We start from the raw sequence: 55,142 nt of genomic DNA on the forward strand, positions 1-55,142 counted from the left end.
ACCGGCAGGGCGAGCGGATGCCCCGGGGCAGACCTACGTACCCAGCTCGTCGAACCCGAGGCTGAGCTTGCGCAGCAGGTTCGCGAGTCGGTTGCGCTCGGCGGCGGGCAGTGAGCCGAGCAGCTCGGCCTCGGCGTCGACGAGGCGCGTGATGGCGGCGTCGACGCGGTTGAGTCCGGCGGTCGACATGACGACGAGGATGCCGCGGCCGTCGTTCGGGTCGGTCTGGCGCGACACGAGCCCGCGCTCGACGAGCCGGTCGATGCGGTTCGTCATGGTGCCGCTCGAGACGAGCGTCTGCTGCAGGAGCGCCTTGGGTGAGAGGCGGTAGGGCTCGCCGGCGCGGCGCAGCGCGGAGAGCACGTCGAACTCCCACGACTCGAGCTCCGAACGGGCGAACGCGGTGCGGCGGGCGCGGTCGAGGTGCTTCGCGAGGCGCGCGACGCGGCTCAGCACCTGCAGCGGCGCGAAGTCGAGGTCGGGGCGCTCGCGCTCCCAGTCGTCGACGATGCGGTCGACCTCGTCTGCCTCGGCCATTGCTCCAGTATCGCGGGTCGGACGGGTCCATTCGGTGATCGCAGCGCTGACGGGCACGCCGACACGCGTCAGTGGCGAACTCCGCGGGCCGAAGGTCCCCGCCGCCCGCGCCGGCCGGGGCAGTCTGGAGGCATGGCACACGTCCTCGTCGCCTACGCGACGAAGCACCACTCCACCGCCGAGATCGCCGAGGCGATCGCCGACGAACTCCGCGCACGGGGCCACGTCGCCGAGGCGACGGAAGCGGGCCACGCGACCGCCGCGGGCTTCGACGCGGTCGTGCTCGGCAGCGCCATGTACCTGGGCCGATGGCGCCGCGAGGCCCGGCACTTCCTCTCGCACGAGCGCGCGCGTCTCGAGGCGATGCCGTTCTGGGTCTTCAGCTCCGGTCCGATCGGTGAGCCGAAGGCCGATGCGCCGCCCGAGGAGGACAAGTGGCTCGAGCCGCGGAAGGTCATCGAGCAGGCCGAGGAGCTGGGCGTGCGCGAGCACGTCGTCTTCGGCGGCCGTGTGCCCGAGGATCCGGGCAACTTCATGGAGCGTTCGATGCTCGAGAACACCCCGGAGGAGTTCCGCGACCGCCGCGACTGGGACGAGATCCGCGCCTGGGCCGACCGCATCGCCGACGCGCTGCCGGCCTGAGCCACCCCGCCCGCCGACACCGCCGCGCGCACCCCCGCATGGCAGACTTGGACGCGCGCGTGCCCGCCTGCGGGAGCGCGCGGTCCGCCATGGTGTAACGGCAGCACGACAGCCTTTGGAGCTGTGAAGTCCAGGTTCGAATCCTGGTGGCGGAGCATGACCGATGAGAAGCTCGCCGTCGTCGTCCTCGCCGCCGGGCAGGGCACGCGCATGAAGTCCGCCACGCCGAAGCTGCTGCACCCGCTCGCGGGCGCGCCGATGATCGCGCACGTGCTCGCCACGGCGCGCGAGCTCGACGCCGCGTACGTCGTCGCGGTGGTGCGGCACGAGCGCGACCAGGTCGCCGAGGCGATCCTCGCCGAGTACCCCGACGCGATCATCGTCGACCAGGACGAGGTGCCCGGCACCGGCCGCGCCGTCGAGCAGGCGGTCGCCGCGCTGCCCGACGACTTCGACGGCGACGTGCTCGTGCTGAACGGCGACGTGCCGCTGTTGAACGCGGGCACGCTGCACGGGTTCCTCGAGCGCCACCGTGACGCAACCAGCGTCGCATCCGTGCTCTCGGCCGTCTACGACGACGCCACGGGCTACGGCCGCATCGTGCGCACCGCCGAGGGGGCGCTCGACCGCATCGTCGAGCAGAAGGATGCGACGAGCGAGGAGCTCGCCCTGCAGGAGGCGAACGCCGGGGTGTACGCCTTCGGCGTGCAGGAGCTGCGCGACCAGCTCGCGAACCTCACCACCGACAACGCGCAGGGCGAGAAGTACCTCACCGACATGATCGCGCTGCTGCGCCGCGCGGGCTCCGAGGTGTCGGCCGTGCCGGTGTCGGAGCCGTGGCTCGTCGCCGGCGTGAACGACCGCGCACAGCTCTCCGAGGCCGCACTCCGGCTGAACGCCCTCATCATCCGCGGCTGGCAGCTGAACGGCGTCACCGTGCAGGACCCGGCCTCCACCTGGATCGACCTCAAGGCGCGCATCGCGCCCGACGTGACGATCCTGCCCGGCTCGCACATCCAGGGCGCGACCGTCATCGAGTCCGGCGCAGTGATCGGACCCGACACGACGCTGCTCGACTGCGAGGTCGGCGCGGGGGCGACGGTCAAGCGAACGGATGCCACCCTGTCGGTCATCGGCGCCGGGGCATCCGTCGGGCCCTTCTCGTACCTGCGCCCGGGCACTGCGCTCGGCGCGGACGGAAAGATCGGCACGTTCGTCGAGACGAAGAACGCCACGATCGGCGAGGGCAGCAAGGTGCCGCACCTGTCGTACGTGGGCGACGCGACGATCGGCGAGGGCGCGAACATCGGCGCCGGCTCGATCTTCGCCAACTACGACGGGGTGAACAAGCACCACTCCGAGGTCGGCGCGCACGTGCGGACCGGCTCCCACGGCGTGTTCGTCGCTCCCGTTAGGATTGGCGACGGAGCGTACACGGGAGCGGGGACGGTCGTGCGCAAGGACGTACCGGCCGGCGCGCTCGCGGTGAACGTCGCCCCCCAGCGCAACCTGCCGGGGTGGGTGCAGCAGCATCGACCCGGGTCGGCCGCGGCGGAGGCGGCGGAGGCCGCGGCACCCGCTGCGACGGACGACGAGACGGACGCCGGCTGAGCCGGGGGAGGGACCACCAGCGGATGTCGAGCATCAGGAGCAAGACGACCAAGCAACTCGTCCTCGTGACGGGGCGCGCGCACCCGGCTCTGGCCGAGGCGATCGCGAGCGAGCTCGACACCGAGCTCGTCGAGTCGGACTCGCGTACCTTCGCCAACGGCGAGATCTACGCGCGCTTCAGCCAGAGCGTGCGCGGCTGCGACGTGTTCGTCATCCAGTCGCATCCGTCGCCCATCAACGAGTGGCTCATGGAGCAGCTCATCATGCTCGACGCGCTGAAGCGCGCGTCGGCCAAGCGCGTCACCGTGGTCTCGCCGTTCTACCCGTACGCCCGGCAGGACAAGAAGGGCCGCGGCCGCGAGCCCATCTCGGCGCGCCTCGTCGCCGACCTGTACAAGACCGCCGGCGCCGACCGCATCATGTCGGTCGACCTGCACGCGGCGCAGATCCAGGGCTTCTTCGACGGCCCCGTCGACCATCTCTTCGCCATGCCGGTGCTGCTCGAGCACTTCAAGAAGAAGCTCGACCCCGAGACCCTCACGGTCGTCTCGCCCGACATGGGCCGCGTGCGCGTCGCCGACATCTGGAGCGACAAGCTCGGTGCACCGCTCGCCATCATCCACAAGCGCCGCGACCCGCTGGTGCCGAACCAGGTCTCGGTGCACGAGATCGTCGGCGAGGTCGAGGGCCGCACCTGCCTGCTCGTCGACGACCTCATCGACACGGGCCGCACCATCGTGAAGGCCGCCGAGGCGCTGAAGAAGAACGGCGCGACCAACATCGTCGTCGCCGCGACCCACGCCGTGTTCTCGCCGCCCGCGACCGAGCTGCTGCAGAGCGAGTTCATCGACGAGGTCGTCGTGACCGACACCCTGCCGCTGCCGCCCGAGAAGCACTGGGACCGCCTGACCGTGCTGTCGATCGCGCCGCTGCTCGCGCGCGCGATCCACGAGGTCTTCGACGACGGGTCGGTCACCAGCATGTTCGACGGGGCCGCATAGATGTCGGATGCCTCCAGCGCACCCTGGCTCGCAAGCTACGCGCCGGGCGTGCCGCACCACCTCGACGCGCCCACGGGGTCGCTCATCGACCTCATCCACGAGTCGGTCGCGCAGTACCCCGACCGGCCGGCGCTGGAGTTCTTCGGCCGCGTCACGACCTACGCCGAGCTCGGCGAGCAGATCGACCGCGCCGCCGAGGGGCTCCGCAAGCTCGGCGTGCAGCAGGGTGACCCGGTCGCGATCGTGCTGCCGAACTGCCCGCAGCACATCGTGGCGTTCTACGCGATCCTCCGGCTCGGCGCGATCGTCGTCGAGCACAACCCGCTCTACACGCCGCGCGAACTGCGCCACCAGTTCGAGGACCACGGCGCCCGAGTGGTCGTCGCCTGGAACAAGGTCGTCGAGACCATCCAGGACTTCCCCGACGACATCGCCCAGCGGCACATCGTGTCGGTCGACGTCACCCGTGCGATGCCGTTCGGCACGCGCGCGGCGCTGCGCCTGCCGATCGCGAAGGCCCGCGAGGCACGCGAGGCGCTCACCACGGACGTGCACGACACCGTGACCTGGCGCGAGCTCGTGGCATCCGACCGCATCGAGCCCCACATCCACGCGCCGCGCGTCGGCGACGTGGCGCTCATCCAGTACACGAGCGGTACGACCGGCCGGCCGAAGGGTGCGACGCTCACGCACGCGAACCTGCTCGCGAACGCCGCGCAGGCGCGCGCGTGGGTGCCCGAGATCCCGCGCGGCACATCGGTCGTCTACGCCGTGCTGCCCATGTTCCACGCCTACGGGCTGACGCTCTGCCTCACGTTCGCGATGAGCATGGGCGCGCGCCTCGTGCTGTTCCCGCGCTTCGACCCCGACCTGGTGCTGAAGGTGGTGCGGAAGCACCCGCCGACGTTCCTGCCGGCCGTGCCGCCGATCTACGAGCGCCTCACTGCGGCCGCAGCCGAGCAGGGCGTGTCGCTCGAGGGCATCTCGATCGCGATCTCGGGGGCGATGCCGCTGTCGGCGTCGGTCGTCGAGCCGTGGGAGGCGAAGACCGGCGGGTACCTCGTCGAGGGGTACGGCCTGTCGGAGACGTCGCCGGTGCTCATGGCGAACCCGGTCGCGACGACCCGTCGTGCGGGCACGGTCGGCCTGCCGCTGCCCGACACCGAGGTGCGCGTGGTCGACCCGGATGCGCCGACCGAGGACGTGCCCGCGGGCGAGCGCGGCGAGCTCGTCGTGCGCGGACCGCAGGTGTTCAGCGGCTACTGGAACCGCCCCGAGGAGACGGCCGAGGTCTTCGTCGACGACCCCGACGGCGGCGCGCCATGGTTCCGCACCGGCGACATCGTCACGATCGACGACGGCGGCTTCGTGCGCATCGTCGACCGCATCAAGGAGCTCATCATCACGGGCGGCTTCAACGTCGCGCCGAGCGAGGTTGAAGACGTCATCCGCCAGCACCCCGACGTCGCCGACTGCGCAGTCGTCGGCATGCCCGACGAGCACTCGGGGGAGCACGTCGTGGCCGCGGTCGTGCTCCAGCCGGGCGCGACGCTCGACCCCGAGGCGATCCGCACCGCCGTGCGCGACCGGCTGACGCCCTACAAGGTGCCGCGCCGCGTCGTCGAGGTCGACGACCTCCCGCGCTCGCTGATCGGCAAGGTCATCCGCCGGCAGGTGCGCGAGCAGCTGGAGGCGTAGCGTTCGAAGGGCCGAGCGGATGCCCCTGAGGCGCCGTTCGCTCGCTTGGTGATCGATCGCGATCCAATCCTAAAGAAGTCTTGCACAAGAAGTCTTTAGAGTTGTAGCCTCGTCACATGGCAGGCTCAGACGAGCGGATGCAGGCGGGCGACCCCGCGCGCATCCGCGCCCTCGCGCACCCCATCCGCCTCGCGCTCCTCGAGGTGCTCGGCGACGTGGTCGACGCGACCGCGACCGAGTGCGCCGAGCGCGTGGGGGAGTCGGTCGCGAGCGCGTCGTTCCACCTGCGCCAGCTCGAGAAGTACGGCTACATCGAACGCGCAGAGCCGCGCGGGCGCGAGAAGCCCTGGCGATTGGTGGCCCGTACGGTGCGGCATCCGGCGCCCACCCCCGACGTCGCCGACTCGATGGCGTCGGTGCTCGGCCTCGCCGGCATCGTCGTCGACCGCCAGTACGCCCGCCTGCGCGAGTACATCGCCGTCGCCGAGCGCGGCGGCCTCGAGGACGACTGGCTGGGCTCGTCGATGGTTGGCACGTCGAGCTTCTGGGCCACCCGCGACGAGCTCGCCGAACTCGGCGAGAGCATCCTCGCCCTCCTCGAGCCGTTCGAGGGGCGCATCGCCGACCCGACGCTGCGGCCCGAAGGTGCTCGGCTCGCGCGCATGTTCGCGACCCTCAACGCCGACCCCGACTCGGTGCCCACCGGGGCGCCGACCAGCACCACCGACGAGACAGGAGCAGGATCATGACCGCCCCCGAGACCCAGGCGACGGATGCCCGTCGCCGCATGCCCGCAGCCTGGCAGCGCCGACCGTTCCGCCGCCTCGCCGGCGCGTGGGTCTTCAGCAACATCGGCGACAGCGCGCTGTTCCTGATGATGGCGGTCTGGGTGAACGACCTCACCGGTTCGGGCTCCGCCGCCGCGATCGTCTTCGTGATGTTCGGGCTCGCCGCGCTCAGCGCCCCGTTCCTGGGCGAGGTCGCCGACCGGTTCTCGCGCCGCAAGCTGCTCGCGCTCGCGAACGCCGCCATGGTGCCGCTGCTGCTCGTGCTGCTGTTCGTGCAGGAGGCATCCGATGTCTGGATCATCTACGTCGTCATGCTGCTGTACGGCTGCGTCGGGTACCTCACGGCGGCCGCGCAGTCGGGGCTGATCCGCGACCTGCTGCCCGACGAGGAGCTCGCCTCGGGCAACGGCCTGCTCTCGACGATCGACCAGGCCGCGCGCCTGCTCTCGCCGCTCATCGGCACGGCGCTGTACGTCTTCGCCGGCCCCGTCTGGGTCATCGGCACGACCATGGCGACGTTCGCCATCGCGTCGGTGCTCATCGCCCGCATCGACCTGCAGGAGACCCCGCCGACGCCCGCCGCCGAGCGCGCGCACTACTGGACCGAGCTCGGCGCGGGCGTGCGCCATATCGCCGCCTCGCCCATGCTCGCCCTCTTCACGATCGTGATCACCGTCGCGTTCGCGTCGACCGGCCTGTCGAACGCGACCATCTTCCCGGCGCTCGGCGGCCTCGGGCTCGACAGCGCGTGGCTCGGCATCATCGTCACCGCGCAGGGCGTGGGTTCGCTCATCGGCGGCATCACCGCCGCGCGGGTCGTCGGCCGGCTGGGGGAGTCGCGCACCATCGCGCTCGGCGTCGCCATCGTCGGCCTCGGCCTGCTGCCGACCGCGGGCTGGTGGGCGTGGCTCGCGGTCGCCGCGATCCCGTTCGTCGGTCTCGGCGTCGTCTGGGTCATCGTCGCCTACGCGACGCACCGCCAGCGCACCACGCCCGCCCGCCTGCAGGGCCGTGTCGGTGCCGCCGCGAACCTCGCGATCAACGTGCCGCAGACCCTCGCGACGCTGCTCGGCGCCGCCCTGCTCGGCATCGTCGACTACCGGCTGCTCATCGTGGCGAACGTGCTCGTCGTGCTCGGCGCGGCGGTTGCGGCGGTGTGGCCGCGGCGGGTGCGGGCGGACGCTCCGGCAGCGAACCGACCGAGGCTGCCTGACGCGGAAACGGTCGAAGCGTCCCCAGGCCCGGATCCCAGCGCCTGAAGCTCGGCAGAATGGCACGGTGCCTTCCACCTTCGTCCTGCTGACCGAGGCGCCATTCAGCGTCGAGGAGATGTTCGACATCTCGCTCGACATCGACGCGCACGTGTCATCGATGGCGCAGTCCGGGGAACGTGCGGTCGCCGGGGTGACCACCGGGCGGATCGGCCTCGGCGAGACCGTGACTTGGCGGGCGCGCCACTTCGGCATCTGGTTCACCATGACGTCGGAGATCGCCGAGCTGGAGCGTCCGTATCGGTTCGTCGACCGACAGGTGCGCGGGCCGTTCCGAGCGTTTACGCACGCCCACGAGTTCGAGGCGTCCGGCACCGGAACGCGGATGACCGACCGCATCACGGTCGCGTCCCCGATCTTCGGCCGCCTCGCGGAGCGGCTGGTGCTCGTGCCCTACCTGCGCCGGCTCATCTCGAGGCGGAACGCGCATCTGCTTGCAGCGCTGGGGCGGGCGTGATGCCACCATCGGAATCAGAGAGACTTCGAGAGTGCGGCGTGATGAGCCCTTCGAAGTGCGACACCGTTTGAGGCTCGGGTGATGGAACCCTACGAAACCCAGATCGCGACTGCGAAGCGCTTTCGCGCCGACCCACTCGTCCCGCAACCCGACCTCAGGGTGGGCATCGCGAGGAATGTGCGTTCCGGACTCCAGCCATTGAACGCGCTTCGGCACCAGCCTGACGGAGATACCTCCGGTTGGTTCGTCTGGGCCGGAGACGAGCTGTCTGACGCCCCAGACTTCTTCGTGTCCCTGCACGTCTCCCATGTCGGCGAGTGGTGTCCGACGCTCCAGCCCTATCTCGCGCTTCCGCCGGGTTGGCGGATCCTCTTGGCGCCCGGCTACGAGGACGTCTGGTTCGACGAGCACCTTCTGAGACCAAGACGAACGACCACTGCGGGTCGGAAAGGGTGACATGGACCTGAGGATCGAAGCACTTCTCTCCGTGCAGCGGGCACTGTGGGACGTGGTGACGCCTGGTCTGCGCGGGGTCGCGATGTCTGTTAGGGAGACCAGGATCCAAGCGCGATTCGTATTTGATCACGACCCGGATGAATCGGAGTGCGAGGATGTGACCCTGGCGGAGACCTCGATGGTGGCGGACTTCTTCCCGCGAGCAGAGATCACATTCGAAGCGGTTGAGCTGTTGACGACTGAGCCTCGCGTGCTTGAACCAGGCGAAGAGTGGGTCTACCTGCGCAAGGAACACGCGGATGAGTGGTCCGCCGGCGCCTGAAGGCGAGCACGCAGCGACCTTCTACCTGCTGCTCATCGTAGCGAACGTGCTCGTGGTGCTCGGCGCGGCGGTCGCGGCGTTGTGGCCGCGGCCGGTGCGTGAGGAGTCGACGCCGTACGACGCGGCAGTGCCTGTGGAGTCCTGACCGGCCGGCCTCCTCGGCGCTGTCAGACTGCCGGGAGGATCACGATCGGCGAGGGAGGTCGAGCACGATGAGTGTGCAAACCGTCGCCGCTGTCCGCGCTCTCGTAGCGGAGCATCCGATTCTCGCCGACGTTCTCTCTGAGTCTGTGGAGGACAACTGCGGGGAAGTGCTCCCTCACTTGATACTCGCTGACGTCATGCGTTGGCTCGCATCGCATGTCGAGTCGGAGCAGGAGGTCTGTATCGCCATCGTCCGCTGGCTCGAACTCGAGTACGAACGCGGTACGTCGGATGTGCGTGATCTGATCGCCGTGAGCGGGGTCGAGATGATTCCAGACCCCGGGCAGCCCGGATCCCAGCTCCGTACGATGCTCGGCCCGACGCTGCGTAGCGTTGATCCGTGGCTCCCGTGGGGGAGCGAACGTGACCGATGATCCTTCCGCAGCGCTGTACCTGCGCGACCTCGGCGAGCTGCTGAAGGAGTCCGCGCTCAGTGCTCGAGACGATCGCGATGAGACTCCAGTGGGCGCGGACCGGGCGTTTGCAGACGGCAGACTCATGGCCTACCACGAGGTCGTCTCGCTGATGCAGCAGCAGGCGGTCGCATTCGGGATCGACATCGGAGGGCTCTCGTTGGAGGACATCGACCCGGGGCGCGATCTTGTGTGATGAGCGGTGCAGGCTGAGCATGCCGACTGAGCAGCGCGGCCAGCGTGCGACGGGCAGATTGATAGCTGTGCTCGTCATGGTGCTAGGTGCGACCGCTCTCGCGTTCGTCGTGGTCAGCGTGTGGATATCGGTAAGCCTCGCCTCGCCTCCGTCTAGCTACCAGGTGCGGCTCGCAACCGTTCTGGCAATCTTCCAGATTGTGGGACCGGCTGCATTGGTCTCGGGTGCGGTAACGAGCGCAGCTTGGCTCAGGCTTGGTCGCTCCCCCTACACGGGGCGCGGTCGGGTGCCGTTGTACGTTGTCTGGCTGGGGCCCACCATCGGTGTGGTGCCGGTTCTATTCCTACTCGGCGTGGGCTTGGGCTGGTTCGGAGTTGCTCCACTGCTTGCGCTTATCGCTGTGCTATTCGCGTGGAACTACACGTTCCTGAGGTCTCCGCTCGCTACGGTCCGAGCTCGACGCGAGCTCGCGATGTTCCGCGGGAGATAACGGGCGCGACTTCTGCTTGTTGCAAGCGTCGTAGTCACGCCTACTGCCGAGTCGGCTCGGTGTTCGGGACAGAATGGGACCGTGCCATCCACCTTCGCTATAACGACCGAGGCGCCGTTCGGCGTCGAGGCGATGTTCGACATCTCGCTCGACATCGACGCGCACGTGTCGTCGATGGCGCAGTCCGGGGAGCGTGCGGTCGCCGGGGTGACCACCGGGTGGATCGGACTCGGCGAGACGGTGACCTGGCGGGCGCGGCACTTCGGCATCTGGTTCACCATGACGTCGGAGATCGCCGATCTGGAGCGTCCGTCCCGGTTCGTCGACCGGCAGGTGCGGGGGCCGTTCCGGGCGTTCACGCACGTCCACGAGTTCGAGGCGTCCGGCACGGGAACGCGGATGACCGACCGCATCACGGTCGCGTCCCCGATCTTCGGCCGCCTCGCCGAGCGGCTGGTACTCGTGCCCTACCTGCGCCGACTCATCGCGAAGCGGAACGCGCACCTGCTCGAGGCGCTGGGGCGGGCGTGATGGCGCACAAAGGAATCAGAGTCGCACTTCGGGAGGGCGGTCGTTGTGGGCCCCTCCACGATGGTTGGATCGAGGGAACGTGAACCGAATCCTCGCGTTCATTGTCGAGCACATGTCCTTCCTCTGGCAGGGGGCGCGGTTCCGTATCGTCTCCTCGATGGTGAGTACCTCGAATGGTGGCGACGCCGTTCTGCTCGCTGAGTCCGACGGCGTGCGGCTCCGGTTCGTGTGCGATCGCGGCCAGCTCTTCCTCGACCTTCAGCCAGCGAGCGCTCGCACCGACGAGTGGTATTCCATCGACCTGCTCCGGCGCATGTACACCGGTCAGCGCGAGGCATCCGCAGTCTTGGATGCCTCGTATGCGGCGTTCCTGGAGGAGCACCTCGACGAACTCGAGCAGCGCTTCGCGCCTGCCGCTTGGGATGAGACGCTCGCCGAACTCGCGATCCTCAAGCAGCGTCGCGCGCAGGAGATGTTCGACTGATGCCAGACAACGCTTCGTCTCGGGAATCTCTCAGCTGCGGCCGGACCGCAGGCGGGGCCCGCGAGTTCGCGATTCCGAACTCGACCGTCGCGCTGATGAATCTAGGGATGAGGTCGGTCAACTGATGAAGTGCGCGTGCGCGACCCTCTATCGCCTCGACGACGCCGAGGCGCGCCACTACGCGACTGAGCACCTGCAGCGGCTTGCGGTCGACAACGAGACCTGGTCTGTGACCTACGAGTGCCCGGGCACCGGCAGGAAGTGGCTCCTCGACTATCCGCACAGTGAGTACCACGGCGGTGGTCCGCCGAGGCTGAGGCAACTCGACTTCGACGGCACCCCCCTCGAGGTCGTTCTGAAGGATCCCGACCTGTAGACGTGTTCTGAGCGGCCCCGGAGGGCGGGAGCAATGATCGTAGGTTGGTGTCATGAGACTGCTTGACTCGGACGACAGTCTTGTTGTCGCCGTGACCCAAGACGAGCTTCGCCTGCTGGCGAGTTCCATCGGAGAGGCGCTGCGCGACGCGTTCGATTCGGGCTTGATCAATCTGACTCGGGGTCTTCGATGACACGAACCGAGCCGCCAGCGCCAGAGGAAGGCCCGATCCTCGAACGACTCGCGGCGGAAGGGTACGAGGTCGAATCCTTGGCCGAGCTTCGGCACTCCGGTATCCGCTACCGGAAGGCAATCCCGGTCCTCGTCGATGCACTCAACTCGAGTGTCGAGCCGAAGACACTCATGGAAGTCGTTCGCGCCCTGAGCGTCCCATGGGCCAAGCCGTCAGCCGTGCCGGGGTTGATCGACCTGTTCGCGGTAGTGGATGATCCGAACGAGCTTGGGCTGCGATGGGCGGTCGGCAACGCGCTCGACGTGACCTGGGACGATGCATACTTCGACCACCTTGCCCAGCTCGCTCGTGAGCGGTCGTATGGCCGCGGTAGGGAGATGTTGGTTCTGGGTTTAGGGCGCTCCAAGCGACCGGAGGCTGGAACTCTGCTCATCGAGCTCCTTGACGACCCGACGGTGAACGGCCACGCGGTGAAGGCGCTCGGGAAGCTCACGATCCCTGAGGCGCGTGCTGGGTTGGAGCAAATGACGGGTGATTCGCGAACCTGGGTACGGAAGGCGGCAGCGCGCGCCTTGGCAAAGCTGGATTAGCGGCCCGGGCACCGACCGTTCAGGTCCGCACGCCCGGCGGCACGACCGCGCCCGACGGGATCAGCCCGAGGCTGCCGAGGTGGTGGGTGACGCCGCTGGTGGTGATCCAGTCGCACTGCCAGCCGGCGCCGGTCTCCTCGAAGAGATCGAAGCGCACGTGCGAGGCGGCGGCGTCGGGCACGTAGGTCTCGACGTAGACGAAGCAGGCGCGGGCCGCGGTCGAGCGGGCGACCGACACGGCCGAGAGCACGAGCGGCAGCAGCATGGCGGCGAGCGCGACGAGCACGACCGCGCGCATGACCTTGGCGCGGCGGGGGCGGTAGGGGCCGTCGGATGCCTCGTAGCCGGCCAGCTCCGGGTGCTCGTCGCTCATCGCCCCGCCTCCACCACGATCGAGGCGACGCCGCCCACCGCCGCGAGCAGCACGACCGCCGCGACCGCGAGCAGCGGCCACGCCGACGGCATCACTACGCCGCCCTCGTGGCCGAGCTCGCGCGCACGCACGACCCCGTAGGCCGCGGCCGCGGCCGCCGCCGCGAACAGCGCGACGCCCAGCGCCGCCAGCAACGGCTGGTCGGAGACGAACCCCGAGCGCAGCACGAGCAGGGCGTTCACCGCGATCGCGAGCGCCGTGCGGCTCCACGACAGGGCCGTGCGCTCGGGCTGGAGCCCGGGGTCACGGCCCTCGTACGACGGAACGACGGAACTCACGAGCAGCTCAGCCCAGCAAGATCATCACGGCGATGGTCGCCGCCCCGAGCAGGGCGACGGCCGCGAGCACGGGCACGGCGATGCTGTACGGCAGCGCGCGCCCGTGGCGCATCGCGATCTCGTTCGCCCGCCAGCGCACGTACGACAGGCCGCCGAGCGCCGCGGCGACCACCGCGAGCCCGACCGCGAGCACGACGACCAGCACGCGCGGCCCGATCGTCGAGGCGAACTCGAACAGCAGCACGCCGCCGGCGAGCAGCGCCAGCGCCGTGCGGATCCACGCGAGGAACGTGCGCTCGTTGGCGAGGGTGAACCGGTAGTCCGGGTCCTCGCCCTCCGAGCGCCAGCGCGGCTGTGCCATGGGTCGTTCCGCCCTTCCGGGCCTCGTGCTCCGCGCCTAGTGGCTCGGGCCGTCGGTCTCGATCTCGGTGCGGTCGCCCGACCAGAGGGTGTGGAAGATGCCGTCCTTGTCGACCCGCTGGTACGTGTGCGCGCCGAAGAAGTCGCGCTGCCCCTGCACGAGCGCGGCCGGCAGGCGGTCGGCCCGCAGCCCGTCGTAGTACGCGAGCGACGACGAGAACGCCGGCGACGGGATGCCCGCCTGCGCGGCCGCCACGACCACCCGGCGCCACGCCTCCTGCGACTCGGTCAGCGCGTCGCGGAAGTACGGTGCGGTCAGCAGCGCCACGAGACCCGGGTCGGCGGCGTACGCGTCGGTGATGCGGTTGAGGAACTGGGCGCGGATGATGCATCCGCCCCGCCAGATCTTCGCGACCTCGCCCTTGTGGATGTCCCAGCCGTACTCCTCGGCGCCCGCGACGATCTCGTCGAAGCCCTGCGAGTAGGCGACGATCTTCGAGGCGAAGAGCGCCTTGCGCACGTCCTCGATGAAGGCGTCGGCGTCGTCGACGGTCCAGGCCTCGGCCGGGCCGGGCAGGTCGGATGCCGCGGCGCGCTGTGCCGGCTTCGACGACAGCGACCGCGCGAACACCGCCTCCGCGATGCCCGACACGGGGATGCCCAGGTCGAGCGCGCTCTTCACGGTCCACGCGCCGGTGCCCTTCGCGCCCGCCTGGTCGAGGATGACGTCGACCAGCGGCTTGCCCGTCTCGGCGTCGACCTGGCGCAGCACCTCGGCGGTGATCTCGATGAGGTAGCTCTCGAGCTCGCCGCGGTTCCACTCGGCGAAGACCTCGGCGATCTCGGCCGGCGACTTGCCCGTGCCGCGTCGGATGAGGTCGTAGGCCTCGGCGATCAACTGCATGTCGGCGTACTCGATGCCGTTGTGGATCATCTTCACGAAGTGGCCGGCGCCGTCGGTGCCGATGTGCGTCACGCACGGCTCGCCCTCGGCGACCGCCGCGATCGACTTCAGGATCGGGCCGAGCGTCTCCCACGCCTGCGCCGAGCCGCCGGGCATGATCGACGGGCCGAGCAGCGCGCCTTCCTCGCCGCCGGAGATGCCGGCGCCGACGAAGTTCAGGCCGCGCTCGCGCAGCGCCTTCTCGCGGCGGATCGTGTCGGTGAACAGCGCGTTGCCGCCGTCGACGATGATGTCGCCCGGCTCGAAGCGGTCCGCCAGCTCGTTGATCACCGCATCCGTGCCCGCCCCCGCCTTGACCATGATGATCGCGGTGCGCGGCTGCTGGAGCGACGCGACGAAGTCGTCGATCTCCTCCGAGGCGACGAACCCGGCCTCGGGGTGCTCGGTGATGAGCGTCTCGGTCTTCGACCAGGTGCGGTTGAACACGGCGACCGTGTTGCCCTCGCGGCTGGCCAGGTTGCGGGCCAGGTTCGAGCCCATCACCGCCAGGCCGACGACGCCGATGTTCGCTGTTGCTGCTGTTGCTGCCACGTTCCGTGACTCCCTCGTGTGAATCCGCCCGCGAATCGATACGCCGACTAGCGTAGTGTTCCCCGCCCGCACCCCCGAGTTCGGAGTCGTCGTGCGACGGCTGGTAGAGTGGTCGATTGGACTTCGGCGAGGGATGCCTCGCGGCCGGTGCTTCGCCGGCTCGCGGCATCCGTGATCGACGCGGTGGATGTGGCTTTCGGTCATTCCTCACGCTGACGAGCGTTCGAGTTGAACAACACAAGACCTGGGGCGACACGTCCCGATGAGGAGAAGAGACAGCCATGGCTGACGACAACAAGCTGAGCGCAGAGCTCCGCACCCAGTTCGGCAAGGGAGCGGCTCGCAAGATCCGCGCCGCCGACAAGATCCCCGCCGTGCTCTACGGCCACGGCACCGACCCGCAGCACCTCACGCTGCCCGGTCACGAGACCGCGCTCATCGTGCGCAAGGCCAACGCCGTGCTCACGCTCGACATCGAGGGCGGCACACAGCTCGCGCTCGTCAAGGACGTGCAGCGCGACCCGGTGCGCCAGCTCATCGAGCACCTCGACCTCATCGTCGTGAAGAAGGGCGAGAAGGTCCACGTCGAGGTGCCCGTGCACCTCGAGGGCGAGCCCGTCGCCGGCCTCATCGCCGACCTCGACGCGCACACCCTGCAGCTCGAGGTCGAGGCGACCCACATCCCCGAGAACGTCGTCGTGTCGGTCGAGGGCCTGGAGGACGGCTCGCAGATCCACGCGTCCGACGTGAAGCTCCCCAAGGGCGCCGCGCTGCTCACCGAGGGCGACGTGCTCGTCGTGCACGTGCACGAGCCGCAGAAGGTCGACCTGGGCGAGGAGCCCGCCGCCGAGGAGGAGGCCGCCGAGGAGACCGCCGAGGCCGCTGCCGAGGAGTCGGCCGAGGCCGCCGAGTAGTCGCGATTTTCGCTGGGGCCCGTGCCGCCCCCGGGTACGCTCGGGGTGTCGGTGCGGGCCCTGCTCGTCTCCGGGGGTGATTCGGCGAGCGGATGCCCCTGAGCCGGTCGCTCGCTCGGGCCGGCCCGTCGAGGTGGCCGGCGCCGTCGGGCGCTGACGTCTCGGGGGCGGTTGGGCGCCGCATCCGCTCTACCATTCACTTGAGACCGCAGGAGGGCGCATGGGCCTGTTCGATCGCCTGCGCCGCCGAGAGGACCCCGCAGTGGCCGCGAACACCTGGCTCGTCGTGGGCCTCGGCAACCCCGGATCCCAGTACGCCGGCAACCGCCACAACGTCGGGCAGATGGTCGCCGACGAGCTGGCCTCGCGCATCGGCGCAACGTTCCGCTCGCACCGCACGCCGTCGCGCGTCGCGGAGGGCTTCGTGCGCCCCGGCGGCGCGAAGCTCATCATCGCCAAGCCGAACAGCTACATGAACACGTCGGGCGGTCCCGTGTCGGCGCTCGTGAAGTTCGCGTCGGTGCCGGCCGACCGCGTGATCGTGGTGCACGACGAGCTCGACATCCCGTTCGACACCGTGCGCCTGAAGCGCGGCGGCGGGCACGGCGGCCACAACGGACTGCGCGACATCGCCAAGGCGCTCTCGACGCCCGACTTCGTGCGCGTGCGCGTGGGCATCGGGCGCCCGCCGGGCCGTCAGGACCCCGCCGACTTCGTGCTGCGCGACTTCGCCGGCGCCGAGCGCCAGGCGCTGCCGTCACTGCTGTCGGATGCCGCGGATGCCGTCGAGGCGATCGTCGACGACGGCCTCGTGGCGGCGCAGCAGCGCTTCCACGCGCCGGCGTAGGCGCTGCGGCGGCCGGCCGGCGGGCCGCTCAGATCAGGCCGCGGAGGAACTCCTCGGGCGTGACGCCCGCGGCGCGGGCGCGCTCGGTGAGGCGCGTGTGCTCCTCGGTCGTGAGCTCGAGTTGCAGCGTGCGCCAGTCCGCCTCGGGGTCGTCGAAGTCGAAGAGGGCGGCGTCGTCGTCGGTGCGGTCGGGTCGCGCGGCGGCGGCGGGCGCGGCGGCCGGCTTCGGGGCATCCGCTGCGGGGGTTGCAGGCGCCGGCTCAGGGGCATCCGTCGCCGTGTTCGGGTCGTCGCCTTCAGGGGCATCCGTCGCCGTGTCGGTGTCGTCGGACTCACCGGCATCCGTCACGCAGTCGTCCGACCAGCCCGGGCCCGCGGGCACCTCGGTCTTGCGCTGGTAGGCGGTGGCGGCGGCGCGCGCCCGGTCGTCGGCGGCCTCGTTGAGGTCGTGGCCGGTGTGTCCGCGCACCCACTCGAAGCGGGCGTTGCGGCCGACCATCGCGGCGTCGAGCGCCTGCATGATCTCGAGGTTGAGCACGGGGGATCCGTCGCGCTTGCGCCAGCCCTTGCGCTTCCAGCCGGGCATCCACTTGGTGATCGCGTCGATGACGTAGCGGCTGTCGCAGTGGATCACGAGCTCGTCGTCGAGGTGCGCCGTCGCGCGCAGCAGCTCGAGCACCGCCGTCAGCTCGCCCTGGTTGTTCGTGCCGTGCGGCCACCCGCCCGCGGCCCAGCAGGCGTCGTCGACGTACCAGGCCCACCCGGCGGGGCCGGGGTTGCCGAGCGCGGATCCGTCGGCGGCGGCGATGATCATGCGGGTCCTTCCTCGGGCGTGCGGGGCGGCGACCATGCTATCCACAGCCGCGTATCGAGTTCTCCACCACTCGAACAAAGTTTCGAATGTCTGGCGAATCTCTGCCAGAATAGAGGCATGTCGAACCCCCTCGCAGCCCTCGCCGCGCATGTCGATGCGCTCGGTGGCGAGTGGGTCGGCGCGCTGCCCGCGGGCGGTGGGGTGCGGGGTGATCTGCAGTCCGAGGTCGAGCGCATGAGCGACGCCGGGCTGGTGCGGGTGACGGATGCGGTGGCGCAGGTGCGTCGCGACACCGAAGCGCTGCTCGCGCGGGTCGCCGACGAGGTCGCGCGGCGGTCCCGGTCGGAGTTCGGGTCGGAGGGGCTGGCGAAGCAGCAGGGCTTCCACAACCCGGCGCGGCTGGTGGCGTCGTCGACCGGCGGATCGACCGGTGACGCCATGCGGCTGCTCAGCGTGGGCGCGGCGACGCGCGAGCGCGAGTCGTTCTCAGGCGAGCGGATGCCCGCGAAGCACCCCTCCGTCGCCGCGGCCGTGGGGTCCGGGTCGATCAGCCTCGACGCGGCGTCGGCGATCACGTCGATGCTCGAGCGCGTGGCGCTGCGCGCCGACCCCGAGGCGATGCGCGGGGTCGAGGCGACGCTCGTCTCGCACGCGGCATCGTTGCCGCTGGCGATGCTGCAGCGGGCGATCCGGCAGGCCGAGGCGATGCTCGACCAGGACGGGGTGGCGCCCCGCGAGGAGGAGTTGCGGCAGCAGCGCGGCATCACGCTGCGCGAGGGGCGCGACGGCATGGTGCACGTGTCGGGCCGGCTCGACCCCGAGACCGCCGCGCCCGTGAAGGCCGCGCTCGAGTCGCTCGTGAGCGACGCGCTGCGCCGGCGGCGTGGTGGTGCTGGCGCTGCTGCGGCGGATGCCTCTGGGCTGGCCAATGTCAGCGCGGCGTTCACCGGTGGCGATGCCTCCGGCGAGTGCGCAGGCGACGACTCCGCGTTCGCGAACGTCGCGCTCGCGAACGCCGACGGAGCCGCGCCGGCGATCGACGATCACCGCACGATCCCGCAGTTGCAGGCCGACGCGCTCGCCGACCTCGCCCGGCACTGCCTGGGCTGCCGCGACACGCTTCCGCCGCTCGCGAAGACCACTGCGGTCGTGCGCGTCGACCTCGAAACGCTGCGGGAAGGACTCGGCGTCGCGACGATCGACGGCATCGACCAGCCGGTCTCGGCGGCCACGGCCCGTCGCATGGCGGCCGACGCCGAGCTGATCCCTGCCGTGCTCGGCGGCGACAGCGTGCCGCTCGACCTCGGCCGCGCCGCGCGCCTCTTCACGAAGGAGCAGCGCCTCGCGCTCGGCGAACGCGACGGCGGCTGCGCGAGCTGCGGGCAGAACATCAGCTACGTGGAGGCCCACCACATCCGCTGGTGGGAGCGCGACGCCGGCCCGACCGACCTCAACAACGGCGTGCTCTTGTGCAGCTTCTGCCACCACCGCGTCCACGACGACGGCTGGACCATCACCGTCCGCGACGGAACCGTCTGGTTCACGCCACCTCCGCACGCCGACCCCACCCTCACCCCACGCCTCGGCGGCCGCGCCCGCTTCGAGGTGCGGCTCGACGCTGCCGCGTAGGCGCGCGCCTGCGCCTACCCGGCGCTCGGGTGACCAGGCGACCCGGCGCGTCCCGGTGGCACGCAGCGACCCCGGCTGCCGGGCTCGAGTGACCGCGGACCCGGCTATCCCGACCCGGGCGGCCGCAGTCGCTCGCGTACTCAGCCGCGCTCAGGCTCCGTGTGGGTAGCCCGCGTAGACTTGCCCGGTGATCCTCCAGGGCTTTCTCACGGCGCTTTCGCGCGCCTCCACGTTCGACGAAGCCCTCGCGCAGGCCTCGCACAATGCCGAGTTCTCGGCACTTCCGGGACTCGACGCACCGCTCGTCGCGGGCCTCCTCACGCGCCGCATCGAGGCCGACGAACCGCCCGCGCTGCTGCTCATCGCACCCACCAGCCGCGAGGCCGAATCCCTCCGCGGCGCACTCGCCCCGTACCTGCCGGACGACACCGAACTCCTCGAGTTCCCCGCCTGGGAGACGCTCCCGCACGAACGCCTGAGCCCGAGCGCCGAGACCGTCGGCCGCAGGCTCCACGCCATCCGCCGCATGCGGGAGTGGACGGAATCCGAGCGCCCGAGGCATCCGCTCATCATCACCGCCTCAGTCCGCGCCGCGCTCCAGCCCGTCGCCGACAACCTCGCGACCCTCGAACCGATCCGCCTCGCCGCCGGCAGCCGCGGCCACGACCTCGCCCGCATCGCCGAACAGCTCGTCGACCTCGCCTACTCGCGCGTCGACATGGTCTCCCGCCGCGGCGAGTTCGCCGTGCGCGGCGGCATCCTCGACGTCTTCCCGCCCACCGCCGACCACCCGCTGCGCATCGAGTTCTTCGGCGACGAGGTCGACCAGCTCCGCGCCTTCTCGGTCGCCGACCAGCGCTCGCTGCCCGAACCCATCGACGAGGCCCTGCTCGCCCCCAGCCGCGAACTGCTGCTCACTCCGCCGGTGCGCCAGCGCGCCCGCGAGATGGTGCACGAGTTCCCCGGACTCGCGGGCATGCTCGAGAAGGTCGCCGAGGGCATCCCGGTCGAGGGCATGGAGTCGCTCGCCCCGGCCCTGCTCGAACGCCTCGTGCCGATCACGCACTACCTGCCCGAGGGCGCCGCCATCGCGGTCATCTCGCCCGAACGCGTCGAGAGCCGCGCCGTCAGCCTCGCCGAGACGAACCAGGAGTTCCTCTCCGCAGCCTGGAGCGCCGCCACAGCCGGCGCCGCCGCCCCCATCGACCTCGCCTCGGGAGACTTCCTCAGCATCGCCGAACTCCGCGAGGACGCCCTCTTCAGCGCCCCCGGCGAACCCGACCCCGGCCGCGTCTGGTGGACCTTCAGCGGCTTCGACATGGGCGACGCCGTCGACGCCGTCGGCGACACCGGCGGCGGTGCCGGCACCGGTGCCGGGCGAGCGGATGCCTCGGGCGGCACCGGCCCCGCAGCATCCGCCACTGCACCCAGCGCGCCGTCGACCCCCGGCACCGCCCTGCGCGTGCTCGCAACGCCCGTGCCGAGCTTCCACGGCAACGTCGACGGCGCCGTCGCGCACGTCGCCGCCCGCCTCCGCGACGGGTGGAGCCTCGTCATCGCCGCCGCCGGATCCGGCCTCGTCGAACGCGCCCGCGACGTGCTCGCGGAGCACGAGCTCGCCGGCCGCATCGTCGACCACGTCCCCGCAGACCCCGAGCCCGGCGTCGCCTACCTCGTGCAGGCCGACGCCACCACCGGCTTCGACCTGCCCGACGCGAAGCTCGGCCTCATCTCCGAAGCCGAGTTCTACGGCCGCGCCGCCGGTTACGACGCTCGCCAGGGCAAGAAGCTCGCGAGCCGCCGCCGCAACGTCGTCGACCCGCTGCAGCTGAAGCCCGGCGACCACGTCGTGCACCAGACCCACGGCATCGGCCGCTTCGTCGAGATGGTGCAGCGCGAGGTCGCCGCAGGCGCCCGCCCCACCGGACCCAGCCGCACCGCGGGCGTGCAGCAGGCGCCGACCATCGTGCGCGAGTACCTCGTGCTCGAGTACGCACCGAGCAAGCGCGGCCAGGCCGGCGACCGCCTCTACGTGCCGACCGACCAGCTCGACCTGCTCAGCCGCTACGTCGGCGGCGAGGCGCCGTCGCTCAGCAAGATGGGCGGCAGCGACTGGGCGCAGGCCAAGGGCAAGGCCCGCCGCGCCGTGCGCGACATCGCCGTCGAGCTCGTGAAGCTCTACTCCGCGCGCATGGCGGCGAAGGGCCACGCGTTCGGTCCCGACACCCCGTGGCAGCACGAACTCGAGGAGGCGTTCCCCTACGCCGAGACACCCGACCAGCTCCAGACCATCGACGAGGTGAAGGCCGACATGGAGCGGCCCATCCCGATGGACCGCCTGCTCGCCGGCGACGTCGGCTTCGGCAAGACCGAGGTGGCCGTGCGCGCCGCGTTCAAGGCGATCCAGGACGGCAAGCAGGTCGCCATGCTCGTGCCGACCACGCTGCTCGTGAAGCAGCACCTCGAGACGTTCCAGGAGCGGTTCGCCGGCTTCCCGGTGCGCGTGCGCGCCCTCAGCCGGTTCCAGACCGACAAGGAGGCGAAGGAGGCGATCGCGGGCCTCGCCGACGGCAGCGTCGACATGGTCATCGGCACCCACCGCCTGCTCACCGAGAAGATCACGTTCAAGGACCTCGGGCTCCTCATCATCGACGAGGAGCAGCGCTTCGGCGTCGAGCACAAGGACCGCATCAAGCAGCTGAAGACGAACGTCGACATCCTCGCGATGAGCGCCACGCCCATTCCGCGCACGCTCGAGATGGCCGTCACGGGCATCCGCGAGATGTCGACCCTCGCGACCGCGCCGGAGGACCGGCATCCGATCCTCACCTTCGTCGGCCCCTACTCCGACAAGCAGGTAGGTGCCGCGATCCGCCGCGAGATGCTCCGCGAGGGCCAGGTGTTCTTCGTGCACAACCGCGTCTCGTCGATCAACCGCGTCGCCGCGCAGCTCGCCGAGCTCGTGCCCGAGGCCCGCATCGCGGTCGCCCACGGCCAGCTCAACGAGCACGTGCTCGAGCAGATCGTCGTCGACTTCTGGGAGCGCAAGTTCGACGTGCTCGTCTCGACGACCATCATCGAGACCGGCCTCGACATCTCGAACGCGAACACGATCATCATCGACCGCGCCGACAAGTACGGCCTCAGCCAGCTGCACCAGCTGCGCGGACGAGTGGGCCGCAGCCGCGAGCGCGCCTACGCGTACTTCCTCTACGACGAGCAGAAGCCGCTCAGCGAGACCGCGCACGACCGCCTCTCGACCATCGCCGCGAACAACGAGCTCGGCAGCGGCATGCAGGTCGCGCTGAAGGACCTCGAGATCCGCGGCGCGGGCAACCTGCTCGGCGCCGAGCAGGCCGGCCACATCGCGGGCGTCGGCTTCGACCTGTACCTGCGCATGATCGGCGAGGCGGTGTCGGCGTTCCGCGGCGACGTCGCGGAGGGGCAGACCGAGCTGCGGCTCGAGCTGCCGGTCGACGCGCACATCCCCGACGCGTACGTCGACAGCGAGCGCCTGCGCCTCGAGGCGTACCAGAAGCTCTCCGCGGCGAGCGGCCCGAACGCGAAGGACGACCAGATCGACCTCGTCGTCGAGGAGCTCTCCGACCGCTACGGCACGCCGCCCGAGGAGGTCGCGAACCTCGTGCTCGTCTCGCGCCTGCGCCGTCGCGCCCAGCGCGCCGGCCTCGGCGAGCTCGTCGCCACCGGCTCGAAGCTGCGCATCGGCCCCGCGCGCCTGCCCGACTCGAAGCTCGTCAGGCTGCAGCGCCTCTACCCGGGCGCGAAGCACTTCCCGCAGAACGACGTGATCCTCGTGCCGCTGCCGGTCAAGCACGGCGAGCCGCTGCAGGACGCCGCCCTCATCGCCTGGGTCGGCGACCTCATCGGCGCGCTCTACCCCGAGCCGGAGCCGGCGGCAGCGGCAGTGCAGGGCTGAGCGGATGCCCCGGGCGCGCGCCGCGCCGCACGGTCGCGCACCGGGGAGGGCACCCGAGACGACGGATGCCCCGGAGCCGGCGCCGCCCCCCGCGCGCGCCGCCCCGAGGCATCCGGAACCTCGTGCTTCGGAACCTAGCGCTTCGGAGTCTCCGGGCCCTCGATCTCGTCCTCGAACTCGGGACCCTCGCCGACGATGACGCTCGGCGCCTCGCCCACGGTCTCCTCGTGCTCCGGCGCGAGCGCCGCCTTCTTGTAGCGCGCCGACAGCATCGTGACGATGACCGCCGAGATGAGGATCGCGACGCCCGACCCGAGCAGCACCGCGAGCACGCCCTCGTTGCGCACGAGCACGTCGTCGCGGAACGCGAGCTCGTTCATGAGCAGCGCGACCGTGAAGCCGATGCCGCCGAGCGCACCCACGCCGACGAGGTCGCTGAACGTGAGCGGCTTCGATTCGGCGTTGCGATGCGTGAAGAGCCCGCCGATCCAGCCCGCGAGCGTGATGCCGATGATCTTGCCGAACGGCAGCGCCACCGCGATGCCCCAGAACGCCGGGCTGAGCTCGCTCGGCCGCACCTCGGGGAACGGCACCATGGCCGCGGTCAGCGCGAACAGCGGGAGGATGATGCCGTTCGTGTACGGCTCGACGACGTGCGCGACGCGACCGCCGGGGCGACGCGCGATCACGAAGCCGAGCAGCACGCCCGCGATGGTGGCGTGCACGCCCGACTGGTAGACGAAGTACCAGGTGAGCGCCGCGAGCACGACGAGCGCGACCGTGATCGGCACCTGCGGCTTGCGCGCGAGGATCCAGCGCGAGCGCGGGTTCATGAACCGGCTGAGCCCGGCGAACGCGACCAGCGCGATCGCGGCGAAGCCGAGGTACTCGAGCCGCACGTCGGCGGTGAAGAAGAACGCGATGATGAGGATCGCGACGAGGTCGTCGAGCACCGCCAGCGCGAGCAGGAACACGCGTACGCGGGTCGGGATCCAGCGCCCGAACAGCGCCAGCACGCCGAGCGCGAACGCGATGTCGGTCGCGGTCGGCACCGGCCAGCCGTTCAGCAGCTCCGGGGTGCCGGCGACGAACAGCAGGTAGACGCCGGCCGGCACGAGCACGCCGCCGAGGGCCGCGATGGTGGGCAGCGCGGCCTTCCGCACCGAGTTCAGCTCGCCGAGCACCAGCTCGCGCTTCAGCTCGACCGCGACCACGAAGAAGAACACCGCGAGCAGGCCGTCGGCGATCCAGTGCTCGGCCGAGAGGTCGAGGCCGATCCAGGTCATGTCGATGTGCGCCTCGATGAGGTGCAGCGCCTGCTCGCCGACCGGCGAGTTGGCGACCACCAGGCCGATCACGGCGGCGGAGAGCAGCAGCAGGGCGGCGTTGCGCTCGGAGCGGAGGAAGGTCATGAAGGCCTTTCGTGAGGTTGGGGACTGCGCCGGAGGTCGCGACGCCGCGGGAGTTCACGACGTCTCGACGCCGGCCGACCAGACTTCCCGGCACACCTGCGCGACAGTCTATCGCCGCGCCGAACCGGGTGACGGGCGTGCGCGGCGGGGGAGCGCGTGGTGGGATGGGCGCATGGCCGAACCGCAGCCGCAGCAGCAGGAGACCCTCGACGACTACCGCGGGCTGGCCGGCCTCGTGCGGCTCACGGCCAGGCTCCGGGGCCCGGGCGGATGCCCCTGGGACGCCGACCAGACCCACGAATCGCTCGTGCAGTACCTCGTCGAGGAGGCGTGGGAGCTCATCGACGCGATTGAGGCGGGCGACCGCGCCGAGCTCATCGAGGAGCTCGGCGACGTGCTCTACCAGGTGCTCTTCCACGCCGACCTCGCCGCGCACGACCCGGCCGAGGGCTTCGACATCGACGACGTCGCCGACCACATGAGCGCCAAGATGATCTCGCGCCACCCGCACGTGTTCGGCGACCGCCAGGCGGAGTCGGCCGACGACGTGATCGGCTTCTGGGACGACCTCAAGGCCGAGGAGAAGCCGCACCGCACGAGCGTGCTCGACGGCATCCCCGCCGGCATGCCCGCCCTCGCGCGCGCCGACAAGGTGCTCGGACGTGCCGCTCGCGTCGGCGTGGCGCCCGCCGCTGCTGCCGAGGGGCGAGCGGATGCCTCCGGCGAGCCCGGCCCCGCCGACGAGACCGCGCTCGGCGACCTGCTCCTCTCGCTCGTCGCGCAGGCACGCGCCGACGGGCTCGACGCCGAGCGCGCGCTGCGCGCGGCGACGCGCCGCCTCGAGGACGACGTGCGCGCGGCCGAGGCGTCGGCCTAGGGGCATCCGCCCGCCCCCGACCCGGCCGCACCGCCGTCACCCGGCACGACCCACCGCCCACGACTGGAAGAATGGCCGTCATGCCGAAGACCGTGACGCCCCCGCGCGGAATGCGCGACTTCCTCCCCGCCGAGAAGGCGCGCCGCGAGCGCGCGCTCGCCGTGATCCGGGAGACCTACCGCGTGCACGGCTTCGACGAGATCGAGACCCCGGTCGTCGAGGACTCCGAGCGCCTCCACGCCGGCCTCGGCGGCGACAACGAGAAGCTCGCCTTCGCGGTCATGAAGCGCGGCCTCACGGCCGAGGACCTCGAGGCCGCAGCCGCATCCGGCGACAGCCTCGCCCTCGCCGACCTCGGCCTGCGGTTCGACCTCACCGTGCCGCTGGCTCGCTTCTACGCCTCGAACCGCGGCAACCTGCCGCCCGTGTTCCGCGCGGTGCAGATCGCCCCGGTCTGGCGCGCCGAGCGCCCGCAGAAGGGCCGCTACCGCCAGTTCATGCAGTGCGACATCGACATCATCGGCGAGGCCGGCCCGGTCGCCGAGCTCGAGCTGCTGCAGGCCACGCTCGCCACGCTCGACGCGCTCGGGCTCGCCGGCTGCAGCATCCGCCTCAACGACCGCCGCATCCTGCAGGGGCTGCTCGGCAGCTGGGGCGTCGACGACCCCGCACTGCGCGAGCGCGCGCTGATCACGCTCGACAAGCTCGACAAGATCGGCGCGACCGGGGTCGCCGACGAGCTCGCCACGCTCGGCATCGACCGGCCCGGCATCGTCGACGAGATCGCCGAGCTCGCCGCGGCCGACTGGACGATCGCCGACGGCGGCGCGCCCGCGTGGCTCGACGCCGAGGCGTTCGGCGACCTGCGCGCGCTGCGCGACGCGCTGCCCGGGGCATCCGTCGCCTTCGACCCCACCCTCGTGCGCGGCATGGGGTACTACACCGGCACGATCTTCGAGATCGCGCACCCCGACCGCGGCTACTCGCTCGGCGGCGGCGGGCGCTACGACCACATGATCGGGCGATTCCTCGGCCAGGAGGTGCCCGCGTGCGGGTTCTCGATCGGGTTCGAGCGCATCGTCGACCTCGTCGAGCTCGGCGGCGAGGGCACGCACGACGACGTCGTGCTCGTGCACGACCGCGACGTCGACCCCGCGGTGCTCGTGGGGCTCAAATCCCAGCTCGTGGCCGCCGGGTCCCGCGTGCGCCTCGAGCGCCGGGTGAAGAACACGCGCGCGCTGCTCGAGCGGGTCGCCGCCGACGGATTCTCGCGTTTCGCGTTCGTGAGCGCAGGGCTGACGGATGCCGCGGAGCTGGAGTTCCGGCCCCTCGACTGACCGGCTGCGAGCGCCGTCGCCGCCTCACTAGAGTGGTGAGCGGACCACGATGGGGTCGTCCGAGACACCACCACCACGTAAGGAGAGATCGTGGCATTCATCGAAGCTGTAGGCGCCCGCGAGATTCTGGATTCGCGAGGCAACCCGACGGTCGAGGTCGAGGTGCTGCTCGACGACGGCTCCCTGGCCCGCGCCGCGGTGCCCTCGGGCGCGTCGACCGGTGCGTTCGAGGCGTACGAGCTGCGCGACGGCGACGCAGACCGCTACCTCGGCAAGGGCGTACAGAAGGCCGTCGAGTCGGTGCTCGACGTGCTCGGCCCGGCCATCGAGGACCTCGAGGCGAGCGACCAGCGCGTCGTCGACGCCGCGCTCATCGACGCCGACGGCACCGACAACAAGAGCCGCCTGGGCGCGAACGCCATCCTCGGCGTGAGCCTCGCGACGGCGAAGGCCGCGGCCGACTCGGCCGACCTGCCGCTGTTCCGCTACCTCGGCGGCCCGAACGCCCACACGCTGCCCGTGCCGATGATGAACGTCATCAACGGCGGCGCGCACGCCGACACCGGCGTGGACATCCAGGAGTTCATGCTCCTGCCGATCGGTGCCGAGTCGTTCTCCGAGGCGCTGCGCTGGGGAGCCGAGTCGTACCACGCGCTGAAGAGCCTGCTGAAGTCGAAGGGCCTCTCCACCGGCCTCGGTGACGAGGGCGGCTTCGCCCCCGACCTGCCCAGCAACGCGGCCGCGCTCGACCTCATCACCGAGGCGATCGAGAAGGCCGGCTTCACCATGGGCGCCGACTTCGGCCTCGGGCTCGACGTCGCCTCGACCGAGTTCTTCGCCGACGGCGTGTACACGTTCGAGGGCAAGACCCGCTCGGCCGACGAGATGGTGGCGTACTACGAGGGCCTCCTCGCGAACTACCCGCTCATCACCATCGAGGACCCGCTCGCCGAGGACGACTGGGACGGCTACGCCTCGCTCACCGCCCAGATCGGCGGCAAGGTGCAGCTCGTCGGCGACGACTTCTTCGTCACCAACCCGTCGCGCCTCGCCAAGGGCATCGAGATGGGCGCCGCGAACTCGATCCTCGTGAAGGTCAACCAGATCGGCACGCTCACCGAGACGCTCGACGCCGTCTCGCTCGCGCACCGCGCCGGCTACACCGCCGTGCTCTCGCACCGCTCGGGCGAGACCGAGGACACGACGATCGCCGACCTCGCCGTCGCGACCGACTGCGGCCAGATCAAGACGGGCGCGCCGGCCCGGAGCGAGCGGGTCGCGAAGTACAATCAACTCCTGAGGATCGAAGAGGAGCTCGGCGAGGCCGCGGTGTACGCGGGCCGCGCGGCGTTCCCCCGCTTCTCCGCCTGACGCACGGGGGTCGGGGCGGCCGCGGGGCCGCCCCGACCGAGCCGTGCCGGGGAGGAGTCGCATGCCCGAGTCCTCCGTGGGCGCCTGGCTGCGCGGCATCCGCTTCTCCGGGTTCACCGTGATCATGCTCGCGCTGGCCGTGCTGGCGGTCGTCGTGCTCGCCCCGACGCTGCGGGTGTGGGCCGAGCAGCGCGCACAGATCGCCGAGCTCGAGGCCGAGGTCGCCGCCCAGCAGGCCGAGGTGCGCGAGCTGCGAGCCGAGCGGGAGCGATGGGACGACCGCACGTTCGTCATGTCGCAGGCCCGCGACCGGCTCTACTACGTGCTGCCCGGCGAGGTGAGCTACCTCGTGATCGACGACCTCGCGCCCGCCGACGTCGCCGAGGAGGCCGCCCCGATCTCGACCGAGGTCGAGGAGGCCGACGCCGACTGGTCGCGCACGCTGCTCGCGTCGCTGCTCGCGGCGGGCACCGCCACCGATGCATCCGAGGGAGACGGCTGATGCGACCACCGTTCGAGCAGGCGACCGCCCGGGACATCCGCATCGTCTCGGCGCAGCTCGGCCGCCCTGCGCGCAACGTGCTGGGCATCCCCGCGCGCTGCGTGTGCGGGGCGCCCACCGTGGTCGCGACCGCGCCGCGCCTCAGCGACGGCACGCCGTTCCCGACCCTTTACTACCTCACGCACCCGGCCGCGACGGCCGCGATGAGCTACCTCGAGGCCGCGCAGCTCATGGTCGAGTACAACGAGCTGCTCGCGAGCGACGACGACGTGCGGGCCGCCTACCGGGCCGCCCACGAGTCGTACCTCGCCGACCGCGAGGGCTTCCTCGACGTGCCCGAGCTGCACGGCGTCTCGGCGGGCGGCATGCCCACGCGCGTGAAGTGCCTGCACGCGCTCGCGGCGCACTCGCTGGCCGCCGGGCCCGGGCTCAACCCGATCGGCGACCTCACGCTCGAGGCGTCGTCGTGGAAGCCGACCGTGTGCGTCTGCGTCGACTACGGGGTCGACGACGAGTCGATCAGCACGGATGCCACGGGCGGCACGCCCGGCGAGGGAGACTCGTGAGCCCGGAGCATCCGCCCCGCCGTCGTTCGCGCCGACTGGCGCGCGCCGTCGCGACCGTCGCCGCCGTCGCGGTGCTCGTCGCGGTGCCGCTGCCCGCGCAGGCCGACACCGTGCGCGACCGGCAGTACTGGCTCACCGACTACGGCTTCACGACCGCGTGGCAGACCACGCAGGGCGACGGCGTGACCGTCGCGGTCATCGACACCGGCATCGACTCGTCGGTCACCGAGCTCTCGGGCGCGGTGGTCGGCGGCACGGATGTCTCGGGCATCGGCTCGCCGAACGGGCAGACCCCCGTGGGCGACGACGCGAACCACGGCACCTGGGTGGCGTCGCTGCTCGCCGGCCGCGGCACCGGCGAGGGCAACGGCGTGATCGGCGTCGCGCCGCAGGCCGACCTGCTGTCGATCTCGGTCGCGTTCGGCCAGACCGGTGATGGCGCGATCAGCACCGACGACCAGATCGCCGAGGGCGTGCGCTGGGCGGTCGACAACGGCGCCGACGTGATCAACATGTCGCTGACCCGCAACACCCGCGACTGGCCCGAGAGCTGGGACGACGCGTTCGGGTACGCGTTCGCGAACGACGTGGTCGTGGTCGCGGCGGCCGGCAACCGGGGGAGCGGCACCACTGAGGTGGGTGCCCCGGCGACCATCCCCGGCGTGCTCACCGTCGCGGGCGTCGACATCGACCGCGAGGTGAGCTTCGACGCGTCGTCGCAGGGCATCTCGATCGGGGTGTCGGCACCGAGCGAGCAGCTGGTCGGCGTGCAGCCCGGCAACGACGGCTACGTGATCTGGGAGGGCACGAGCGGCGCGGCGCCGCTGGTCAGCGGCCTGGTGGCGCTCGTGCGCTCGGCGTACCCCGACCTCGATGCGAACAACGTGATCCAGCGGGTCATCGCCACCGCCGACCCCGACGGCCACGAGGTGCCGAGCCCGCTGTACGGGTGGGGGCTCATCGACCCGTCGGCCGCGCTCACCGCGGAGGTCGAGCCCGTGAGCACGAACCCCATGGGCGACCTGTCGCAGTGGGTCACCATCCACCGCCGGGCCGACCTGCCCACGAGCGGTGAGGAGGTCGACGACACCGAGCAGGAGATCGTGCCGTTCGCCGACCCGCCCGACCCCCAGTCGCGCGTCGCGCTGACGCTCTGGCCGACCCCGTCGAGCCTCGCCTACATCACCCTGCCGCTCACCCTCCTGCTGGGGTTTGGTACCCTTGCAACGCTGTTGGGCATCGGTGCCACTCGGCATATCCGGCGCACGTCGCGCCATGAAACGTGATCGCGGTCGGGAGTACAGTGTTCGCACGCCCCCACGCACCCACCAACTGAGGAGTTCATTCACCGTGCCCAAGATTCTCATCGTCGGTGGCGGCTATGCCGGGTTCTACACCGCGTGGAAGCTCGAGAAGTGGCTGCGCGCCGGTGAAGCGGAGGTCACGGTCGTCGACCCGCTGCCGTACATGACGTACCAGCCCTTCCTCCCCGAGGTCGCGGCCGGCTCGATCGAGCCCCGCCACTCCGTGGTCGCGCTCCGTCGCCACCTCCGCAAGACCAACGTCATCACCGCCAAGGTCACGGCCATCGACCACGCGTCGAAGCAGGCCACCATCTCGCCCGAGGGTGCCGACGACTACCAGTTCGACTACGACATCGTCGTGGTGACCGGCGGCGCCGTCTCGCGCACGTTCCCCATCCCGGGCATCGCCGAGAACGCCTTCGGCCTGAAGACCATCGAGGAGGCCGCCGCGATCCGCGACCGCCTCCTCACGAACTTCGACAAGGCCGCGAACCTCCCCGCCGGCCCCGAGCGCGACCGCCTCCTCACGGTCGTCGTGGTCGGCGGCGGCTTCGCCGGCATCGAGGTGTTCGCCGAGCTGCGCTCGTTCGCCAGCTCGCTGCTCGAGTTCTACCCGCAGCTGAGCTTCGACGACACCCACTTCCACCTCATCGAGGCGATGGGCCGCATCATGCCCGAGGTGTCGCTGCCCACCAGCCACTGGGTCATCAAGCACCTCGCCCAGCGCGGCGCCGAGATCCACCTCGACACGCAGCTCAAGTCGGCCGTCGACGGCCACATCGAGCTCTCGACCGGCCAGACCATGGACTCCGACCTCATCGTCTGGACCGCCGGCGTCATGGCGAACCCGCAGATCGTGCGCAACTCCGACCTGCCGGTCGAGGAGCGCGGCCGCATCAAGACCCGCCCCGACCTGCGCGTCGGCGACGAGGACGACATCGTCGAGGACGCCTGGGCGGCCGGCGACATCAGCGCCGTGCCCGACCTCACGGGCGGCGGCGTGGGCGGCTACTGCGTGCCCAACGCCCAGCACGCCGTGCGCCAGGGCAAGCTGCTCGCGAAGAACCTCGTCGCCGTGCTCCGCGGCGAGGAGCCGCACGAGTACGTGCACAAGAACCTCGGTGCCGTCGCCGGTCTCGGCCTCGGCTCGGGCGCCTTCCAGTCGGGCAAGTTCGCCATGAAGGGCCTGATCGCCTGGTTCGCGCACCGCGGCTACCACGGCCTCGCCATCCCGAGCTGGGAGCGCAAGCTCCGCGTGTTCTGGGGCTGGTGGAACAACTTCTGGCTCGGCCGCGACATCGTCTCGCTCGAGGCCCGGCAGACGCCGCGCGCCGCGTTCGAGGAGTTCGCCGCGCGCCCGAAGCCCGCACCCGAGGCCGCCCCGAAGGCGCCTGCCGCGAAGAAGCCGCGCGCTGCGGCGAAGAAGCCCGCGGAGAAGCCTGCCGAGACGGCCGCCGTCAAGTAGCCGGCTCGCCCTCGACGCTCGAACGCGCCGCCCGCCTGCATCGCGCAGGTCGGCGGCGCGTTCGCGTTCGGGGCTGGCCCGTGGCATCCGCTCGGTAAGGTGAGGGCGCGGCGCGCCGCCGCGCTCCCGTAGCCCAACTGGCAGAGGCAGGCGACTTAAACTCGCCCGAGTCTGGGTTCGAATCCCAGCGGGAGCACTGTGCTTCATCTCTTCGCGAGATTCCTTCATCGAGGGTGCATCCGAATCCGTGCTTCATGCGGAAGTACAGGTAATCGGGTCGTCAGGCACCCGCCGATTGAAAGGGAAAGTCCAATGAAGCGCATTCTCGCCACCGGATTCATCGCCGCGATCGCCGTGGTCGGCTTCGCCGCACCGGCGCAGGCCGCGGGCCACATGGGGCCCAACGACAACGCCTGCTTCGGGCAGGTGCACAAGACCATCAACACCGTCGGGGCGCTCGGCTTCACGAACGTCGGCGACGTCGTCAAGGCCATCGGTGGGCAGGGCAAGAACGACACCGCCCGCGGTATCTGCGCGGCCGACTAGACCCCCGATCGGGTCGGGCCTGCGGAACGGTACCGACCCCGACATGAGCCGCCGACTCGGTGCGGGCGTGATGCCCGGGGCGAGTCGGCGGCTCGGTGCATCTCAGGACTGCACAGGTGGTGCGAACGCAACGCCGAGCTGGGCGAGGATGTTTCGCGTGGACGAGGTGGAACGCGCGCGCGAGTTGCTCGCGCAGGGCAACCACCGGGCAGCGATCAACCTGCTGAAGCCCGCGGCGATCCGGGACCGACCGCCATTCGCGAAGCGGCGTGCACTCGCCGAGCTCTACCGTCAGCTCGGCGCCCCCGATCAGGCGGGTCGTTGGGGAATCGTGATCGACGGCTGGACGACACCACGTGAGCGCGACCGCCTTGCGCGCCTGCTCGCGGCGAGTGGCGTGGGGCGGCCTTGGCGCCGCGCCTTCCTTGATCTCCCGACCGACATCGGTGATCCGGCAGACCTGTCATCGGTGTTCGACCTCGGAACCGAGTACCGATCCCGAGCGAACGCACGCCACGCGTCGCTCACGGTTCGTGCCACGCCGTCGTCGAACGCGGCCCGCAGTTGGGCGGCCTTCATCGGAGGGCTCGCGGCACTGCAGTTCCTCGTCGCGCTGTTGATCGTGTACGGGATCGCACTGGGCGGTGGTGATTCCGACACCGCTCGGGTGTGGGCCGGGGGCACGCTGAGCGCGACGCTCGTGCTCCTGGGCGCAAGCACCGGGCTCCTGGGATGGTCGCACATCCTCGTCACGAGTCGGGTACGTGGCGCTGCGTACCTCACACTCGGAGCGGCGCTTGCGGTACTCGGCATCCTCGTTGCGACATCCATCTTCAGCACCTGAAGCGAGATCCTCGATCGGTATACTCCGAGTATGACTACCACGATCAAGGTGAGCGACGAGCTCCGCGATCGCCTCAAGGAGCAGGCGGCGCGCGATGGGCTCACGCTCGGCGCGCACCTCGCGCGGCTCGCCGATGCCGAGGATCGCAGGTGGCGGCTGAGCACCCTGAAGGCGGCGATCGCCGGGTCGACGTCGGCGAACGTCGAGTCGCACGCGTACGAGTCAGCCGAGTGGGAGCGGACCGAACTGACCGACGCCGAGTCGTGATCGACGCGGAGCTCGCTCCGGGCGTCATCGCCTGGGCGTCACTCGAGCCGGTGCGCGGCCGCGAGCAGGGCGGTCACCGGCCGGTACTCGTCGTCGCGTCCGCTGGTTACCTCGACGCCGTCACGACGCTCGCGATCGTGCTGCCAATCACCACGACCGACCGCGGCTGGCCGAACCACGTCCGGGTCGACGGGCCGAGCGGACTCGACCGACCCTCATGGGTGATGACCGAGCAACCGCGAACCCTCTCGCGGGACCGTCTCACCTCGGTCGGAGGTCAGGTCTCACCGGAGACCCTCGCCGCGGTTCGCATGTGGCTCGGCGACTTCCTCGATCTCTGAAGCGCTGCTATTCGCGGTCCGTCCAGCGCAGCGGCCACACGAAGTGCACGACAGAGAACGCGAAGATCCCCCAGACGGCGAGCAGCGCTCGTGGATCGACCATGCGCGCCTCGTACGTGCCGAACTCGTCGGTGGCCTGCGTGACCGGCGCGAGGGACACGACGAAGCACAGTGCGACGAAGCCGAGAACAACGCCGGCGACGGGCCACTCGCCGTTCGAGAGCCACCACGAGCGGAGTCGTGGAATGTGCCGCAGGGGCAGTCCGAGGATCCACGCGCAGATCATCGAGATCATCGCGATGAGTACCGCGTTGATGCCCCAGCCGATCACGGCCGCGAAGTCGTCGTAGAAGGACGACAGTGCGAGCTGTACTCCGACCGTCGCGACGAACAGCACGAACCCCCCGACGAAGAACTGGAGCAGACCCAGCAGCTCGGTCGCCTCGCCACTCGGCGGAATCCGCCGCGCTCGTTCGAGGAGCACGGCGCGCGCCTCATCGAGCTCCGGTCGGGACCCCCGATCGTCCTCGACCGCCCAATCGAAGGCCATTCGGACCCGATCGACGGTGACCCGCGTCGGCCTCGGAAGGTCGAGGAGCGAGCGCGCTGTGTCGGAGTCCACGTGGGCATCGTATGGCGGGCGCTCACTCGCATCCGTTCGCGGCAGAGTGACTGTGGACGACGCCCGTCACCCGCCGCCCGACGCGTCAGCGCATGCGACGCCGCAGCAGCAGCGCGGCGACGGCGGATGCCACGGCGAGGATGCCGACCAGCCACGCCAGCGCGACCCAGATGTCGGCACCCACGGGTTCGCCTGCGAACAGCGCGCGCATCGAGTCGACGATCGCGGTCACCGGCTGGTGCTCGGCGAACCACGCGACCGGCGTGGGCATCGAGTCGGTCGGCACGAACGCCGAGCTGATGAACGGCAGGAAGATGAGCGGGTAGCTGAACCCGCTCGCCCCGTCGACCGACTTCGCCGAGAGCCCGGCGATCACCGCGAGCCAGGTGAGTGCGAGCGTGAACAGCACGAGCACGCCGACGATCGCGAGCCAGGCCCAGACGGATGCCCCGGTGCGGAAGCCCATCGCGAACCCGACGCCGACCACGATGGCCACCGACACGAGGTTCGCGACGAGCGAGGTGAGCACGTGCGCCCAGAGCACGCTCGACCCCGCGATCGGCATCGACCGGAACCGGTCGAACAGGCCGCCCTGGAGGTCGAGGAACAGGCGGTACGCGGTGTACGCCACACCCGACGCGATGGTGATGAGCAGGATGCCCGGCAGCAGGTAGTCCACGTACGCGACGCCGGATCCGACGTCGATGGCGCCGCCGAGCACGTAGACGAACAGCAGGAGCAGCGCGATCGGCGTGACCGCGGTGGTGAGGATCGTGTCGGGACTGCGCAGCACGTGCCGCAGCGACCGGCCGGTGAGCACGCCGGTGTCGGTGAGCGGGTGGATGGTGGTCATGAGAATTCCGTTCCGCCGGGGGCGGACGTGCCGCCCGGGGCATCCGCTGCGCTCATGCCGCCGATGACGGCGAGGAAGACCTCCTCGAGGGAGGGCTGGCGCTCGACGACCTCGACCTCGGCGGGCGGCAGCAGCCGACGCAGCTCGTCGAGGGTGCCCTCGTGCGCCACCACGCCGTCGTGCAGGATCGCGATGCGGTCGGCGAGCCGCTCGGCCTCCTCGAGGTGCTGCGTGGTGAGCAGCACGGTGGTGCCGCCGGCCGCGAGCGCGGCGACGGTCTCCCACACCTCGTTGCGCGCCTGCGGGTCGAGCCCGGTGGTCGGCTCGTCGAGGAAGATCACGGGCGGCGCGCCGACGAGGCTCATCGCGATGTCGAGCCTGCGACGCATGCCGCCGGAGTACTTCGCGGCGGGTCGGTCGGCGGCATCGGCGAGCGAGAACCGTGCCAGCAGCTCGTCGGCGACGGCGGTCGGATGCGGGAGGTGACGCAGCCGCGCCACCAGCACCAGGTTCTCGCGACCGGTGAGCACGTCGTCGATCGCGGTGAACTGGCCGGTCAGGCTGATCGACGCGCGCACGTCGCGCGGCGCGGTCGCGACATCGTGGCCGAGCACCCGCGCGCTGCCGGCGTCGGCGGCGAGCAGGGTCGAGAGGATGCGGACCAGGGTCGTCTTGCCCGCGCCGTTGGCGCCGAGCAGTGCGACGATGCTGCCGGGTGCCACGTCGAGGTCGAGGCCGCGCAGCACGTCGAGGTCGCCGAACGACTTCTCGAGGCCGCGCACCTGCACGGCGGCGGTCATGACTCGGCCCCCCGTTCCGCCTCGTCGATGGCGCGCACGAACCGGGCGCGCTCGGCGTCGATCCACTGCTTGCCGAGGTACGCCTTCGCGAACGACTCCGCGAAGTCGACCGGGTCGTCGCCGACGATCTCGCGCACGGGAGTGCCATCGACCGCGGCGCGCTCCCAGAGGTCGGCCAGGTCGCCGAACATCGTGACGAGCGTGTCGCCGTCGGTGATGCCGCCGGCGTACATGAGGTAGCGATGCATCGCCTGCGCGGCAGTGCGGTAGGGGTCGGCGAGGCCGGCGATCCGCGCACGATCCGCGCGGTACTGCTTCTTCTGCTCGAGCGATCCGGTGAGGGTCTCGATCCACTTGGCGGCCATGTCAGCGCGCTCCTTCGTCGTTCGGGGTGTCGTTCGTGTCGTGGTGCGGGGCGGGCTCGGGCCGGAGGTGCCCGATGCGCGCCGCGAGGAAGTCCCAGGTGGCCCAGAACTCGTCGAGCACCGCGCGGCCGGCGGCGTTCAGCGTGTAGACCTTGCGCGGCGGCCCCTTCTCGGAGGGGACGCGCTCGACGTCGACGAGACCCCGCTGCTCGACGCGCACGAGCAGCGCGTAGACGGTGCCCTCGGCGATGTCGGTGAAGCCCTGCTCGCGCAGCCGCGCCGTGATCTCGTAGCCGTACGCCGGCGCGGACGCGAGCAGCGCGAGCACGATGCCCTCCAGCGTGCCCTTGAGCATCTCGGTCATCTGCTTCGCCACGTGCCGCCCGCCTGTCTGGTCAGTGTCACTGAGTACCGCTACATAGTAAGCACGAGTACCAGTACTTGGCAAGACTGAGTAGCGAGGCGTTCGCACTCCGTCGATACAGTGGCCCCGAACGGACATCCGACGGGCGGGGGAGGGCGCGATGGCCGACGTGGTCGAGATCGAGGGGCTGCACAAGCATTTCGGGAAGGTGCGGGCGCTCGACGGCCTCGACCTCCGGCTGGCCGAAGGACAGGTGCTCGGGTTCCTCGGGCCGAACGGGGCGGGAAAGTCCACGACGATCCGGGTGCTGCTCGGGCTCATGCGAAAGACTTCGGGCGAGGTGCGGCTCTTCGGCGACGACCCCTGGGCGCACGCCGTGCGACTGCACCGCCGGCTCGCCTACGTGCCCGGCGACGTGGCGCTCTGGCCGCAGCTGACCGGCGGGCAGTGCATCGACGTGCTGACCTCGTCGGGGCCGCCGGCGAACGCCGCTCGGCGGGACGCGCTCATCGACCGGTTCGACCTCGACCCGACCAAGCGCGTGCGCGACTACTCCAAGGGCAACCGCCAGAAGGTGGCGCTCGTCGCGGCGCTCTCGGCCGAGGCCGACCTGCTCGTGCTCGACGAACCCACATCGGGGCTCGACCCGCTCATGGAGGAGGTCTTCCGCGAGACCGTCGCGGAGCGCGCCGCCGACGGGGCATCCGTGCTGCTCTCGAGCCACATCCTGAGCGAAGTCGACGCCCTCTGCCAGGACGTCGCCATCGTGCGCAAGGGCAGGATCGTGCGGTCGGGCAGCGTCGCCGAGCTCCGCAGCCTCTCCCGCACCTCGGTGCACGCCGTGACCACGACCCCCGCGCCCGCGCTCGAGCACCCGTCGGTGTCGGGCCTCGAGCGCACGCCCGCGGGCGAGGGCACCGAGCTGTCGTTCTCGGTCGATCCCGGCGCGCTCGACGCGGTGCTGCCGCCCGTGCTCGCGGCGGGGGTGAGTGCGCTGACCGTGCGCCCGCCGAGCCTCGACGAGCTGTTCCTCAGCGAGTACGAGGACGTGGGATGACGGCGACCGAGGCGCCCTCGGCCCGCGCGGCGCCCGCCGAGTCCGCCGGCAGCGGCTACTGGGCCGTGCTGCGCGTGCAGCTGCGCACGGGGTGGAAGGCGCCCGTGATCTGGGTGCTCGCGCTCGTCGGCGGCTACTACGCGACCGTCGCCGCGCTCGACGGCACCTACGGCACCCCCGAGCAGCTCGCGACCTACGACCAGACCGTGGCATCCGACCCCGCCATGGCCGCGATCAACGGCACGCCGTACGGTGCCGACACGCTCGGGGGTGTCGCGGCGAACGAGTTCGGGTTCATCGCGGCGATCGCGATCCCGCTCATGGGGCTGTTCCTGGTCGCCCGCCAGACCCGCGCGCCCGAGGAGTCGGGCCTGCTCGAGCTGCTGCGCTCGCGCGGTGTCGGCCGCCGCGCACCGTGGACCGCTGCCGTGGCCGTCACCGCGGTCGCGCTCGCGCTCGTCGGCACCGGCATGGCGCTCGTGCTCGTCGCCTACGGCGAACCGGCGGATGCCGCGTGGCTGTACGGCGCCTCGATCGCGACGCTCGGCGGGGTCTTCGCCGGCATCGCCACCTTCGTCGGCCAGCTCGTGCGCCGCGCCCCGGGCGTGACCGCGGTCGGCATCGTCGCGCTCGGCGGCGCGTACCTCACCCGCGCGATCGGCGACGTGCGCGACAACGCGTGGCGCTGGCTCTCGCCGCTCGCGTGGCAGCAGGAGACCCGCCCGTTCGCCGATGACAGCCGCGTCTGGCCGCTGCTGCTCGCGCTCGGCGTCGCCATCGCCCTCGTCGTGGCGGGTCTCGTGCTCGTCGGCAGCCGCGACCTCGGCTCGGCGCTGGTGCCCTCGCGGCCCGGACCGCGCCGCGCGAGCCGGTTCGGCGCCTCGACCGCCGGGCTCGCGCTGCGCGCCCACGGCCCGGCCGGGCTCGGCTGGATCGCCGGCGCGGCGGTCGTGGGCGTCGTCTTCGGCGCATTCACCGACGACATCGCCGACGCGGTCGCGGCGAACCCCGCGCTCGCGGGCATCTTCGGAGCCGACGCCGCTGACCAGGTCAACGAGTCGTACGCGGGCTTCTGCCTGCTGCTCATCGCGTTCATGGCGATGGGATGCCTCGCGCAGTCGATGCTCCGCCTCCGCGGCGAGGAGACCGGCGGCATGCTCGAGCCCACGCTCGCTCGCGCGACGCACCGCGTCGGCTGGATGTCGACGTATGCGCTCACCGCGGCCGTGCTCGCGTGCCTCGTGATGCTCGCGGGCGGTGCCGGCCTCGCCGCCACGGCGGGCTCCGAGGTCGACGGCCTGCTCGAGGCATCCGCCGCCTACCTGCCCGCGGTGCTGGTGATCGGCGGGGTCGGGATGCTGCTGTTCGGCCTCGTGCCGGGCTGGTCGAGCGCGCTCTGGATCGTGCTCGCCTACGCCGTGTTCGCCGACCTGCTGGGCGGCACGCTCTCGATGCCCGACTGGGCGCTCGCGCTGTCGCCGACGCACGTCGTCGGCGACGTGCCGGTCGACGACGTCGACGGGGCTGCGGAGCTGTGGCTCGGTGTGGTCGCGACCGGCGCCGCGGTCGTCGGGCTGGCGGGATTCCGCCTGCGCGACGTGCCGCGCTGAGGGCGGCATCCGCCCGCCCCTGCACCCTCGGGGGTCAGTTCAGCAGGTCGAGGTAGCGCAGCAGCACGCCCTCGCGCAGCGCCCACGGCGAGACCTCGAGCTCCTTCACGTCGAACGCCCGCATCGTCTCGGCGAGCACCACGCCGCCCGCCACGATCTGGAACGTGCGGTCGGCGGTGATGCCCGGCAGCGCGGTGCGCGCGTCGGCGGGGATCTTCGCCAGGCGCGGCACCCAGTCGTCGAGCTGGCTGCGCCGGAGCAGGCTTCGCTCGTTCGTGCCGATGCCGTCGACCACCGATCCGGCGAGCCGTGCCAGCGATCGGATCGTCTTCGACGAGCCGACCACGTGCGCCGGGGCGGGCAGGTCGGCGAACGCCGTCCTCGCCTCGGAGAGGACATCGGCGGCGTGCGCCCGCAACGCGTCGAGCTCGTCGTCGGTCGGCGGGTCGTGGGGGAGGAACCCGATCGTCGAGCGCCCCGCGCCGAGGGGGACCGAGATCGCGACGTCGGGCTGCTCGTCGCCGCCCGCGGCGATCTCGAGCGACCCGCCGCCGATGTCGAACAGCAGCAGCTGCTCGGCCGACCAGCCGTACCAGCGGCGCACGGCGAGGAACGTGATGCGCGCCTCGTCCTCGCCCGAGAGCACGCGCAGCTCGACGCCGGTCTCCCGCTCGATGAGCGCGAGCACCTCCTCGCCGTTCGTCGCCTCGCGCAGCGCCGACGTCGCGAGCGGCAGCAGCTCCTCGACGCCCGCCTCCTCGGCGGTCGCGACGGCGCCGCGGATCGCGGTCAGGATCGCGTCGATGCCCTCCCGGCTGATCGCCCCGTCGTCGCCGAGGTAGCGCATGAGCCGGAGCACCGACTTGTGCGAGGCGCTCGGTACCGGTGCGGCGCCGCGATGGGCATCGACCACGAGCAGATGAACGGTGTTGGAGCCCACGTCGAGCACCCCGAGTCGCATGCTGCGAGCCTATCGGGCGGCGGGGGCGGCGGCGTCGCGCGGCGCGTCGGCCTCGTCGCGGGCGGCGTCCTCGCGTCGGGCGGCGCGCCAGCGGCGCAGCCGCACCACGGCGGCGACGCCGGCGATCACGGCGAGCCCGGCCGCCAGCGCGGGTGCGAGCACGGGCAGCGCCGACTCCGCGTAGCGCGCCGAGACGAGCAGCGCGACCAGGACGGCCGCGCCGAGCGCGAGCAGCGCCCAGGTGAGCGGCGAGCGGTTCATGATCGTGCGGCCCGCCGTGTGCGGCAGCGGGACGAGCAGCGCCGCGGCCGAGGTGGCCGCCGACAGGGTGACGACCGTGAGCACGTCGGCGACGAGGGTCGGGACGAAGCCCGTCGTCGCGGGCGCGAACGCGAGCGCGACCCAGGCGGCCATGGCGAGCACGAGCAGCCCCGCGACCCGCATCACGGCGACGCGGATGCGCACGGACGCGGGCGACTGGCCGTCGAAGCGCACGCGGGTGACCACGCCGAACAGCACGACCGCGTCGAATCCGACGACCCGGGCCAGGAACGAGGCGACCGCGACCAGCACGATGCCCGCCGGCGCGGCGACGGTTCGCGCGTGGGCGGCGGGCACGCGTCGCATCACGAGCGCGGGCAGTACGGATGCCACGGAGTTCACGATCGCGAGCGCGACGCCGATCGCGAGCAGCGTGCGCAGTGCCGGCTCGAGGTCGGCGACCGGGGTCGTGATGAGCGCCAGCAGCGACGCGACCACGACGCTCAGCGCGATCGCGACGCGGCGGCCGATCGGCACGACCGGCGTGCGATCGAAGTCCGCCGCGACGCGATTGCGGCCCGCGGGATGGATGGCGGGGTTGTCGGCGCCGGCGGCTGCGGGGATGAGGCGGGCCGGAAGCGCGACCGCCACGATCGCGATGAGCGCGGCGACGAGCGCCCCGAGCCAGGGCAGCGTGCTGGCGGTCGTGGCGCTCGGCAGGGCGGTGGTGAGGTCGGTGGCGCGCGCCCAGTCGCTCGCTCCCGCGCCGGACGAGCCGGCCTCGAGCGCGTTCGCCGTGCCGCCGTCGGCATCGGGCGCCGTCGAGTCGCCGCCATCGGCGCCGCCCGCGCCCGATCCATCGTCACCCGTGGAGCCGGCCGCGTCGCCCACGGTCACGGTGATCGCCGTGGGGGAGCTGATGTTGCCGACCGTGTCGGTCTGCAGCGCGGTCAGCACGTGCGATCCGGCCCCCAGGACGCGGATCGCGCACGTCCAGGTGCCGTCGCCGCCCACCGTCGTGGTGCAGAGCTGCTCGCCCGCCTCGTACACCGTGACCTCGGCCCCCGGCTCCCCGATGCCGCGCGCGGTCGTCGCGCCGGTCTCGAGCGCCGTGCCGTCACGCGGGCTGCGCACGAACGGCGCGGCGGGTGCCGCGAGGTCGACCAGCACCGTGATCGCCGAGCTCGGCGTCGAGTGCGTCGGTGCGCTGAAGCCGGTCGACTGGGTGGCGCGCACCCGCCGCTCGGTGCCGCTGCCCCCGGAGAGCCGGCACGACCACTCGCGGTCGGTCCCCGCGGTCGCCGCGCAGGAACCGCCGGTGTGGTCGGTGACGTCCACCTCGGCGCCGGGATAGGCGAGCCCTGCGACGGTGCCGTCGGTCGCGCCGTCGGGCACGCGCACGAACGGCGGGCCGAGCACGGCGACGGTGATCTCGTCGGAGGTCGTGCCGGCCCCGGTGTCGGCGGATGCCCGGATCGGCACGCGGGGGCCGTCGGGCAGCGTGACCCGGCACGACCAGTCCGTGGACGCCTCGGCCGGCACGACGCACAGCGGTCCGCCGTCGGCCGGGTCGGTGAGCGTGACCTCGACGCCGGCGGGCCTCGTGCCGGACACGTCGACCGTGCGCTCGAGCACGAGGTCGCCGTCGGCGGGCGAGTCGATGGTGGGCACGAGCCCGGGGGGAGCCGTGGGCGCCGCAGCGGCGGGTGCCGTGCCGGCGAGGGCGGCGATCGCGAGGCCGAGCAGCGCGGCGACGCCGAGGCGGAGCACCCGGGCCCGGCGCACGCCGGATCGCGCGGCCACGTCGGCCGCGGTGCGGTGCCCCTCGACGTGCATGCGTCCCCCGCTACGATTCTCGCATCGCGTGTGGACCGCGGGCGCACCCGACCGGCGCATTGCGGCATACTGGGCCTCGACTGGGTCAACTGACCCACTCCCGACCCACGCCAGGGAGGCCGGATGCCCCGCATGTCCGCCGCGGATCGCCGCGAGGCGCTCGTGCGCGCCGCGCTGCGGGTGGTCGCGCGCCGCGGGCTGGCACGGGCCACCACCCGGGCGATCGTCGCCGAGGCCGGGATGTCGCTCGCGAGCTTCCACTACGCGTTCGCGTCGCGCGACGAGCTGGTCGACGCGCTCGTCGAGCACGTGGTCGGCGCCGAGGGCACGGCCGTCCTGGTCGACGAGCTCCCCGGCGCAGACGTCGGCGACGTGGTGCGACTCGGGCTGCGCCGCTACCTCGAGCACCTGCGCGGCGACCCCGACGCCGAGCAGGCGATGCTCGAGCTGACGCAGCACGCGCTGCGCGACCCCGAGCGGCACGACGTGGCACGCCGCCAGTACGAGCGGTACCACGAGCTCGCCGAGGCGTCGCTCACCGCGGCCGCAGCGAGCGCGGGCGTGCGCTGGACGCGGCCGGTGCGCGACATCGCCCGGCTGCTGGTGGCGATGACCGACGGCATCACGATGACCTGGCTCGTGACGCGCGACGACGAGGCCGCCGAGGCGGCGATCGACCTGCTCGCCGACACGATCGGCCGTGCAGCGGCCCCCGACGACCCACCGGCGCCCGAGCCCGGCGACCGGCCCACGACCGCCCCCGCCCCCGCACCCGAGACAGGAGCGACCGAGTGACCATCGACCTCGCGCCACGACCCGACGCCGTCGGGCAGCGATACGACGCGGCCCGCGTGGCCGCCGAGCTGGACGCCGCGACCGCGAACCTCGACGCGCCGCTCGGCGCGCTGCACCTCGGCGCGCTGCGCTGGAACGTCGCGGACATGCTCCGACGCGCCAACGGCGTCCCGATCCGCGTCGCGTCGAAGTCGATCCGCTCGCGCCCGGTGCTCGAGGCGCTGCTCGACGTGCCCGGCTACGCGGGCGTGATGGCGTACACGCTCCCCGAGGCGCTGTGGCTGGCCACCACGGTCGACGACGTCCTGGTCGGGTACCCGACGGCCGACCGCCGGGCGATCCGCGCCCTCTCGATCGATCCCGAGCTCGCGCGCCGCGTCACGCTCATGGTCGACTCGGTCGAGCAGCTCGACCTCGTCGACGCGGTGCTCGCCCCCTCCCGGCGCGAGCGGGTGCAGGTCTGCCTCGAGCTGGATGCCGCGTGGCGCCGGCCCGGCTTCGGCCACGTCGGCGTGCGGCGGTCGCCCGTGCGCACGCCCGCGCAGGCGGGCGAGCTCGCCGCGCGCATCGCCGAGCGCGCGGGGTTCCGGCTGGTCGGTGTCATGGCGTACGAGGCGCAGGTCGCCGGCGTCGCCGACGGCGAGTCCGGTCCGACGGGCGCCTTCCTCCGCTGGATGCGCGAGAAGTCGATGGCCGAGCTCCGCGAGCGCCGCGCGGCCGTGGTGGCCGCCGTCGAGCGCCACGCCGACCTGCGGTTCGTCAACGGCGGCGGCACCGGATCGCTCGAGCTCACCGCGAACGACCCCGCGGTCACCGAGCTCGCCGCCGGCAGCGGGCTGTTCGCGGGTCACTACTTCGACGGGTACGCCGGGTTCATGCCCGCGCCGGCATCCGCGTTCGGGCTCGACGTCGTGCGCCGGCCGGACGCGAAGCATGCGACCCTGCTCGGCGGCGGGTGGATCGCGTCGGGGCCGGCGGGGGAGGACCGCCTGCCCAAGCCGGTCAAGCCCGAGGGGCTGTCGCTGCTGCCGCGAGAGGGCGCCGGCGAGGTGCAGACGCCGGTCACCGGCGGCGACGCCGCGTCGCTGCATCCGGGCGACCGCGTCTGGCTGCGCCACGCCAAGTCGGGCGAGCTGAGCGAGCACCTCGACGCGTTCCACGTCGTGCACGGCGGCCGGGTCGTGGAGGTCGTCTCGACCTACCGCGGCGACGGCAAGGTCTTCCTGTGACGGCATCGGGCGGCACCTGGCGCAACTGGGGCCGCAGTGAGCGCGTGAGGCCGCGTCGGGTCGAGCGCCCCGCGAGCCCCGAGGCCGTGCAGCGCGCGGTCGAGGCGGCGGCCCGCTCCGGCCTGCGGATCAAGCCCGTCGGTGCGAGCCACAGCTTCAGCGGCATCGCGGTCGCGCCCGACGTGCAGCTCGACCTCGACGATCTCTCGGGCATCACTGCTGTCGACGAGGCGACCGGCCGGGTCACCCTGCGCGCGGGTACCCGCCTGTTCCGCCTGCCCGAGCTGCTCGCCCCGCTCGGCCTCGCGATGCAGAACATGGGCGACATCGACCGTCAGTCGGTCGCCGGCGCCACCTCGACCGGTACGCACGGCACCGGGCTCGGCTTCGGCGGCCTCGCGACCCGCATCACCGGTGTGCGGCTCGTGACCGGCACCGGCGAGTTCCTCACCGTGAACGCCACCGAGAACGCCGAGCTGCTCCCGGCGGTGCGCCTCGGGCTCGGCGCGCTCGGCGTGCTGGTCGAGGTCGAGCTCGAGCTCGTGCCCGAGTTCGCGCTGCACGCCGCAGAGCGCCCCGAACCGCTCGACGCCGTGCTGGAGTCGTGGACCGAACGTGTGCAGGGTGCCGACCACTTCGAGTTCTACTGGTTCCCGCACACGTCGCGGGTGCTGACGATGACCAACACGCGGATGCCCCTGAATGCGCCGCTCGCCCCGCAGCATCCGCTCGCCCGCTTCGTCGACGACGAGCTGCTCGCCAACGGCGCGGTCGGCACGGTGAGCGTGCTCGGGAAGATCGCCCCGCCGCTCACGCCCCACGCCGCGAAGCTCGTCGAGCGCGCGCTGTCGAGCCGCGAGTGGAGCGATCGGTCGGCGAAGGTCTACGCCTCGCGCCGGGCCGTGCGGTTCCGCGAGATGGAGTACGCGCTGCCGCTCGAGGAGGTGCCGGCCGCATTCGCCGAGGTCCGCGCGCTCATCGAGCGCCGGGGCTGGCGGGTGAGCTTCCCGATCGAGGTGCGCGCTGCCGCGCCAGACGACGTGTGGCTCTCGACCGCGTACCAGCGGCCGACGGGCTACATCGCGGTGCACCGCTACTACCGCGAGGACCCGACGGAGTACTTCGCCGGGGTCGAGGAGATCATGGTGGCCCACGGGGGCCGCCCGCACTGGGGCAAGATGCACACGCGCACCGCCGAGTACCTGCGCGAGGCGTACCCGCGGTTCGACGACTTCCTCGCGGTGCGGGACCAACTCGACCCGGAACGGCGATTCACGAACCCGTACCTCGACCGGGTGCTGGGCGCCTGAACCCGCTCACCTCGGAGATCGCCCACAATCAGGGTGATCCCACAGGTGCTCCACAGCACGGCGAGTAGGATTGTGCACATCCCGCACGTTTGCCATGTCGCAAGGAGCATTCGCCATGGAATGGCTGATCCCCGTCCTCATCGTCGTCGCGCTGGTCGTCATCGTCGGCATCTACCTGTGGGCGACGTACAACTCGCTCGTCACGCTCAATGTGCGGGTGGACGAGGCGTGGAGCGACATCACGGTGCAGCTCAAGCGCAGGGCCGACCTGCTGCCCAACCTGATCAACACGGTCAAGGGCTACGCCGCCCATGAGAAGGGCGTGTTCGAGGCCGTCACCAAGGCGCGCGCCGAGACCCTCTCCGCGCAGGGCCCGGCCGAGGCATCCGCTGCCGAGAACCACATGCAGCAGGCGCTGAAGTCGATCTTCGCCGTCGCCGAGGCGTACCCGCAGCTGCAGGCGAGCCAGAACTTCCTCTCGCTGCAGTCCGAGCTGGTCGACACGGAGGACAAGATCCAGGCCGCGCGCCGGTTCTACAACGGCGGCGTGCGCGAGCTGAACACCAAGATCAAGGTGTTCCCGAACACGCTGTTCGTGCGCAGCCTCGGGTTCAGCGAGCGCGACTTCTTCGAGGTCGACGAGCCGGCGGCGATCGCCGAGCCCCCTCGCGTGCAGTTCTAGGCTTCGGGCGTAGATGTATCGCGCGATAGCGAAGAACAAGCGCAACACCGTCTTCATCATCATCCTGTTCCTCGCCATCATCGGCGGGCTCGGATGGCTCGCGGCCTACGTGTACCAGAGCTGGGCGATCCTCATCTGGACCGTGCTGTTCGCGGGCGGCTACGCACTGTTCCAGTACTTCATGGCCGACAAGCAGGCCATCTCGATGTCGGGTGCCGTGCAGGTGCGCTCGAAGGCCGATCACCCGCGCCTGTGGCGCACGGTCGAGAACCTGTCGATCACGACCGGCACGCCCATGCCCAAGGTCTACATCGTCAACGACCCGGCGCCGAACGCGTTCGCGACCGGGCGCGATCCCGAGCACGCGATCGTCGCGGCGACCACGGGGCTGCTCGACATCATGGACGACTCGGAGCTCGAGGGCGTCATGGCGCACGAGCTCGGGCACGTGCGCAACTACGACATCCGCGTCTCGATGATCGTGTTCGGCCTGGTCGTGGCGGTCGGCTTCATCGCCGACATGTTCCTGCGCATGGCGTTCTTCGGCCGCGGCAACAACCAGAACCCGATCGTCTTCGTCGTCGGCCTCGCGGCCATGCTCATCGCGCCGATCGTGGCGACGGTCGTGCAGCTCGCCGTCTCGCGTCAGCGCGAATACCTGGCGGATGCCACGGGGGCGATGACCACCCGCCACCCCGAGGCGCTCGCGCGTGCGCTCGAGAAGCTCGCCGCCTACGGCCGGCCGATGCGGAAGCAGAACTCCTCCATGGCGCACCTCTGGATCGCCGACCCGATCAAGCCGGGCGTCATCGACCGCCTCTTCGCGACGCACCCCCCGATCCCCGAGCGGGTCGAGCGCCTGCGCACCATGGGCGGCTCGTTCTGATCTGAGACCCGTCAAAAGGCTGCGCTCTCGCGGCCCAGACGGCAGTTTCTTGACGGGTCTCGGCACTGGCCGACGCGGTTGGGCCCGAGACCCGTCAGAAACCTGCGTTCTCGGGGCGCAGAGCGCAGGGAATTGACGGGTCTGGTCGCCTGGGCGGGCGAGGGCGCGGGCGGGTGCTACGCGCGGGCGAGCTCGGATGCCACCGCGGGGGAGAGCGTGCCACGACCGGCGAGCGCGATGTCGTCGAGGCCCTGCCAGGCGGCGGCGTCCCGGAGGAGCGGCACGAGGCGGGCGGCGGTGTCCTCGGGGGCATCCGCCTCGGCCCATGCCGACTGCACGCGCAGCACGCCCGCCTTGCGGTCGGCCTTGAGGTCGACGCGGCCGACGATCGCCTCGTCGACGAGCAGCGGCAGCGAGTAGTAGCCGAACACGCGGTCGGGCTCGGGCGTGTAGATCTCGATGCGGTAGTGGAAGTCGAACAGGCGCTCGGTGCGCGGCCGGAACCACACCACCGGGTCGAACGGCGACAGCAGCGCGGCCGCCTCCATGCGGCGCGGGCGGCGGGCGTCCGCGTGCAGCCACGCGCGTCCGGGCTTGCCGTTCGATCCCCACCCGGGCACCTCGACCGGCAGCAGCACGCCCGCCTCCTCGAGGTCGCGGATCGCGGGCTTCACCTGCGACCGCAGCATGCGCCAGTAGTCGGCGAGGTCGGCCTCGGTCGCGATGCCGAGAGCGGATGCCGCGAGCCCGACGAGCTCCCGCACCTGGTCCTCCTCCGACGGCGACGCGTCGAGCAGCTCGCGGGGCAGCGCCTGCTCGGGCAGTGCGTAGACGCGCTCGAACCGCACGCGCTCGACGCAGACGACCTCGCCGGTGCGGAACATCCACTCGAGCGTGCGCTTGACGTCGCTCCAACCCCACCACGGCCCTCGCCGCTCGTTCGCGTCGTGCTCGATCTCGCTCGCGCGCATCGGCCCGTTCGCCCGCAGCTCGTCGACGAGCCACTCCGACAGGGGCCGGTTGTCCGACACGTATCCGCCCCAGTCGCTGCCCTTGGCGAGGTAGCCGGCGCGACGGAACCCGAACAGCGGCCAGAGCTCGCGCGGCACGAACGCGGCCTGGTGCGCCCAGTACTCGACGAACCGGCCGCGGCGTCCGTACGCGAGCCGGTCGAGGTGGGCCCGGTCGTACGGGCCGAGCCGGCTGAGCGCCGGCAGGTAGTGGCTGCGCTCGAACACGTTGACCGAGTCGATCTGCAGCACGCCGAGCCGCTCGGCGACGCCGCGCACCTGACGGAGGCCCGGCGCCGACGGACGGGGCCCGCCGAAGCCCTGCGCGGCCAGCGCGATGCGACGGGCGAGAGCCGGCGAGATCTGGTCGACCATGATGCCTGCGAGGCTACCGGGGCCCGCCCACATCGCCCGAGTCGCCGTGGCCCGCCGCGGCATCCGTTCCGCCCGCCCTCGCCCGGATTCATGCGGCACCCGACATGCACCGACCCTAGACTGGGGCGATGGCGGATTCGCGGGGAAACCGGTGGGGGTCCATGTTCGGTCGCAAGCGCGATGCGGACGCGCCCGAGCCACCGGAGATCGAGGAGTCGATCCCGCCCGCGATGCGCCTCGCCGCCGCATGGTCGTGGCGCCTGCTGCTCGTGGGTGCCGTGCTCGCGGTCGTCATCTTCCTGATCATCCAGCTGCGCCTGATCATCATCCCGTTGCTCGTGGCGGTGCTGCTCGGCGCGCTGCTCGTGCCGTTCGTGCAGTGGCTCAGGCACCACCGCTGGCCGAAGTGGCTCGCGGTCACGGTGGCGATGCTCGGCACGATCGCGGCGGTCGCGGGCCTGCTCACGCTCGGCATCAGCCAGATCGTGCGCGCCTACAGCGAGCTCGAGGCGCAGACGCTGGTCGCCTGGGACGACCTGCAGGGGTGGCTGCTCGACGGACCGCTGCACATCACCCAGCAGCAGGTCGACGACTTCCTCGCGCAGATCTTCGAGACGATCCAGCAGGACAGCGGCATCTTCATCTCGGGCGCGCTGTCGGTCGGCAGCACGCTCGGCCACTTCATCGCCGGCATGCTGCTCGCGCTGTTCGCGACGCTGTTCATCCTGATCGACGGCCGCGGCATCTGGAACTGGATGGTGAGCGTCATGCCCCGGCGGGCGCGCGCAGCCGTCAACGGGGCGGGCGAAGCCGGCTGGTCGACGCTGCGCAACTTCGTGCGCGTGCAGATCCTGGTCGCGTCGATCGACGCGATCGGCATCGCGACCGGCGCCTTCCTGCTCGGCGTGCCGCTGGCGATCCCCATCGGCATCCTGGTCTTCCTCGGCTCGTTCGTGCCGTTCGTCGGTGCGATCGTGACCGGTGCGCTCGCGGTGTTCGTCGCGCTGGTCTACAACGGCTGGGTCATCGCGCTGCTCATGCTCGGCGTCGTGCTGCTCGTGCAGCAGATCGAGGGCCACGTGCTGCAGCCGCTCATCATGGGCACGGCCGTGAAGGTGCATCCGCTCGGCGTCGTGATCGCGGTCGCGACGGGATCGCTGCTCGCGGGCATCCCCGGCGCGCTCTTCGCGGTGCCGATCGCGGCGGTGGCGAACGTCATGATCCTCTACGTGTCCAGCGGCGTATGGAAGAATCAGGCTCCCCCGCCGGCCACGATCCGGTCGCCGCTGTGGACGACGGTGCCGCAGGAGGTGCGGGGATTCTCACGACGAAAGCGGAACGAGACATGACCATGCCCGTCGACCATCGCGACGGCCCGGCCCACGCGGCCGAACAGCACGAACGGCGAGCGGATGCCGCGGGGCCGCGCTTCCCGGGCCCCGACCTCGCCGCGTTCGAGGCGGCCGCCGCGAACGTGGCCGCCGTCGCCCGTCGCACGCCGATGGAGACCTCGCGGTTCCTGGCGACGCGCCTCGGCGTGCCCGTGCACCTGAAGTGCGAGAACCTCCAGCGCACCGGCTCGTACAAGCTCCGCGGCGCCTACCACCGCATCTCGCAGCTCAGCCCCGAGGAGCAGGCGCGCGGGGTCGTGGCCGCGTCGGCGGGCAACCACGCGCAGGGCGTGGCGTACGCCGCGCGCGAGCTGGGCATCCGCGCCACCATCTTCATGCCGGTCGGCGTCGCGCTCCCGAAGCTCGAGGCGACGCGCGCCTACGGCGCCGACGTCTTGCTGGAGGGCGGCGAGATCGCCGAGACGCTCGCCGCGGCCTCCGCGTTCGCCGAGGAGACCGGCGCGGTCGTCATCCCGCCGTACGACCACCCCGACGTGATCGCAGGGCAGGGCACGCTCGGCCTCGAGATCCTCGAGCAGGCGCCCGACGTCGAGACGATCATCGTGCCGATCGGCGGCGGCGGCCTCGCCTCCGGCGTCGCGAGCGCGGCGAAGCAGCGCGCCGCCCAGCTCGGCCGCACCATCCGGGTCATCGGCGTGCAGGCGCGCAACGCCGCGCCGTACGTGCCGTCGCTGGCTGCGGGGGAGCCGGTCGCGGTGCCGGTCGTGCCGACGATCGCCGACGGCATCGCGGTCTACCGCCCGGGCGTGCTGAACTTCGAGATCATCCGCGAGGCGGTCGACGAGGTCGTCACGGTGTCCGACGACGACATCGCCCGGGCACTGCTGGTGCTGCTCGAGCGCGCCAAGCTCGTCGTCGAGCCGGCCGGCGCGGTCTCGGTCGCGGCGATCCTCTCGGGCCAGGTGATCGGCTCGGGCCCGACGGTCGCGCTGCTCTCGGGCGGCAACATCGACCCGCTGCTCATGCAGCGCGTGGTCGCGCACGGCCTCGCGGCATCCGGCCGGTACCTGACCCTCACGATCGGGCTGCCCGACCGTCCCGGCCAGCTCGCGCGCATCTCCGAGCTCATCGCCGAGGCGAACGCGAACGTGGTCGAGGTGCTGCACACCCGTCACGGCTCGGACATGATGATCACCGAGGTCGCGCTGAAGATGTCGGTCGAGACCCGCGGACCCGACCACAGCGCGCACGTGCTCCGCATCCTGCGCGACGCCGGGTACGACCCGGTCGTCGGCGAGTAGGCACGACAGACGACGACGCCCCCGCCATCGTGGCGGGGGCGTCGTGTCGTTCGGTCCTGGCTACTTGCCGTCCCAGGTGGCCACGTCCGTGACCTTCACCTTGATCTCGCGCCCGTTGGGGGCGGTGTACGTCGTCGCCTCGCCGACCTTCAGGCCGACGATCGCCTCGCCGAGCGGGCTCTGCGGGCTGTAGACGTCGAGCTCGGAGTCGCCGGCGATCTCGCGGTTGCCGACGAGGAACTTCTCCGAGTCGCCCGCGATGGTCGCGGTGACGACCGTGCCGGCCTCGACGACGCCGTGCGACTCGGGGGCGTCGCCGACCTGGGCGCTCCGCAGCAGCGCGGTGAGCTGCCGGATGCGCGCCTCCTGCTTGCCCTGCTCGTCCTTGGCGGCGTGGTAGCCGCCGTTCTCCTTGAGGTCGCCCTCTTCCCGGGCCGCTTCGATCCGCTTCGAGATCTCCTCGCGACCGGCGGTGCTGAGGTGCTCGAGCTCGCCGGCCAGGCGGTCGTAGGCGTCCTGGGTGAGCCAGGTGACCGTAGCGTCCTGCGCCATGGTTCTCCTCCAGATACACGTGGCGCCCCGGCGACCGCCGGGGCGAATCATTGATTCTAGGTCAGCCAGCACCGGTAGATCAAACCGGTGTTCGCCTCCTGCGCCGTGCGCACGGTCTCGGTGAAGGTACGGGTGTACTCGTCGGATGCCGGGATCTCGACGACCTTCCAGCCCACGACGACGAACTCCTCGTTGAGCGCCTGCACCACGCACGCGGTGTCGCTGCCGACCGGTGCCGAGAGGTCCCAGCGCACCTCGACGGCCCGCTCGTCGGTGAGCAGCCGGTGCCCGGTGTCCTTCACCTCGAGCGTCGGCCGGGTGCCGTCGAAGCCGGCCCAGACGACCCACGCGACGAACACGACGGCGAACGCCGCGGCGACCGCGACGAGGATCGTGCGCTCACGCCGCTTCGAGGTGCGGGTGCGCCCGTACCGCTCGGCGAGCACGTCGTCGGCCACGTGCGCTCCCTTCCATCGATTACGCTGGAAACCAGCCTAAACTCCCGAACCCGAAGGGTCGTCCATGCCGTTCTCCGCCGTCGCGGTGCTCCTCGTTCGCACGGCCGAGGAGGAGTTCGACCCCGACTCGGTGACGCCCGGCCCGCTCGGCTTCATCGCGATCTTCGTGCTGATGATCGCGGTCATCCTGCTGGCGCTCGACATGGTCCGCCGCATCCGCCGCACCAACTACCGCGCGGAGATCCGGGAGCGGCTCGAGGCCGAGCAGCTCGCCGCGGAGGCCGAGGCGGCCGCGAACGCGGGGGAGCAGGGCGAGGCGACGGATGCCCCGGGCGAGACGCCGGGCGACGGGCCCGACGAACCGCGGGGCTGACGCCCGACGCGATCCGACCGGCGGGCGTGGACCCGACCGGCCGGCTCCCGGCTGCGCTCAGCCCGCGTGGAACGCGGGCGCGAGCGCGATCAGCAGCGTCGCCGTCCAGTGGCAGAGGAACGCCAGCACGGTGAACACGTGGAAGATCTCGTGGAAGCCGAAGTGGCCGGGCCACGGGTTCGGCTTCTTGATCGCGTAGACGACCGCGCCTGCGGTGTAGAGCACGCCGCCGACCAGCACGAGCACCATCATGGCGACGTTCGCGTTGACGAGGTCGACGATGTACATCATCGCGGCCCAGCCGAGCAGCACGTAGATCGGCACGTAGAGCCAGCGCGGAGCGGTGATCCAGAACACGCGGAAGCCGATCCCGAGCAGCGCGCCGCCCCAGACGATGCCGAGCAGCAGCCAGCCCTTCTCGGGCGGCAGCGCGAGGATGGCGAGCGGCGTGTAGGTGCCCGCGATGAGCAGGAAGATGTTGGCGTGGTCGATGCGCTTCAGGATCACCTTGACCTTGGGCGACCAGTCGAACCGGTGGTACAGCGCCGAGTTGCCGAACAGCAGCAGCGACGTGAGCATGAAGACCGCCGACGCCCACTTGGCGGGCGCACCCTCGGCGAGGGTGATGAGCACGACGCCCGCGGCGATCGCGACGGGGAACGTGCCGGCGTGGATCCAGCCGCGCCAGGTGGGGCGGATCTCGGCGGGGTTCGCGACCGAGGCGTCGAGCAGCGGGATGTTCGGCAGGTGCGGGTCGTTGCGCTCGTCGGCGGCGACCGCCCGATCGGACTCGTCCAGCTCCGCGACCGGATGGCCGAGGTGCTCGGCGACGTCTTCGGGTCTGGCGGTGCTGCGCTGGCTCATGCAGCCAGCGTAGGGGAGCGTATATTCCGGGAACCTGAGAGTGTGGGGTGTATCGGCGCGGCAGGGGCCCGGCACGGCACGGCGCGCCGCCCGGAGTACGGTAGTCACCGTGCAGAAGCGGGAACGATCCACCGGCCGCGGCATCCTCTACCGGTTGTACGCGAATCGGCTGCAGCGGGAACTGGAGCAGATGACGCTGCCGCACCACGTGGCGATGATCATCGACGGGAACCGCCGCTGGGCGAAGCAGCTGGGCTACGAGACCGCCGCGCACGGCCACCGGGCGGGCGCCGCGAAGATGCGCGAGTTCCTCGAGTGGTGCGACGACCTCGGCATCCAGGTGGTCACGCTCTACCTGTTGTCGGCCGACAACCTCGGCAACCGCTCCGACACCGAGCTCTCCGACCTGGTCGAGATCATCGCCGACCTCGCCGACGAGCTCTCGCGGTACCGCGACTGGCGCGTGCAGCACGTCGGCTCGCGCGACGGCCTGCCCGAGCCGCTCGTCGCCGCGCTCGAGGCGGCGGAGGCCCGCACCGCGGGGCGCACGGGCCTGCACGTGAACCTCGCCGTCGGCTACGGCGGGCGCCGCGAGATCACCGACGCGATGCGCTCGATCGTGGCATCCCACCACGCCGAGGGCCGCAGCCTCGAGGACCTGGCGGAGTCGCTCACGCCCGACCTCATCGGCGAGCACCTCTACACGGGCGGGCAGCCCGACCCCGACCTGGTCATCCGCACGTCGGGCGAGCAGCGGCTGAGCGACTTCATGCTCTGGCAGGCCGCCCACAGCGAGTTCTACTTCGTGGAGGCCCTCGGGCCGGACCTCCGCCGCGTCGACTTCCTGCGCGCCGTGCGCGACTTCTCGAGCCGGCACCGTCGCTTCGGTGGATGAGGCGGGTCTCGGGACGGGCGCGTCTGCCAGAATGAGCCGCGGAGGGGAGTCCACGTGAGTCTCGACCGCTACATCGAGGGCTTCGACGAGGAGCCCGGCTACCTCGACTACGCCCGGTTCGGCCCGCTCTCGCGGGCCGTGCTCGAGGAGGGCAACGTCTTCGCCGACTTCCTCCGGCGGGTGCGCCACGGCAGCCTCGACGTGCTCGCCGAGCAGGACCTCCGGCTGCGCACCGCCGTGTCCGCGCTCACCGGCTTCGACGTCGACCGCATCGGCTTCCAGCCCAACACGACGTCGGGGCTGCTGCACGCGATGTTCGGGCTCACCGGGCAGGTGCTGCTCTCGCCCGACGAGTTCCCGAGCCTGCCCATCTCGGCGGTGCGTGCGCAGGAGGCGCTGCACACCGTGCAGCCGGACTGGCTGCAGACCGACCACGGGCGGGTCACGCCCGGGCAGATCCGCCGGCAGCTCGCCGACAACACGGTGGCCGTCGCGGTCAGCCTCGTCGACTCGCGCACCGGGTACCTGGCCG

At 71.5% G+C, this 55,142-nt stretch carries 61 protein-coding genes and 2 tRNA genes (1 of these 63 only partly in view); 45 read left to right on the forward strand and 18 right to left on the reverse strand.

The window, feature by feature from the left end; all coding sequences use genetic code 11:
* Positions 1–33 precede the first annotated feature (33 nt).
* The gene (locus QMG39_RS12575; RefSeq protein WP_281885488.1) at positions 34–537 is read right to left on the reverse strand and encodes a MarR family winged helix-turn-helix transcriptional regulator; all 504 of its coding nucleotides are present in this window, start codon (positions 535–537) and stop codon (positions 34–36) included.
* Between the two features lie 132 nt (positions 538–669).
* On the opposite strand from QMG39_RS12575, the gene QMG39_RS12580 reads away from it, so the two are divergent.
* The 17 genes from QMG39_RS12580 (at position 670) to QMG39_RS12655 (ending at position 12,260) form a co-directional block, all read left to right on the forward strand.
* Positions 670–1,179: a flavodoxin domain-containing protein gene (locus QMG39_RS12580; protein ID WP_281885490.1), complete on the forward strand. Its 510-nt coding sequence runs from the start codon at positions 670–672 to the stop codon at positions 1,177–1,179.
* Between the two features lie 83 nt (positions 1,180–1,262).
* Positions 1,263–1,334, forward strand: a tRNA-Gln gene (locus tag QMG39_RS12585).
* A 1-nt stretch (position 1,335) separates the two neighbouring features.
* Positions 1,336–2,790 (forward strand): bifunctional UDP-N-acetylglucosamine diphosphorylase/glucosamine-1-phosphate N-acetyltransferase GlmU, encoded by a 1,455-nt coding sequence (gene glmU / locus QMG39_RS12590; protein ID WP_281885492.1) that lies wholly within the window; start codon positions 1,336–1,338, stop codon positions 2,788–2,790.
* A gap of 23 nt (positions 2,791–2,813) precedes the next feature.
* Positions 2,814–3,791 (forward strand): ribose-phosphate diphosphokinase, encoded by a 978-nt coding sequence (locus QMG39_RS12595; protein WP_281885494.1) that lies wholly within the window; start codon positions 2,814–2,816, stop codon positions 3,789–3,791.
* Positions 3,792–5,489, forward strand: coding sequence for a long-chain-fatty-acid--CoA ligase (locus QMG39_RS12600; protein ID WP_281885496.1), 1,698 nt, complete (start codon positions 3,792–3,794; stop codon positions 5,487–5,489).
* Positions 5,490–5,605: 116 nt separating this feature from the next.
* Positions 5,606–6,238 carry an ArsR/SmtB family transcription factor gene (locus QMG39_RS12605; protein WP_281885498.1) on the forward strand — a complete coding sequence of 211 codons (633 nt, stop codon included), beginning with the start codon at positions 5,606–5,608 and terminating at the stop codon, positions 6,236–6,238.
* Entirely contained in the window at positions 6,235–7,536 is a 1,302-nt protein-coding gene (locus QMG39_RS12610; RefSeq protein ID WP_281885500.1) for an MFS transporter, read from the forward strand. Before QMG39_RS12605 ends, QMG39_RS12610 begins: the two co-directional genes overlap by 4 nt.
* 70 nt (positions 7,537–7,606) lie before the next feature.
* Positions 7,607–8,005, forward strand: a complete 399-nt coding sequence (locus tag QMG39_RS12615; protein WP_373878352.1) for an SRPBCC family protein — start codon at positions 7,607–7,609, stop codon at positions 8,003–8,005.
* Positions 8,006–8,086: 81 nt separating this feature from the next.
* Entirely contained in the window at positions 8,087–8,461 is a 375-nt protein-coding gene (locus tag QMG39_RS17165; protein ID WP_444979319.1) for an immunity protein Imm33 domain-containing protein, read from the forward strand.
* Position 8,462: 1 nt separating this feature from the next.
* A complete protein-coding gene (locus QMG39_RS12620) occupies positions 8,463–8,783 on the forward strand; it encodes a MafI2 family immunity protein (RefSeq protein WP_281885504.1) in 321 nt (106 codons plus the stop codon).
* Entirely contained in the window at positions 8,761–8,928 is a 168-nt protein-coding gene (locus QMG39_RS12625) for a hypothetical protein (RefSeq protein WP_281885506.1), read from the forward strand. The genes QMG39_RS12620 and QMG39_RS12625 overlap by 23 nt, the downstream gene beginning before the upstream one ends.
* 67 nt (positions 8,929–8,995) lie before the next feature.
* Positions 8,996–9,361 (forward strand): DUF7674 family protein, encoded by a 366-nt coding sequence (locus QMG39_RS12630; protein WP_281885508.1) that lies wholly within the window; start codon positions 8,996–8,998, stop codon positions 9,359–9,361.
* Positions 9,351–9,596, forward strand: a complete 246-nt coding sequence (locus QMG39_RS12635) for a hypothetical protein (protein WP_281885510.1) — start codon at positions 9,351–9,353, stop codon at positions 9,594–9,596. The genes QMG39_RS12630 and QMG39_RS12635 overlap by 11 nt, the downstream gene beginning before the upstream one ends.
* Positions 9,597–10,218: 622 nt before the next feature.
* A complete protein-coding gene (locus QMG39_RS12640) occupies positions 10,219–10,617 on the forward strand; it encodes an SRPBCC family protein (protein WP_281887282.1) in 399 nt (132 codons plus the stop codon).
* 79 nt (positions 10,618–10,696) lie between these two features.
* Entirely contained in the window at positions 10,697–11,101 is a 405-nt protein-coding gene (locus tag QMG39_RS12645; RefSeq protein ID WP_281885512.1) for a hypothetical protein, read from the forward strand.
* A gap of 124 nt (positions 11,102–11,225) precedes the next feature.
* Positions 11,226–11,477 carry an Imm27 family immunity protein gene (locus QMG39_RS12650; RefSeq protein ID WP_281885514.1) on the forward strand — a complete coding sequence of 84 codons (252 nt, stop codon included), beginning with the start codon at positions 11,226–11,228 and terminating at the stop codon, positions 11,475–11,477.
* 189 nt (positions 11,478–11,666) lie between these two features.
* Positions 11,667–12,260, forward strand: coding sequence for a HEAT repeat domain-containing protein (locus tag QMG39_RS12655; RefSeq protein WP_281885516.1), 594 nt, complete (start codon positions 11,667–11,669; stop codon positions 12,258–12,260).
* Between the two features lie 19 nt (positions 12,261–12,279).
* On the opposite strand, the gene QMG39_RS12660 is transcribed toward QMG39_RS12655, so the two are convergent.
* From QMG39_RS12660 to gnd, 4 genes are read right to left on the reverse strand one after another with little or no spacing between them, the layout of a single operon-like run.
* A complete protein-coding gene (locus QMG39_RS12660; protein WP_281885518.1) occupies positions 12,280–12,633 on the reverse strand; it encodes a hypothetical protein in 354 nt (117 codons plus the stop codon).
* Positions 12,630–12,971, reverse strand: coding sequence for a DUF202 domain-containing protein (locus QMG39_RS12665; RefSeq protein ID WP_281885520.1), 342 nt, complete (start codon positions 12,969–12,971; stop codon positions 12,630–12,632). The genes QMG39_RS12660 and QMG39_RS12665 overlap by 4 nt, the downstream gene beginning before the upstream one ends.
* Positions 12,972–12,978: 7 nt before the next feature.
* On the reverse strand, positions 12,979–13,332 hold the full coding sequence (locus tag QMG39_RS12670) for a DUF202 domain-containing protein (RefSeq protein ID WP_281885522.1): 354 nt from the start codon (positions 13,330–13,332) through the stop codon (positions 12,979–12,981).
* Between the two features lie 36 nt (positions 13,333–13,368).
* A complete protein-coding gene (gene gnd / locus QMG39_RS12675) occupies positions 13,369–14,826 on the reverse strand; it encodes an NADP-dependent phosphogluconate dehydrogenase (protein ID WP_281885524.1) in 1,458 nt (485 codons plus the stop codon).
* Between the two features lie 281 nt (positions 14,827–15,107).
* Here gnd and QMG39_RS12680 point away from each other — a divergent pair, with 281 nt between their 5' ends.
* Together QMG39_RS12680 and pth are read left to right on the forward strand one after the other, a co-directional pair.
* A complete protein-coding gene (locus tag QMG39_RS12680; RefSeq protein WP_281885526.1) occupies positions 15,108–15,740 on the forward strand; it encodes a 50S ribosomal protein L25/general stress protein Ctc in 633 nt (210 codons plus the stop codon).
* Between the two features lie 220 nt (positions 15,741–15,960).
* Positions 15,961–16,587: an aminoacyl-tRNA hydrolase gene (gene pth / locus QMG39_RS12685; protein ID WP_281885528.1), complete on the forward strand. Its 627-nt coding sequence runs from the start codon at positions 15,961–15,963 to the stop codon at positions 16,585–16,587.
* A 28-nt stretch (positions 16,588–16,615) separates the two neighbouring features.
* On the opposite strand, the gene QMG39_RS12690 is transcribed toward pth, so the two are convergent.
* A complete protein-coding gene (locus tag QMG39_RS12690) occupies positions 16,616–17,401 on the reverse strand; it encodes an RNase H family protein (RefSeq protein ID WP_281885530.1) in 786 nt (261 codons plus the stop codon).
* Between the two features lie 117 nt (positions 17,402–17,518).
* Here QMG39_RS12690 and QMG39_RS12695 point away from each other — a divergent pair, with 117 nt between their 5' ends.
* Together QMG39_RS12695 and mfd are read left to right on the forward strand one after the other, a co-directional pair.
* A complete protein-coding gene (locus QMG39_RS12695; protein WP_281885532.1) occupies positions 17,519–19,030 on the forward strand; it encodes an HNH endonuclease signature motif containing protein in 1,512 nt (503 codons plus the stop codon).
* Positions 19,031–19,217: 187 nt separating this feature from the next.
* A complete protein-coding gene (gene mfd / locus QMG39_RS12700) occupies positions 19,218–22,967 on the forward strand; it encodes a transcription-repair coupling factor (RefSeq protein ID WP_281885533.1) in 3,750 nt (1,249 codons plus the stop codon).
* A 134-nt stretch (positions 22,968–23,101) separates the two neighbouring features.
* On the opposite strand, the gene nhaA is transcribed toward mfd, so the two are convergent.
* Positions 23,102–24,379 carry a Na+/H+ antiporter NhaA gene (nhaA, locus tag QMG39_RS12705; RefSeq protein WP_281885535.1) on the reverse strand — a complete coding sequence of 426 codons (1,278 nt, stop codon included), beginning with the start codon at positions 24,377–24,379 and terminating at the stop codon, positions 23,102–23,104.
* A 172-nt stretch (positions 24,380–24,551) separates the two neighbouring features.
* On the opposite strand from nhaA, the gene QMG39_RS12710 reads away from it, so the two are divergent.
* The 12 genes from QMG39_RS12710 (at position 24,552) to QMG39_RS12765 (ending at position 33,799) form a co-directional block, all read left to right on the forward strand.
* Positions 24,552–25,256, forward strand: coding sequence for a nucleoside triphosphate pyrophosphohydrolase (locus tag QMG39_RS12710; RefSeq protein WP_281885537.1), 705 nt, complete (start codon positions 24,552–24,554; stop codon positions 25,254–25,256).
* Positions 25,257–25,336: 80 nt separating this feature from the next.
* Complete coding sequence (gene hisS / locus QMG39_RS12715) at positions 25,337–26,593, forward strand: histidine--tRNA ligase (RefSeq protein WP_281885539.1); 1,257 nt, start codon at positions 25,337–25,339, stop codon at positions 26,591–26,593.
* A 90-nt stretch (positions 26,594–26,683) separates the two neighbouring features.
* Positions 26,684–27,964: a phosphopyruvate hydratase gene (gene eno, locus QMG39_RS12720; protein WP_281885541.1), complete on the forward strand. Its 1,281-nt coding sequence runs from the start codon at positions 26,684–26,686 to the stop codon at positions 27,962–27,964.
* A gap of 61 nt (positions 27,965–28,025) precedes the next feature.
* Positions 28,026–28,466 (forward strand): FtsB family cell division protein, encoded by a 441-nt coding sequence (locus QMG39_RS12725; RefSeq protein WP_281885543.1) that lies wholly within the window; start codon positions 28,026–28,028, stop codon positions 28,464–28,466.
* A complete protein-coding gene (locus QMG39_RS12730) occupies positions 28,463–29,032 on the forward strand; it encodes a DUF501 domain-containing protein (protein WP_281887284.1) in 570 nt (189 codons plus the stop codon). The genes QMG39_RS12725 and QMG39_RS12730 overlap by 4 nt, the downstream gene beginning before the upstream one ends.
* Positions 29,029–30,318: a S8 family serine peptidase gene (locus QMG39_RS12735; protein ID WP_281885545.1), complete on the forward strand. Its 1,290-nt coding sequence runs from the start codon at positions 29,029–29,031 to the stop codon at positions 30,316–30,318. The genes QMG39_RS12730 and QMG39_RS12735 overlap by 4 nt, the downstream gene beginning before the upstream one ends.
* A 64-nt stretch (positions 30,319–30,382) precedes the next feature.
* Positions 30,383–31,801, forward strand: a complete 1,419-nt coding sequence (locus QMG39_RS12740) for an NAD(P)/FAD-dependent oxidoreductase (protein ID WP_281885547.1) — start codon at positions 30,383–30,385, stop codon at positions 31,799–31,801.
* Positions 31,802–31,923: 122 nt separating this feature from the next.
* Positions 31,924–31,997 (forward strand) — tRNA-Leu (locus tag QMG39_RS12745).
* A 116-nt stretch (positions 31,998–32,113) separates the two neighbouring features.
* Complete coding sequence (locus QMG39_RS12750; RefSeq protein ID WP_281885549.1) at positions 32,114–32,347, forward strand: hypothetical protein; 234 nt, start codon at positions 32,114–32,116, stop codon at positions 32,345–32,347.
* A 157-nt stretch (positions 32,348–32,504) separates the two neighbouring features.
* On the forward strand, positions 32,505–33,191 hold the full coding sequence (locus tag QMG39_RS12755; RefSeq protein WP_281885551.1) for a hypothetical protein: 687 nt from the start codon (positions 32,505–32,507) through the stop codon (positions 33,189–33,191).
* 30 nt (positions 33,192–33,221) lie between these two features.
* On the forward strand, positions 33,222–33,458 hold the full coding sequence (locus tag QMG39_RS12760; protein WP_281885553.1) for a hypothetical protein: 237 nt from the start codon (positions 33,222–33,224) through the stop codon (positions 33,456–33,458).
* Positions 33,455–33,799 carry a type II toxin-antitoxin system PemK/MazF family toxin gene (locus QMG39_RS12765; RefSeq protein ID WP_281885555.1) on the forward strand — a complete coding sequence of 115 codons (345 nt, stop codon included), beginning with the start codon at positions 33,455–33,457 and terminating at the stop codon, positions 33,797–33,799. Before QMG39_RS12760 ends, QMG39_RS12765 begins: the two co-directional genes overlap by 4 nt.
* A gap of 7 nt (positions 33,800–33,806) precedes the next feature.
* Here the strand turns inward: QMG39_RS12765 and QMG39_RS12770 are convergent, their stop codons facing one another.
* The 5 genes from QMG39_RS12770 to QMG39_RS12790 all read right to left on the reverse strand — a co-directional run bounded on the left by QMG39_RS12770 (position 33,807) and on the right by QMG39_RS12790 (position 36,815).
* On the reverse strand, positions 33,807–34,283 hold the full coding sequence (locus QMG39_RS12770; RefSeq protein ID WP_281885557.1) for a hypothetical protein: 477 nt from the start codon (positions 34,281–34,283) through the stop codon (positions 33,807–33,809).
* Between the two features lie 223 nt (positions 34,284–34,506).
* Positions 34,507–35,274, reverse strand: a complete 768-nt coding sequence (locus tag QMG39_RS12775) for an ABC transporter permease (protein ID WP_281885559.1) — start codon at positions 35,272–35,274, stop codon at positions 34,507–34,509.
* Positions 35,271–36,074 carry an ABC transporter ATP-binding protein gene (locus QMG39_RS12780; RefSeq protein ID WP_281885561.1) on the reverse strand — a complete coding sequence of 268 codons (804 nt, stop codon included), beginning with the start codon at positions 36,072–36,074 and terminating at the stop codon, positions 35,271–35,273. Before QMG39_RS12780 ends, QMG39_RS12775 begins: the two co-directional genes overlap by 4 nt.
* Positions 36,071–36,439: a DUF1048 domain-containing protein gene (locus QMG39_RS12785; RefSeq protein ID WP_281885563.1), complete on the reverse strand. Its 369-nt coding sequence runs from the start codon at positions 36,437–36,439 to the stop codon at positions 36,071–36,073. The genes QMG39_RS12780 and QMG39_RS12785 overlap by 4 nt, the downstream gene beginning before the upstream one ends.
* Before the next feature lies 1 nt (position 36,440).
* Positions 36,441–36,815 (reverse strand): PadR family transcriptional regulator, encoded by a 375-nt coding sequence (locus QMG39_RS12790; protein ID WP_281885565.1) that lies wholly within the window; start codon positions 36,813–36,815, stop codon positions 36,441–36,443.
* Positions 36,816–36,963: 148 nt separating this feature from the next.
* Between QMG39_RS12790 and QMG39_RS12795 the strand changes: the two genes are divergently transcribed.
* Both QMG39_RS12795 and QMG39_RS12800 read left to right on the forward strand, forming a co-directional pair.
* Complete coding sequence (locus QMG39_RS12795) at positions 36,964–37,860, forward strand: ABC transporter ATP-binding protein (RefSeq protein ID WP_281885567.1); 897 nt, start codon at positions 36,964–36,966, stop codon at positions 37,858–37,860.
* The gene (locus tag QMG39_RS12800; protein ID WP_281885569.1) at positions 37,857–39,470 is read left to right on the forward strand and encodes an ABC transporter permease; all 1,614 of its coding nucleotides are present in this window, start codon (positions 37,857–37,859) and stop codon (positions 39,468–39,470) included. Before QMG39_RS12795 ends, QMG39_RS12800 begins: the two co-directional genes overlap by 4 nt.
* Positions 39,471–39,504: 34 nt before the next feature.
* Here QMG39_RS12800 and QMG39_RS12805 read toward each other — a convergent pair whose 3' ends face one another.
* Entirely contained in the window at positions 39,505–40,431 is a 927-nt protein-coding gene (locus tag QMG39_RS12805; protein WP_281885571.1) for a Ppx/GppA phosphatase family protein, read from the reverse strand.
* A gap of 9 nt (positions 40,432–40,440) precedes the next feature.
* Positions 40,441–42,528 carry an Ig-like domain-containing protein gene (locus QMG39_RS12810; RefSeq protein ID WP_281885573.1) on the reverse strand — a complete coding sequence of 696 codons (2,088 nt, stop codon included), beginning with the start codon at positions 42,526–42,528 and terminating at the stop codon, positions 40,441–40,443.
* Positions 42,529–42,660: 132 nt separating this feature from the next.
* On the opposite strand from QMG39_RS12810, the gene QMG39_RS12815 reads away from it, so the two are divergent.
* The 5 genes from QMG39_RS12815 (at position 42,661) to QMG39_RS12835 (ending at position 47,430) form a co-directional block, all read left to right on the forward strand.
* Entirely contained in the window at positions 42,661–43,323 is a 663-nt protein-coding gene (locus QMG39_RS12815; RefSeq protein WP_281885575.1) for a TetR/AcrR family transcriptional regulator, read from the forward strand.
* Positions 43,320–44,552, forward strand: a complete 1,233-nt coding sequence (locus tag QMG39_RS12820) for an alanine racemase (protein ID WP_281885577.1) — start codon at positions 43,320–43,322, stop codon at positions 44,550–44,552. The genes QMG39_RS12815 and QMG39_RS12820 overlap by 4 nt, the downstream gene beginning before the upstream one ends.
* On the forward strand, positions 44,549–45,862 hold the full coding sequence (locus QMG39_RS12825) for a D-arabinono-1,4-lactone oxidase (RefSeq protein WP_281885579.1): 1,314 nt from the start codon (positions 44,549–44,551) through the stop codon (positions 45,860–45,862). The genes QMG39_RS12820 and QMG39_RS12825 overlap by 4 nt, the downstream gene beginning before the upstream one ends.
* Before the next feature lie 115 nt (positions 45,863–45,977).
* The gene (locus QMG39_RS12830) at positions 45,978–46,544 is read left to right on the forward strand and encodes a LemA family protein (protein WP_281885581.1); all 567 of its coding nucleotides are present in this window, start codon (positions 45,978–45,980) and stop codon (positions 46,542–46,544) included.
* A gap of 13 nt (positions 46,545–46,557) precedes the next feature.
* On the forward strand, positions 46,558–47,430 hold the full coding sequence (locus QMG39_RS12835; RefSeq protein WP_281885583.1) for a M48 family metallopeptidase: 873 nt from the start codon (positions 46,558–46,560) through the stop codon (positions 47,428–47,430).
* A 176-nt stretch (positions 47,431–47,606) separates the two neighbouring features.
* Here the strand turns inward: QMG39_RS12835 and QMG39_RS12840 are convergent, their stop codons facing one another.
* Positions 47,607–48,815 carry a winged helix-turn-helix domain-containing protein gene (locus QMG39_RS12840; RefSeq protein WP_281885585.1) on the reverse strand — a complete coding sequence of 403 codons (1,209 nt, stop codon included), beginning with the start codon at positions 48,813–48,815 and terminating at the stop codon, positions 47,607–47,609.
* Positions 48,816–48,943: 128 nt separating this feature from the next.
* On the opposite strand from QMG39_RS12840, the gene QMG39_RS12845 reads away from it, so the two are divergent.
* Together QMG39_RS12845 and ilvA are read left to right on the forward strand one after the other, a co-directional pair.
* The gene (locus QMG39_RS12845) at positions 48,944–50,164 is read left to right on the forward strand and encodes an AI-2E family transporter (protein ID WP_281885586.1); all 1,221 of its coding nucleotides are present in this window, start codon (positions 48,944–48,946) and stop codon (positions 50,162–50,164) included.
* Complete coding sequence (gene ilvA / locus QMG39_RS12850) at positions 50,161–51,468, forward strand: threonine ammonia-lyase (RefSeq protein ID WP_281885588.1); 1,308 nt, start codon at positions 50,161–50,163, stop codon at positions 51,466–51,468. The genes QMG39_RS12845 and ilvA overlap by 4 nt, the downstream gene beginning before the upstream one ends.
* Before the next feature lie 60 nt (positions 51,469–51,528).
* Here ilvA and greA read toward each other — a convergent pair whose 3' ends face one another.
* Positions 51,529–52,020, reverse strand: coding sequence for a transcription elongation factor GreA (greA, locus tag QMG39_RS12855; protein ID WP_281885590.1), 492 nt, complete (start codon positions 52,018–52,020; stop codon positions 51,529–51,531).
* Positions 52,021–52,076: 56 nt separating this feature from the next.
* Entirely contained in the window at positions 52,077–52,478 is a 402-nt protein-coding gene (locus QMG39_RS12860; RefSeq protein ID WP_281885592.1) for a DUF4307 domain-containing protein, read from the reverse strand.
* 64 nt (positions 52,479–52,542) lie between these two features.
* On the opposite strand from QMG39_RS12860, the gene QMG39_RS12865 reads away from it, so the two are divergent.
* The gene (locus tag QMG39_RS12865; protein WP_281885594.1) at positions 52,543–52,851 is read left to right on the forward strand and encodes a hypothetical protein; all 309 of its coding nucleotides are present in this window, start codon (positions 52,543–52,545) and stop codon (positions 52,849–52,851) included.
* Between the two features lie 57 nt (positions 52,852–52,908).
* Here QMG39_RS12865 and trhA read toward each other — a convergent pair whose 3' ends face one another.
* Complete coding sequence (gene trhA, locus QMG39_RS12870; protein WP_281885596.1) at positions 52,909–53,715, reverse strand: PAQR family membrane homeostasis protein TrhA; 807 nt, start codon at positions 53,713–53,715, stop codon at positions 52,909–52,911.
* A gap of 109 nt (positions 53,716–53,824) precedes the next feature.
* On the opposite strand from trhA, the gene QMG39_RS12875 reads away from it, so the two are divergent.
* The gene (locus tag QMG39_RS12875) at positions 53,825–54,610 is read left to right on the forward strand and encodes an isoprenyl transferase (protein WP_281885598.1); all 786 of its coding nucleotides are present in this window, start codon (positions 53,825–53,827) and stop codon (positions 54,608–54,610) included.
* Between the two features lie 54 nt (positions 54,611–54,664).
* On the forward strand, positions 54,665–55,142 hold the beginning of the coding sequence (locus tag QMG39_RS12880; RefSeq protein ID WP_281885600.1) for an aminotransferase class V-fold PLP-dependent enzyme. It continues 638 nt past the right edge of the window; the window shows 478 of its 1,116 coding nt (coding positions 1–478); it begins with the start codon at positions 54,665–54,667; its stop codon lies beyond the right edge, outside the window.

Origin of the sequence: Agromyces rhizosphaerae (assembly GCF_027925245.1) — a bacterium.
Taxonomy (GTDB): Bacteria; Actinomycetota; Actinomycetes; order Actinomycetales; family Microbacteriaceae; genus Agromyces; species Agromyces rhizosphaerae.

Coding starts and splice junctions, on each gene's coding strand:
- QMG39_RS12785 (WP_281885563.1), bottom strand. CDS start 36,439: ATGGCCGCCAAGTGGATCGAGACCCTCACCGGATCGCTCGAGCAGAAG.
- QMG39_RS12660 (WP_281885518.1), bottom strand. CDS start 12,633: ATGAGCGACGAGCACCCGGAGCTGGCCGGCTACGAGGCATCCGACGGC.
- hisS (WP_281885539.1), top strand. CDS start 25,337: ATGCCGAAGACCGTGACGCCCCCGCGCGGAATGCGCGACTTCCTCCCC.
- QMG39_RS12670 (WP_281885522.1), bottom strand. CDS start 13,332: ATGGCACAGCCGCGCTGGCGCTCGGAGGGCGAGGACCCGGACTACCGG.
- QMG39_RS17165 (WP_444979319.1), top strand. CDS start 8,087: ATGGAACCCTACGAAACCCAGATCGCGACTGCGAAGCGCTTTCGCGCC.
- glmU (WP_281885492.1), top strand. CDS start 1,336: ATGACCGATGAGAAGCTCGCCGTCGTCGTCCTCGCCGCCGGGCAGGGC.
- QMG39_RS12615 (WP_373878352.1), top strand. CDS start 7,607: ATGTTCGACATCTCGCTCGACATCGACGCGCACGTGTCATCGATGGCG.
- QMG39_RS12795 (WP_281885567.1), top strand. CDS start 36,964: ATGGCCGACGTGGTCGAGATCGAGGGGCTGCACAAGCATTTCGGGAAG.
- QMG39_RS12775 (WP_281885559.1), bottom strand. CDS start 35,274: ATGACCACCATCCACCCGCTCACCGACACCGGCGTGCTCACCGGCCGG.
- QMG39_RS12640 (WP_281887282.1), top strand. CDS start 10,219: ATGTTCGACATCTCGCTCGACATCGACGCGCACGTGTCGTCGATGGCG.
- QMG39_RS12620 (WP_281885504.1), top strand. CDS start 8,463: ATGGACCTGAGGATCGAAGCACTTCTCTCCGTGCAGCGGGCACTGTGG.
- QMG39_RS12695 (WP_281885532.1), top strand. CDS start 17,519: ATGTCGAACCCCCTCGCAGCCCTCGCCGCGCATGTCGATGCGCTCGGT.
- QMG39_RS12575 (WP_281885488.1), bottom strand. CDS start 537: ATGGCCGAGGCAGACGAGGTCGACCGCATCGTCGACGACTGGGAGCGC.
- QMG39_RS12815 (WP_281885575.1), top strand. CDS start 42,661: ATGTCCGCCGCGGATCGCCGCGAGGCGCTCGTGCGCGCCGCGCTGCGG.
- QMG39_RS12830 (WP_281885581.1), top strand. CDS start 45,978: ATGGAATGGCTGATCCCCGTCCTCATCGTCGTCGCGCTGGTCGTCATC.
- QMG39_RS12725 (WP_281885543.1), top strand. CDS start 28,026: ATGCCCGAGTCCTCCGTGGGCGCCTGGCTGCGCGGCATCCGCTTCTCC.
- trhA (WP_281885596.1), bottom strand. CDS start 53,715: ATGAGCCAGCGCAGCACCGCCAGACCCGAAGACGTCGCCGAGCACCTC.
- QMG39_RS12580 (WP_281885490.1), top strand. CDS start 670: ATGGCACACGTCCTCGTCGCCTACGCGACGAAGCACCACTCCACCGCC.
- QMG39_RS12600 (WP_281885496.1), top strand. CDS start 3,792: ATGTCGGATGCCTCCAGCGCACCCTGGCTCGCAAGCTACGCGCCGGGC.
- ilvA (WP_281885588.1), top strand. CDS start 50,161: ATGACCATGCCCGTCGACCATCGCGACGGCCCGGCCCACGCGGCCGAA.
- QMG39_RS12835 (WP_281885583.1), top strand. CDS start 46,558: ATGTATCGCGCGATAGCGAAGAACAAGCGCAACACCGTCTTCATCATC.
- QMG39_RS12840 (WP_281885585.1), bottom strand. CDS start 48,815: ATGGTCGACCAGATCTCGCCGGCTCTCGCCCGTCGCATCGCGCTGGCC.
- QMG39_RS12650 (WP_281885514.1), top strand. CDS start 11,226: ATGAAGTGCGCGTGCGCGACCCTCTATCGCCTCGACGACGCCGAGGCG.
- QMG39_RS12595 (WP_281885494.1), top strand. CDS start 2,814: ATGTCGAGCATCAGGAGCAAGACGACCAAGCAACTCGTCCTCGTGACG.
- QMG39_RS12680 (WP_281885526.1), top strand. CDS start 15,108: ATGGCTGACGACAACAAGCTGAGCGCAGAGCTCCGCACCCAGTTCGGC.
- QMG39_RS12625 (WP_281885506.1), top strand. CDS start 8,761: ATGAGTGGTCCGCCGGCGCCTGAAGGCGAGCACGCAGCGACCTTCTAC.
- QMG39_RS12780 (WP_281885561.1), bottom strand. CDS start 36,074: ATGACCGCCGCCGTGCAGGTGCGCGGCCTCGAGAAGTCGTTCGGCGAC.
- QMG39_RS12630 (WP_281885508.1), top strand. CDS start 8,996: ATGAGTGTGCAAACCGTCGCCGCTGTCCGCGCTCTCGTAGCGGAGCAT.
- QMG39_RS12865 (WP_281885594.1), top strand. CDS start 52,543: ATGCCGTTCTCCGCCGTCGCGGTGCTCCTCGTTCGCACGGCCGAGGAG.
- QMG39_RS12605 (WP_281885498.1), top strand. CDS start 5,606: ATGGCAGGCTCAGACGAGCGGATGCAGGCGGGCGACCCCGCGCGCATC.
- QMG39_RS12760 (WP_281885553.1), top strand. CDS start 33,222: ATGACTACCACGATCAAGGTGAGCGACGAGCTCCGCGATCGCCTCAAG.
- greA (WP_281885590.1), bottom strand. CDS start 52,020: ATGGCGCAGGACGCTACGGTCACCTGGCTCACCCAGGACGCCTACGAC.
- QMG39_RS12810 (WP_281885573.1), bottom strand. CDS start 42,528: ATGCACGTCGAGGGGCACCGCACCGCGGCCGACGTGGCCGCGCGATCC.
- QMG39_RS12655 (WP_281885516.1), top strand. CDS start 11,667: ATGACACGAACCGAGCCGCCAGCGCCAGAGGAAGGCCCGATCCTCGAA.
- nhaA (WP_281885535.1), bottom strand. CDS start 24,379: ATGACCTTCCTCCGCTCCGAGCGCAACGCCGCCCTGCTGCTGCTCTCC.
- QMG39_RS12845 (WP_281885586.1), top strand. CDS start 48,944: ATGGCGGATTCGCGGGGAAACCGGTGGGGGTCCATGTTCGGTCGCAAG.
- QMG39_RS12610 (WP_281885500.1), top strand. CDS start 6,235: ATGACCGCCCCCGAGACCCAGGCGACGGATGCCCGTCGCCGCATGCCC.
- QMG39_RS12690 (WP_281885530.1), bottom strand. CDS start 17,401: ATGATCATCGCCGCCGCCGACGGATCCGCGCTCGGCAACCCCGGCCCC.
- pth (WP_281885528.1), top strand. CDS start 15,961: ATGGGCCTGTTCGATCGCCTGCGCCGCCGAGAGGACCCCGCAGTGGCC.
- QMG39_RS12750 (WP_281885549.1), top strand. CDS start 32,114: ATGAAGCGCATTCTCGCCACCGGATTCATCGCCGCGATCGCCGTGGTC.
- QMG39_RS12710 (WP_281885537.1), top strand. CDS start 24,552: ATGGCCGAACCGCAGCCGCAGCAGCAGGAGACCCTCGACGACTACCGC.
- QMG39_RS12800 (WP_281885569.1), top strand. CDS start 37,857: ATGACGGCGACCGAGGCGCCCTCGGCCCGCGCGGCGCCCGCCGAGTCC.
- QMG39_RS12805 (WP_281885571.1), bottom strand. CDS start 40,431: ATGCGACTCGGGGTGCTCGACGTGGGCTCCAACACCGTTCATCTGCTC.